The 57,671-nt window shown below is 66.1% G+C and carries 56 protein-coding genes (1 of these 56 cut by a window edge); 1 reads left to right on the top strand and 55 read right to left on the bottom strand.

The window, feature by feature from the left end; genetic code table 11:
- Positions 1 to 16: 16 nt before the first annotated feature.
- From AB0H61_RS26515 to AB0H61_RS26655, 29 genes are all read right to left on the bottom strand, one after another.
- Positions 17 to 745, bottom strand: a complete 729-nt coding sequence (locus tag AB0H61_RS26515) for a hypothetical protein (RefSeq protein WP_357309529.1) — start codon at positions 743 to 745, stop codon at positions 17 to 19.
- 222 nt (positions 746 to 967) lie between these two features.
- Entirely contained in the window at positions 968 to 1,540 is a 573-nt protein-coding gene (locus AB0H61_RS26520) for a hypothetical protein (protein WP_357309532.1), read from the bottom strand.
- 303 nt (positions 1,541 to 1,843) lie between these two features.
- Positions 1,844 to 2,839 (bottom strand): NADAR family protein, encoded by a 996-nt coding sequence (locus tag AB0H61_RS26525; protein ID WP_357309535.1) that lies wholly within the window; start codon positions 2,837 to 2,839, stop codon positions 1,844 to 1,846.
- A gap of 561 nt (positions 2,840 to 3,400) precedes the next feature.
- Positions 3,401 to 4,093 (bottom strand): hypothetical protein, encoded by a 693-nt coding sequence (locus AB0H61_RS26530; protein ID WP_357309537.1) that lies wholly within the window; start codon positions 4,091 to 4,093, stop codon positions 3,401 to 3,403.
- 157 nt (positions 4,094 to 4,250) lie between these two features.
- Positions 4,251 to 4,619 (bottom strand): hypothetical protein, encoded by a 369-nt coding sequence (locus tag AB0H61_RS26535; RefSeq protein WP_357309540.1) that lies wholly within the window; start codon positions 4,617 to 4,619, stop codon positions 4,251 to 4,253.
- 126 nt (positions 4,620 to 4,745) lie between these two features.
- Positions 4,746 to 6,407, bottom strand: coding sequence for a hypothetical protein (locus AB0H61_RS26540; RefSeq protein WP_357309542.1), 1,662 nt, complete (start codon positions 6,405 to 6,407; stop codon positions 4,746 to 4,748).
- A gap of 397 nt (positions 6,408 to 6,804) precedes the next feature.
- Positions 6,805 to 7,314 (bottom strand): single-stranded DNA-binding protein, encoded by a 510-nt coding sequence (locus AB0H61_RS26545; protein ID WP_357309545.1) that lies wholly within the window; start codon positions 7,312 to 7,314, stop codon positions 6,805 to 6,807.
- A gap of 683 nt (positions 7,315 to 7,997) precedes the next feature.
- Entirely contained in the window at positions 7,998 to 8,384 is a 387-nt protein-coding gene (locus tag AB0H61_RS26550; protein ID WP_357309548.1) for a hypothetical protein, read from the bottom strand.
- A gap of 109 nt (positions 8,385 to 8,493) precedes the next feature.
- The gene (locus AB0H61_RS26555) at positions 8,494 to 10,197 is read right to left on the bottom strand and encodes a hypothetical protein (RefSeq protein ID WP_357309551.1); all 1,704 of its coding nucleotides are present in this window, start codon (positions 10,195 to 10,197) and stop codon (positions 8,494 to 8,496) included.
- A 162-nt stretch (positions 10,198 to 10,359) separates the two neighbouring features.
- The gene (locus AB0H61_RS26560; RefSeq protein ID WP_357309554.1) at positions 10,360 to 10,617 is read right to left on the bottom strand and encodes a hypothetical protein; all 258 of its coding nucleotides are present in this window, start codon (positions 10,615 to 10,617) and stop codon (positions 10,360 to 10,362) included.
- A 331-nt stretch (positions 10,618 to 10,948) separates the two neighbouring features.
- Positions 10,949 to 11,401 carry a hypothetical protein gene (locus tag AB0H61_RS26565; RefSeq protein ID WP_357309557.1) on the bottom strand — a complete coding sequence of 151 codons (453 nt, stop codon included), beginning with the start codon at positions 11,399 to 11,401 and terminating at the stop codon, positions 10,949 to 10,951.
- Positions 11,402 to 11,995: 594 nt separating this feature from the next.
- Positions 11,996 to 12,388: a hypothetical protein gene (locus AB0H61_RS26570; RefSeq protein WP_357309559.1), complete on the bottom strand. Its 393-nt coding sequence runs from the start codon at positions 12,386 to 12,388 to the stop codon at positions 11,996 to 11,998.
- 655 nt (positions 12,389 to 13,043) lie between these two features.
- Positions 13,044 to 14,357, bottom strand: coding sequence for an IS256 family transposase (locus AB0H61_RS26575; protein WP_357309562.1), 1,314 nt, complete (start codon positions 14,355 to 14,357; stop codon positions 13,044 to 13,046).
- 751 nt (positions 14,358 to 15,108) lie between these two features.
- Entirely contained in the window at positions 15,109 to 15,510 is a 402-nt protein-coding gene (locus AB0H61_RS26580) for a hypothetical protein (RefSeq protein ID WP_357309565.1), read from the bottom strand.
- A 598-nt stretch (positions 15,511 to 16,108) separates the two neighbouring features.
- Positions 16,109 to 16,681, bottom strand: coding sequence for an AAA family ATPase (locus tag AB0H61_RS26585; protein WP_357309568.1), 573 nt, complete (start codon positions 16,679 to 16,681; stop codon positions 16,109 to 16,111).
- A gap of 881 nt (positions 16,682 to 17,562) precedes the next feature.
- The gene (locus tag AB0H61_RS26590; RefSeq protein ID WP_357309571.1) at positions 17,563 to 17,733 is read right to left on the bottom strand and encodes a hypothetical protein; all 171 of its coding nucleotides are present in this window, start codon (positions 17,731 to 17,733) and stop codon (positions 17,563 to 17,565) included.
- Between the two features lie 889 nt (positions 17,734 to 18,622).
- The gene (locus AB0H61_RS26595; protein WP_357309574.1) at positions 18,623 to 18,868 is read right to left on the bottom strand and encodes a hypothetical protein; all 246 of its coding nucleotides are present in this window, start codon (positions 18,866 to 18,868) and stop codon (positions 18,623 to 18,625) included.
- The gene (locus tag AB0H61_RS26600; RefSeq protein ID WP_357309577.1) at positions 18,865 to 19,308 is read right to left on the bottom strand and encodes a hypothetical protein; all 444 of its coding nucleotides are present in this window, start codon (positions 19,306 to 19,308) and stop codon (positions 18,865 to 18,867) included. The genes AB0H61_RS26595 and AB0H61_RS26600 overlap by 4 nt, the downstream gene beginning before the upstream one ends.
- Positions 19,309 to 20,066: 758 nt before the next feature.
- Complete coding sequence (locus AB0H61_RS26605) at positions 20,067 to 20,501, bottom strand: hypothetical protein (RefSeq protein ID WP_357309579.1); 435 nt, start codon at positions 20,499 to 20,501, stop codon at positions 20,067 to 20,069.
- A 137-nt stretch (positions 20,502 to 20,638) separates the two neighbouring features.
- Entirely contained in the window at positions 20,639 to 22,792 is a 2,154-nt protein-coding gene (locus AB0H61_RS26610) for a TerD family protein (RefSeq protein WP_357309582.1), read from the bottom strand.
- Positions 22,793 to 23,300: 508 nt separating this feature from the next.
- A complete protein-coding gene (locus AB0H61_RS26615; RefSeq protein ID WP_357309584.1) occupies positions 23,301 to 23,606 on the bottom strand; it encodes a DUF4326 domain-containing protein in 306 nt (101 codons plus the stop codon).
- Positions 23,607 to 24,151: 545 nt separating this feature from the next.
- Positions 24,152 to 24,493 (bottom strand): hypothetical protein, encoded by a 342-nt coding sequence (locus AB0H61_RS26620; protein WP_357309587.1) that lies wholly within the window; start codon positions 24,491 to 24,493, stop codon positions 24,152 to 24,154.
- Positions 24,490 to 24,768: a hypothetical protein gene (locus AB0H61_RS26625; RefSeq protein ID WP_357309590.1), complete on the bottom strand. Its 279-nt coding sequence runs from the start codon at positions 24,766 to 24,768 to the stop codon at positions 24,490 to 24,492. Before AB0H61_RS26625 ends, AB0H61_RS26620 begins: the two co-directional genes overlap by 4 nt.
- Positions 24,769 to 25,105: 337 nt before the next feature.
- A complete protein-coding gene (locus AB0H61_RS26630) occupies positions 25,106 to 25,600 on the bottom strand; it encodes a hypothetical protein (protein ID WP_357309592.1) in 495 nt (164 codons plus the stop codon).
- A 232-nt stretch (positions 25,601 to 25,832) separates the two neighbouring features.
- Positions 25,833 to 25,961 (bottom strand): hypothetical protein, encoded by a 129-nt coding sequence (locus AB0H61_RS26635; RefSeq protein ID WP_357309595.1) that lies wholly within the window; start codon positions 25,959 to 25,961, stop codon positions 25,833 to 25,835.
- Positions 25,962 to 26,113: 152 nt separating this feature from the next.
- Positions 26,114 to 27,049 carry a bifunctional DNA primase/polymerase gene (locus tag AB0H61_RS26640; protein ID WP_357309598.1) on the bottom strand — a complete coding sequence of 312 codons (936 nt, stop codon included), beginning with the start codon at positions 27,047 to 27,049 and terminating at the stop codon, positions 26,114 to 26,116.
- 122 nt (positions 27,050 to 27,171) lie between these two features.
- On the bottom strand, positions 27,172 to 28,224 hold the full coding sequence (locus AB0H61_RS26645; RefSeq protein ID WP_357309601.1) for a recombinase RecT: 1,053 nt from the start codon (positions 28,222 to 28,224) through the stop codon (positions 27,172 to 27,174).
- Positions 28,225 to 28,348: 124 nt separating this feature from the next.
- Positions 28,349 to 29,227: a PD-(D/E)XK nuclease-like domain-containing protein gene (locus tag AB0H61_RS26650; protein ID WP_357309604.1), complete on the bottom strand. Its 879-nt coding sequence runs from the start codon at positions 29,225 to 29,227 to the stop codon at positions 28,349 to 28,351.
- A 131-nt stretch (positions 29,228 to 29,358) separates the two neighbouring features.
- On the bottom strand, positions 29,359 to 30,537 hold the full coding sequence (locus AB0H61_RS26655; protein ID WP_357309606.1) for a DUF932 domain-containing protein: 1,179 nt from the start codon (positions 30,535 to 30,537) through the stop codon (positions 29,359 to 29,361).
- A 480-nt stretch (positions 30,538 to 31,017) separates the two neighbouring features.
- Here AB0H61_RS26655 and AB0H61_RS26660 point away from each other — a divergent pair, with 480 nt between their 5' ends.
- Positions 31,018 to 31,383 carry a site-specific integrase gene (locus AB0H61_RS26660; RefSeq protein WP_357309609.1) on the top strand — a complete coding sequence of 122 codons (366 nt, stop codon included), beginning with the start codon at positions 31,018 to 31,020 and terminating at the stop codon, positions 31,381 to 31,383.
- A gap of 253 nt (positions 31,384 to 31,636) precedes the next feature.
- Here the strand turns inward: AB0H61_RS26660 and AB0H61_RS26665 are convergent, their stop codons facing one another.
- The 26 genes from AB0H61_RS26665 to AB0H61_RS26790 all read right to left on the bottom strand — a co-directional run.
- Positions 31,637 to 33,526, bottom strand: a complete 1,890-nt coding sequence (locus AB0H61_RS26665) for a hypothetical protein (RefSeq protein WP_357309612.1) — start codon at positions 33,524 to 33,526, stop codon at positions 31,637 to 31,639.
- Between the two features lie 96 nt (positions 33,527 to 33,622).
- The gene (locus AB0H61_RS26670) at positions 33,623 to 34,042 is read right to left on the bottom strand and encodes a DUF3846 domain-containing protein (RefSeq protein WP_357309744.1); all 420 of its coding nucleotides are present in this window, start codon (positions 34,040 to 34,042) and stop codon (positions 33,623 to 33,625) included.
- A gap of 332 nt (positions 34,043 to 34,374) precedes the next feature.
- On the bottom strand, positions 34,375 to 34,632 hold the full coding sequence (locus AB0H61_RS26675; RefSeq protein WP_357309615.1) for a hypothetical protein: 258 nt from the start codon (positions 34,630 to 34,632) through the stop codon (positions 34,375 to 34,377).
- A 180-nt stretch (positions 34,633 to 34,812) separates the two neighbouring features.
- On the bottom strand, positions 34,813 to 35,373 hold the full coding sequence (locus AB0H61_RS26680) for a hypothetical protein (protein WP_357309617.1): 561 nt from the start codon (positions 35,371 to 35,373) through the stop codon (positions 34,813 to 34,815).
- Between the two features lie 318 nt (positions 35,374 to 35,691).
- Complete coding sequence (locus AB0H61_RS26685; protein ID WP_357309620.1) at positions 35,692 to 36,636, bottom strand: hypothetical protein; 945 nt, start codon at positions 36,634 to 36,636, stop codon at positions 35,692 to 35,694.
- 364 nt (positions 36,637 to 37,000) lie between these two features.
- A complete protein-coding gene (locus AB0H61_RS26690) occupies positions 37,001 to 37,972 on the bottom strand; it encodes a DNA-processing protein DprA (RefSeq protein WP_357309623.1) in 972 nt (323 codons plus the stop codon).
- A 79-nt stretch (positions 37,973 to 38,051) separates the two neighbouring features.
- Entirely contained in the window at positions 38,052 to 39,344 is a 1,293-nt protein-coding gene (locus AB0H61_RS26695; protein WP_357309625.1) for a hypothetical protein, read from the bottom strand.
- Positions 39,345 to 39,449: 105 nt separating this feature from the next.
- A complete protein-coding gene (locus tag AB0H61_RS26700) occupies positions 39,450 to 39,722 on the bottom strand; it encodes a hypothetical protein (protein ID WP_357309627.1) in 273 nt (90 codons plus the stop codon).
- Positions 39,723 to 39,734: 12 nt separating this feature from the next.
- On the bottom strand, positions 39,735 to 40,436 hold the full coding sequence (locus AB0H61_RS26705; protein ID WP_357309630.1) for a hypothetical protein: 702 nt from the start codon (positions 40,434 to 40,436) through the stop codon (positions 39,735 to 39,737).
- Between the two features lie 241 nt (positions 40,437 to 40,677).
- Positions 40,678 to 41,274, bottom strand: coding sequence for a hypothetical protein (locus tag AB0H61_RS26710; RefSeq protein ID WP_357309633.1), 597 nt, complete (start codon positions 41,272 to 41,274; stop codon positions 40,678 to 40,680).
- Between the two features lie 419 nt (positions 41,275 to 41,693).
- Positions 41,694 to 42,533 (bottom strand): hypothetical protein, encoded by an 840-nt coding sequence (locus AB0H61_RS26715; RefSeq protein ID WP_357309636.1) that lies wholly within the window; start codon positions 42,531 to 42,533, stop codon positions 41,694 to 41,696.
- 248 nt (positions 42,534 to 42,781) lie between these two features.
- Positions 42,782 to 43,009, bottom strand: a complete 228-nt coding sequence (locus AB0H61_RS26720) for a hypothetical protein (protein ID WP_357309639.1) — start codon at positions 43,007 to 43,009, stop codon at positions 42,782 to 42,784.
- 358 nt (positions 43,010 to 43,367) lie between these two features.
- Positions 43,368 to 44,153, bottom strand: a complete 786-nt coding sequence (locus AB0H61_RS26725) for a class I SAM-dependent methyltransferase (RefSeq protein ID WP_357309642.1) — start codon at positions 44,151 to 44,153, stop codon at positions 43,368 to 43,370.
- Between the two features lie 275 nt (positions 44,154 to 44,428).
- Positions 44,429 to 44,875: a hypothetical protein gene (locus AB0H61_RS26730; protein ID WP_357309644.1), complete on the bottom strand. Its 447-nt coding sequence runs from the start codon at positions 44,873 to 44,875 to the stop codon at positions 44,429 to 44,431.
- Positions 44,876 to 46,139: 1,264 nt separating this feature from the next.
- On the bottom strand, positions 46,140 to 47,588 hold the full coding sequence (ltrA, locus tag AB0H61_RS26735) for a group II intron reverse transcriptase/maturase (RefSeq protein ID WP_357309647.1): 1,449 nt from the start codon (positions 47,586 to 47,588) through the stop codon (positions 46,140 to 46,142).
- 515 nt (positions 47,589 to 48,103) lie between these two features.
- A protein-coding gene (locus AB0H61_RS26740) for an IS3 family transposase (protein ID WP_357309650.1) occupies positions 48,104 to 49,350 on the bottom strand; the annotation gives its coding sequence in 2 pieces (ribosomal slippage) (positions 48,104 to 49,068 and positions 49,068 to 49,350; 1,248 coding nt in all).
- Positions 49,351 to 49,401: 51 nt separating this feature from the next.
- Positions 49,402 to 49,917, bottom strand: a complete 516-nt coding sequence (locus AB0H61_RS26745; protein WP_357309652.1) for an ATP-binding protein — start codon at positions 49,915 to 49,917, stop codon at positions 49,402 to 49,404.
- 72 nt (positions 49,918 to 49,989) lie between these two features.
- Entirely contained in the window at positions 49,990 to 50,565 is a 576-nt protein-coding gene (locus tag AB0H61_RS26750) for a hypothetical protein (protein WP_357309655.1), read from the bottom strand.
- A gap of 19 nt (positions 50,566 to 50,584) precedes the next feature.
- Positions 50,585 to 50,953: a hypothetical protein gene (locus AB0H61_RS26755; protein WP_357309658.1), complete on the bottom strand. Its 369-nt coding sequence runs from the start codon at positions 50,951 to 50,953 to the stop codon at positions 50,585 to 50,587.
- On the bottom strand, positions 50,892 to 51,632 hold the full coding sequence (locus AB0H61_RS26760) for a hypothetical protein (protein ID WP_357309661.1): 741 nt from the start codon (positions 51,630 to 51,632) through the stop codon (positions 50,892 to 50,894). The genes AB0H61_RS26755 and AB0H61_RS26760 overlap by 62 nt, the downstream gene beginning before the upstream one ends.
- Before the next feature lie 351 nt (positions 51,633 to 51,983).
- Complete coding sequence (locus AB0H61_RS26765; protein ID WP_357309664.1) at positions 51,984 to 52,298, bottom strand: hypothetical protein; 315 nt, start codon at positions 52,296 to 52,298, stop codon at positions 51,984 to 51,986.
- Positions 52,299 to 52,733: 435 nt separating this feature from the next.
- Entirely contained in the window at positions 52,734 to 54,245 is a 1,512-nt protein-coding gene (locus AB0H61_RS26770) for a YifB family Mg chelatase-like AAA ATPase (RefSeq protein WP_357309667.1), read from the bottom strand.
- 484 nt (positions 54,246 to 54,729) lie between these two features.
- Positions 54,730 to 55,422, bottom strand: coding sequence for a hypothetical protein (locus tag AB0H61_RS26775; RefSeq protein ID WP_357309670.1), 693 nt, complete (start codon positions 55,420 to 55,422; stop codon positions 54,730 to 54,732).
- A 160-nt stretch (positions 55,423 to 55,582) separates the two neighbouring features.
- Entirely contained in the window at positions 55,583 to 56,215 is a 633-nt protein-coding gene (locus AB0H61_RS26780; protein WP_357309673.1) for a hypothetical protein, read from the bottom strand.
- Positions 56,216 to 56,614: 399 nt separating this feature from the next.
- Entirely contained in the window at positions 56,615 to 57,148 is a 534-nt protein-coding gene (locus AB0H61_RS26785; protein ID WP_357309676.1) for a hypothetical protein, read from the bottom strand.
- A 188-nt stretch (positions 57,149 to 57,336) separates the two neighbouring features.
- Positions 57,337 to 57,671 carry the 3' portion of a hypothetical protein gene (locus tag AB0H61_RS26790; protein WP_357309678.1) on the bottom strand. It continues 52 nt past the right edge of the window, so 335 of the gene's 387 nt are visible here — the last part of the coding sequence; its start codon lies off the right edge, out of view; it ends in the stop codon at positions 57,337 to 57,339.

Consider the following 57,671-nt stretch of genomic DNA (forward strand, 5'->3'; position numbering starts at 1 on the left):
GTTGCTGCCACTGAGCTCAGCTCGCGGCGTCGAGTACGACGAGCTGATCGCGCTGTTCGAGTTCGGCGAGGATGTGGGCGGTGGCGATGCGGTGTGTCTCGCTCGGCGGCACGTCGCCTGCGCGGGTGAGGTTGATGGTGGCGGTGGCCTCACCGTATCCCGGGATCGGGATGATGATGGTCTTGGTCTTGGGCGGCAGATACGCCTCCAACCCGAGTTCGGTGATGGCGACTTCGAGTGTCGGGCAGTAGCCCTTGTCCTCGCCGTGCTGGAGTATCGCGCGGATCGTGCTGTGGCGGAACGCTTCGACGGCGTCGGATCCGGCTTTCGGATAGGGGGTGTCGCTACCGCCCCACTCCGCGGTGACGGCGTCGACGTCGACGACTACGGATTCTCGCGTGACCGGTTCCGCTACCACCAAGCCGTTCTTGATCGCGGTGAGAAACTCGTCCACCTTCGCTTGCACGTGGTATCTGATCGCGCGGGCGACGTCGTACCTGTCCGGTATGTCGTCGTGGGCATCGACGGTGATCTCGGTTGACGCAGCGATCGAGGTAAGCAGTTCGTCCAGGGCGACGGTGAACGGGCGGCGGGTGGTGGGGATGTAGTCGCCGAGTCCCGCTGCCCTGAGTGAGGCCTCGGCCTGGTAGTAGAGGGGGTAGTCTCTCCAGCCAACGATGCGGGCGACGAAAACCTTCTTCTCGGTTTCAACGTCGTTGACGGTCTTCACCTCGGTGTCGATCATGGTGTGTTCTCCGTTCTCGCCCAGAATGTGCCGCTGGGCGCGGTGTGTACCGGTCTGGCACATCCCCCAACCCGCAGAGCGTCGAGGGCTGCGGGCTGGGGGACGGTGTCAGCGGGTGGTCGAATGCGTCACTCGGACAGGTGAAACCAGCTGACGGTCGTGCCCGTATGTCGAGACGACGTGCGGGCACGACCGGTGACCTGTCGGGTGATCTCGGCGGTGTCAGGACTGCGAGGTCGGGACCGCGTCGACGGTGGGCAGCGGGGAGCGGTTCTCGAGGTCGGCGCGCAGGCGTCCGAGGATCGCCCGGGTCAGTTCGGCCTGGTCGATCTCGCCGGAGGGGGTGAGCCGGGCTTCGATCGTGAGCTGATCGATGCCGAGCTCGACGACGACGGGCTTGGAGGTGGGCGGCAGGTAGGCGCTCAGCCCCACGGTGCGCAGTGCATGTTCCACGGCGCTGGACATGAACACACCGTGGGCTTCGCCGAGGGTGAGGGCGGTGGTGACCAACCGGCGGCGGAACTGTTCGATCTCCTCACTGCCCGCTGGCGGGTAGTCGATGCCGTAGCCACCCCACTGGGCGATGACGGCATCGACGTCGATGCCTTCGGCTTCGGGCACGGCTCCGTCCGCGACCGCGGGTCGGTCGAGGGGCGGGAGGTGGGCCTCGATTCCGAGCTCGGTGAATACTTCGCGGACGAATCGCGGATCGCTGGCGTAGAGCCCGGACTCGATGAGTCGCGCGAGGAGGATCTGATGGTCGGTGGTGAGGTCGTTGACGGTGTCTTTGGTCATGTTGGTCTGCTTTCCTGTGTTGGATGCGCGGTTGGGAACGCGCGTGGTGTACCGGTCCGGCACACCCGGTGGCCGGTAGCCGCGAGCGCGGGCTACAGGCCACTGGCTATGTCAGGGGCGGATGCCTCGATGCGTGGGTCGTCCGGGCGGGTGGTGTCGGTCGAACAGCGGTGACGGTCAACGCGTCATGCGGGGTGCTGGGTGAACGCGTCGCGGTCATCCCCGGATCGCCGCGTCACCGGAGTGGGTGTGTCGAGCTGATCCGGGGACCGTGGTCGCTAGAGGAAGCAGGCCGTGTCGCCGCTACGCGAGTGCCGGACTGTAGGACGCGGCGAAACGGGTCGCGCGCTGGGCGAGGTCGATGGTGATTACCGGCATGCCAGGGCAGTAGCGGCGCAGCGCGTTGACTGTCCCGCCGCGGTGGCAGGTCGGGTCGAGAACGCAGACGACCGCGTCGGCGTCGCCGATCAGCAACTGGTTCCGCGAATCGAAGTACCGGTTGGGGTCGTGATCGGAGGTGGCGACCAGGACGTGACGGGACAGCCGTTCGCAGATCTCGGTGTGCTGGGCCTGCTGGGCTGCGCTCCAGTCTGTGCCTGCGGTCTGCTCGGGGAAGGGCTGATAGCCCCATAGGTCCAGACCGGCCGCGTCGGCGGCCTCGGCCCACCACAGGTCAGCTCCGGTGGCCAGGCCGCTGCACCCGATCCGGGTGTCGTGCTCGTCGCGCAGTTTCACCGCGATCCGGGCCAGTTCGTCGCGGACCCAGGGGCGCAGGTCGGGGTCGATGAGGTGTTCACGGTGACCGGTGGTGGCGACGCGCACCCAGCGCTGTGACCGGTGTCCGGCCAGCTCGCGGCGCACTCTCATCAGGCTGCGGCCGAGCCAGTTCGCGCCTATCGGTGTCGCCAGACCCGGGCGCAGGACGCGGCCCCAGTAGCGGTCGCCCCAGGTGTTGCCTTCGATCAGCAGCTGGTCGCCGGTGTCGAGGAGGCGGCGGGTGAGGTCGGGGTCGCTGGTGAACTTCGCGTGCAGGATCTCGCGCATGTACAGCACTCGGTCGCGGTTCCAGTTCGGGCGCAACGGGGCTTCGCGTCCGAGCCTCTTCGCCTGACCGGGCTTGGGGGCGGCGAGGATGCGCGCGATCCAGTCCGGATCGGTGGTCTTGACCGCGGCGAAGGCGTGCTCGGAACTGGGGCAGTCGAACCCGCGGAACCGGAACGGATGCGGGTGGAAGTTCGAGAGGAAGTGGAAGGGGCCGTCGAAGGAATCGATGACCGCCGCCGAAAACGAGTGAGACACACTACCTGCCATTCACCGGAGAGGGGATATCGGATCCGGGTGATGGGGATAGCGGTCGATCACGCGAGTGCGCCCACACGATCAGGCCGCGGGAACTGCTGCACTCGTCGTGTACAGCGCGGGAGTGGAATCCGATCCCACTCCCGCAGTGGTTGATTCACGCGGGGAAGCCAGAAGTGGGTGACGGCGGATTCGATGTCCACGGTGTCGATGAGGCCGGGGTTAGGGTGGACGGGCACGCCCCGCAAAGACGCCAGATCGATAGCGCCGGTCCGGTATTCGGTGGCCGGGTGCACCGAGCCCGGACGCCACTGGGGGCAGCGCAACACGCGTGATCGGCCGCAGGGCAGCGAGATCGGGTGTGAGAAGTGCGCTGTCGAGCCGCGTCCAGCCGACGCTGTCGAAGCGATAGAAACGGTCATCGATCGCGACGGCGTCCACGCTCGACAGTGACCGGTTTCCCGCGGCGGAGTAGAGATCGGCGTGCACCGACGGGATCTGGTCGGTGAACATCGCGAAGTCGACAGCGCAGACCCCCGATGGGCAGGGTGGTGGGTGTGATCAGAAGCCGGTGATGATGGCGTCGAAATCGACGGTGGCGATGTATTTGTCGAGCACGGCTTGACGCAGCACGTGCGGGGTGAGGTTTCCGGTTGGGCTGGTGGGCACGGAGACGGTGGTTGCTCCGATCCCAGGCAGGTTGAGCGCCACCTGCGTGGTGGGCATGAACTCGGCCAATCCGATTCCGTCGATGACGGTTTCCAGGTCGGCGTAGAGGTCGTCGTTGGCACCGGCGAGCAGCATGCGGACCATCCGGCGGCGATGTGCCTCGACCTCGGGCGATCCCGGTGCTGGGAAGGGATCGTCGAGGGTTCCCCACCGATGGATGGTGGCGGGGACATCGATGGTGGGGTGTGCTGCTGATGTCAGTTGGACTACGTGGGGCTGTTGTTCGATGCTGGTCAGGAATTCGCTGAGGTGGGCGTGAAGCTGGTCGTTGGCTACACTGCGGATCGCGGCGCGATCAGGGGCCCGATGCGGGGACCAGACCGCGACCTCGGTGAGAGTCGAAATAGCTTCGATGAGTGATGTGACATCGATGGCGAATCGGTGCCAGGGCAGATAGTCCGACAAACCCGCGCCCTCGAACGCTTCCACGAGGATGCAATCGGGCGTGGGATCCCACAGCAGGGCACGAGCGATGAGGATCGCGCGGTCGGTTTCGATATCGGGCACGACAGCTTCCGGTGGCATGAGAGCTCTCCGATCAGTGGGGATGGCGGATACAGCAGGGTGCGGCTGACACACTCCGCAGACCCACAGACCGTGTGGAGGCTTGTGGATCGCGGACAGCATCAGCACAAGCCCACGCGCCACTTCTCGGCGAGAAGGTGATGGCGCGTGGGGGATGTCAACGCTGGGTGGATGATTCGAGTCGTGGCGTGGTGTCGAGCCGCGTCCAGCCGGAGGCTTCGCACTGGTAGTAGCGGTCCTCGATCGAGACGACGTCACCGACCGACAGCGATCGATTGCCCGCCGCGGAGTAGGCGTGGGCGTGCGCGGACTCGATCTGGTTGTTGAACAGCTCGAATTGATACTCGAGGATCTGTGCGTCGGTAGCGTGTTCGGGCTGGCTCAGATCGCGATAGTCATAGGCGGTGACGTAGTCGATGCCTGGGTCGTGGTCGGTGCGGCCGAAACTGCGGGTGTTGAGCAGGATTCGGATGCGCACGCCACGCTCGGGGTGAACACGCTCGATGACGACGATGGTGGTGCCCATGGTGGCTCCTGAATCGAGAGGGCAGGGCCGGGGCGTCGCTGGTGGACGCCCCCGGCGGACGGAACGGCTGGGCAGGGTCGGGGCGTCGCGGTGGACGGCCCCGACCCTGCCAGCGGCGCGAACGAATCAGGCGACGGCGGACTGCCGCAGCGGGGGGACGGTGAGGATGCCGAGGTGGACCCGGCACTTGGTGCACAGTCCGTCGTCGTGGACCGGCTTGAACTCGAAGCAGGTACCGCAGCGATCTATCCGCTGGCCCGCCCCGACGAGCGGGCCGCGCTGGCGGGTGCGTGTCGGCTTAGGGGCGGGAGCGTCGAGATCGACGATGCCGACAGGGCGTCCGAACTCCGGGGTGATCGCGTCGCGGATGAACGGCACAGCGGGGTGGCCCTTGTATGCCTTCGCGACACGTTCGAGAATGTGATCGGCGCTGCCTGGGTAGCAGTCGACGAAGTAGGCGCAGCGGGCGATCACCATGTCGCGGGGGCCGAACCCGGTCGGCAGCGCGGGGATTCCGGTGTGACCGTCCGCGCGGCAGTCCAGGCACAACCCGTCGTCGCTGCGCCATTGCCCGCCGATACGATGCTGTGCCACCCAGTCCATGTGTACGGGCCGCTCGATCAAGCACGACACACACGGCCAGCCCGTCGATCCCGCCACCGCAGCCTGGTCGTAGTCCAGGTCGTTTCCGTTCGCCAGGAACCTGTCGCGGACGTCGCCACGGCCGCGGATCTTCGTGCGCTTTTCGGCGTCGTCGTGGCTCACATCGTCCGAGATCGGACCGTAGCCGGCGAGTATCGAGTCCAGATCGAACTGTGCGGCGACGTAGTCGAGATAGAAAAGATCCCACGCAGCCCGTGTCACCTCGGCGTCGAGCACGGTCGGGCCGCGGTGCAGTCGGCGGCGGGAACGGTCGATACGACGCGGCTCGCGAGCGTAGACCCCCGCCCGCCACGCCAGGTAGTCGTACTTCTTCGACTCGGCGGCCTCGCCGTCCATGAACAGGAGGCGCGCGAAATAGTTTGTGACTAGGGGAGTTTCGACCGCTGCCCGGGTCGGTCGATGCTCTGCGGCTTTGCGGCGGCGCGCCGCGTACTTCTCGGGATCGTTGCGGTCGGCGTCGATGCGGGCGGTGACCCGGGCGGTGAGGCGGCTGGGCCGGTACCGGCCACGGACCGGTTCGATACGCCATTCGGTGGCGTCGATCCCGCGGGCGATGGTGTCTCGGCTGTCCAAATCGGGGTCGGCGGGCTCGTACAGGTGCGGATCGACCACGGGCACGCAGGCATCGAAATGGTCACGGTCCTCGAAATCGCAGAGCTTACGCAGGTCAGCGATTTTCGTGAGCGCTTTCGGGAACGGGTAGGAGCTGAGCAGGTCGATCATCTTCGTCAGCACGTCGTTGAACCGTTCGCGCTGCTCCTCGGTCCTGATGCCGGGCACCTTCTGCGGATCCCACGGCCGCGCGGGTGCGACGGTGACCGTGTCGAGGGTGTCGGGCACGCAGGCGAGTTCGTCGTCGGTGCGTACCACCGTGCGATACAGGTGCGGATCGCCGAAGGGCATGAACGCGTCGAGCCGTTCACGGAACTGCGGTGACCGCTGCCTCCAGGCACTGCGCAGCCGGAGCACCGCAGTGTCGTAGGGGTACTCAGTGAAGACCGTAGCCATGAACTCGGCGACCATCAGATCTTCGGGGGAAGTAATCCTGGCCAGGCGCAACGCTGCGCGAGCGGTGCGGCGCGCCCGGATGCGGTCGGTGCCGAACTCGTAGTCAATCAAGGACACGGTATCGAGGAAGGATGTTCGCAACTGAGTTTCCTGTCTCGCGGTATGCGGAATCCCCCGCGTCGGAGCTGCCTCTCCAACACGAGGGGTGGGCGGCTGGTCGAGTGACCCGCCTGAGGGCGTGAAGCCAGCTCGCACGGCGACACGCGGGAGGGAACGCGCCCTGAGGGCGGGCTCGAATTTCCCGCGCACACCACCGGCACCGATTGGTGCGGCTGGGGCGTCGCGCCGGGGAAATTCGTGGCCGACCGGCGCGGGCCCGGACGCGTGGCGCTGGGCGAGCTGGTAGCCCTCGGGAAGGCGGGGCGCTCGACCAGACGGCCACCCCGGACCCAACCCACTCACTTCCTGGTGACCGCGCCAGAACCGCAGCCGCGCAATGGATACCAGTGCGAGATCAGAACGGCGGTTCGACGCGTGCACCTGCTGAGACGAGCTGGCTGTTCGACCACGGATCCGACCCGTCCGCGTCCGAGCTCCCCGAGGCGGGAGTGCTGCTACCCTGGCTGTCTGAGGTTTCCGCGCCGCCGAATCCGCCTTTGCGGTCAGCTTTGTTCACCTTCGCGGTCGCATACCGCAACGAGGGCCCGACCTCATCGACTTCGAGCTCCACGACGGTGCGCTTCTCGCCTTCACGGGTCTCGTAGCTGCGTTGCTTGAGACGCCCACTGACGATGACCCGTACACCGCGGGTCAGGCTTTCGGCGACATTTTCCGCAGCCTCACGCCAGATATTGCAGCGCAGGAACAGTGCCGGGCCGTCTTTCCATTCGTTGCTGTTACGGTCGAAGACACGAGGGGTCGACGCGACAGTGAAGTTCGCGACGGCCGCACCGGCAGGGGTGAACCGGAGTTCGGGATCGGAGGTCAGGTTACCGAGGATAGTGATGACCGTGTCGCCTGCCATAGCTGGCTCCTTCGAGAATGAATCGCAGTGTACTGGTGAATGTTCCGAGTCACGACACCGCGCGCAGTCGTGGTGGCTTCGAGTGACCGCGCGGGCTGGTGTTCGACTCGCCTGCCCCGGATCAACGCAAGAACGAGATAGCGTGCTCGCGCCGGGGTGACATGGTGTGGAGCGATGTCGGTTGATGGTCAGTCGGCCGCCGGGGCGCTGTCGCGTGCGGCGTGGAGATCTGCGACCATGGAATCGAACTCGCGGCATGCGTTCTGGTATCCGGCGCAGCCAACTTCGCAGATTCCCATGACGTTGGCCGGGCCGTGGCAGTGGTCGCAGTGCCACCCGAAGCAGGTCGTGGTCTTCGAACCACCGGAACCGGTTCGACTCTCCTGCGTGCAGTCCGGCGAGGTACATCCGGACTTTCCTAAATATGCCATCTGCATCCTCTTCTCTGGAGAGCGTCTGAGTGGGCGGTCGACCCCCGGCCGCGACGGCTGCGGGCCGACACGGTGGAACACACGGCGAAACCGTCGCCGGTATACGGCGATTCAGTGGGTGCGCGGGGCCGGAAATCGGTGTGCTGGGTGAGCGGTCCAGGGACCGAACCGGGACGAGCGGGCGACCGGGCGTCGCCTCTGCGGAGATCCGATGCAGGCTCTCCCCGCGCGGGGAGAGCCTGCGTCCCCGATTCAGAGAGGCCAACCGAAGGCCAGATAGACCTGCTCGGTGAGCGCGACGACGATCTTCTGCCAGCTGGCGGCCTTCACGGACGGATCGTCGTTGTAGGGGCTGGCGATCCACCTGGACTCCGGCGCGGTCACCTCGGTGGGATCGGGGCCACTGGCAATGGCGAAGCTGGCGCTCACGATCGACGCGATCGGGTTCCACTGGACCCGCTGCGAGTCGAATGCCGCTACCCTGAAACGAGATTGGCGCAGGTGGTCGTCGACGTGGATCTGGTAGCGCAGCGACACACCGTGACGTATGACGATGAACACGACATCGTTGACTTGCCCGTGTCCGCCGATGATGTCCTCGACGGTGAGCATGGGTACGCCAGTACCGGAGTCGATCACGACACCTCCTCGCGGGAAGTGCGGTCGGCGTCGCCGGTGAGGATTTCGGACGGGTCGGGGTTGTTGGGCATGACACCGGTGATCCGCACGTAGTCGCCGGGTTCGGGGGTCATGAGTTCCTCTCGGATCGATGGTGTGGCCCGGCGGGACACACCAGGGTGTGTTCGGGTGCGGGGACCGGCTGCTCGAGATCGGGGACGTCGCCGATGCCGCTCTCGGTGCTCGCACAGTCGGGCGGTGCTGTGGAGGGGCGGGTTTCGGCCGCCTCCTTGATCCGGGTGTCCCAGGCGTGGACGCGGTCGCGGTGCTCTTCCCCGTGCAGCAGCGCTGTCTGGATCGCGGCGCGCAGCGCACCACCGATGCCGGATCGGGCCGCGTCGGTGAGTCCTTCGGCGCGCTGGACGCGGTCGAGGGTGTCGATGGCGTGGCTGTAGTCGCGGAGTCTGTTTTGGTCGATGGGGCTGCCGTTGGCGAGTAGCAGCAGGTGGTAGTCGATGGTGTCCACGGCTTGGCCGAGTTCGTCGGATTTCGGGCCGACAGGCACGTCGATGTGCAGGCCGTGCTGGGCCAGGGCGCTGGCCAGGCGTTGTCCGCCCTGGTGGCACGTGCCGAGTTCCGCGTCGGTGTCGCGGGACCGGTCGGCGGCGCGTTTGCTGTGTTCCCCGACCAGGATCAACTCGGGTAGCGGTTCGCCGAGGTCGACACTGGCCGAAATATGGGCGAGGTGGGCCTGCTCGATGGCCAGCAGATCCGGGTGGGCGAGTACAGCGTGCACGTTCGCACGGCGCTCGGTGAGATGGGCGATATCCTCGGCGAGGTCGGTGGCCAGATCCTCGCGATTGCTGACCGGGCGGTCGAACAGGTCATCGCAGTGGCGTTCCACACTGGTCAGTGACCGGGCGAAGTCGAGCACCGATTCCGTGAGCGCCTCGCGGTTGAGGTGCGAGGGCCACAGCGGTTCGAAGTCGGTCCTCGCGCGGGTGAGGATCGCCTCCCGCCGTGAAGTCACCGCGTGCTGATCGGGTCCCGGCAGCAGAGTGACCGAGGCCAGGAACCACTGCTCGCGCAGGACATCCCTGGGGCGATGACCCCAGCCGTCGCCGGGCTCGGCGGCCTGGATGAGCGTGTCTCGTAGGACCGCCTTGACCTCCTCGGCGGAGCTGAGCAGGACCGGGGTGTCGGCGATTAGATCCAGGTGAGCGGTCTGGCCGGTGAGATAGGCCAGCACGAACAGCGCCGTCCGGCATTGCGCCTCGGTGACGGCCCCAAGTGCGAGAAGCCGGTCGTGGAGCCAGTCGTATTGCCGGCGGGTCGACGGTATCGCCAGCGACGTCGAGAAGAAGTGGGGGCAGGCGGAGAGTTGGAGTACCTGGGTGGCTGCCCGCAACGCCGCGAGTTCGCGGCACGAGGCCAGCCCATCGCGATGGTGGAGGGTGCGTGCGGTGGCGTCGACGGCGTCATCGACGTCGATGATCCCGGCATCGACATCGATGAGTAGCCCGTACTCGCGGTGGTAGTGCTCGATGATCGCCGCCAGCGTGCGGGCGGTGGTGTCGGTGCCGTCGCGTCCGATCACAGCCTGAAACAGCAGTTCTGCGAGGTGTTCGGGCACGGCATCGGTCACCTCCGTCTCACTGATCGCCTCCACCACACCCGTTGCTGTCACGGGGCCGTGGTGGGTGAGGTGGTCGTAGGCGCGGGCCAGTGTGGTCCACGCCAGGGTGTAGGCCAGACGCTGTCGGAAGTCGGTGGTGAACCGGTGTCCACGCGATTGCAGGATGGGCGGCACGAGTGCCGGTGTGTGGTTGGGCATGGATGGTGTGACCTCATTTCGGTGCTGCGATCCAGGGGCGGCCATGGGGTGTTTGTGGGATGTCGGTGGTGACGGCGGCGGTCAGTGCCCGGGCCGCGTCGCCCCGGCGTCTTGGTGGCGTTGTAACGAATCCAGCAGCGCCCGCGCCGCCGCCGGGGTGAACTACCGCAACAACGGATCCCGCGAATCCGACAGCTCAATCGGGGTCTTGGCCTCCGCGCGATCCAGCCGCCGTAGGGCTTGCACGCTCACGCCGAGTTCGGCCATGACCACCGCGGCAAGACAACTCGGGGTCCCACCTACGACGTATCGGGGTGGGTGCCCGTTGGCGAGGTGAGCGTCACGATCGCGGAAGCCCACAGCGAGAACACGTTCGGCCGCGGCGCGTACATCCTCGACATCGACGCGGGCGCGGTGCACCCCAGGGACCGTCTCGCCGGGCGAGTTCCTTTCAGGCGATGGGAAGACGCGGGTCGGGCGAGCCTGCTGCGGCTGCGGCGTACCGCATCCCTGCGGGCATCGACGGGCTGTGACGGGGTGAGGACAGTCGTCGCGGCACGACGCGGCTCGGATCTTCGGTGCGTGATGTGATGGCCGGTCGGGTGAACCGAAGACGCTGCGGGCGTGTGGTTCTCGACACCGGTGATGCGAACTGACGCTCGGCGGCGCCTCGCCCTCACCTCGGATTTCGACGGTGAGGGCCTCGCCATTCGCGCGAGATGGGGTGCAATGGAGATCGGTGTCGGGTGACCTAGGCGCTGCCTTGGCGGGTCTGCCGCTCGGCACGCAGTCGCGACAGTCTGCGGGATCGGCGACGGGCACGGGTGGGAGGGGTGTTCGCCGTCGTGGGCCGGTAGCGGTTGCCCGACTGTGTGAGGGAGGTGGTGATCGCGGAACGGCGGGATGCGCGGGTGCGCGCCGACGGCTGCGGCGGGCGCGACTTCTTCTGCGGGGAGGAGGTGTTGCTGCGTGTGGCTGTCTCGGCACGCTCGCGTTCGGCGGTGTTGATGCGCACAGGGTGCAAGAGCCGCGTTTCCCAGCGTCGACCGGTGACGTCGGTGCGTGTGCACGGCTTACCCGCCGATGCCTGGCATGGCTCGTACGGGCAGACGATGGTGAGACCGACAGCGCGGCGCGCGGCGTCGATGTCGTACAACACGACATGGTTCCTGCCGGGCAGGGGGCGGACCAGTTGTTCAGGCATGGGGATCCGTTCGGATGCGGAAGAACGAGCATCGGTCGTGTCGCGGCCGGTGCAGGACAGGACGAAACACGCGCCGAGCCCGAGACCGGGTGCGCGTTGTCGCCGTCGATGAAGTGAGCCGCTATCGGTGCGAGATGAAAGAGGGTTCGGCCCGGTGAGGGCGAGGTGCCGCCGAAGCGCCGGTTGTGGAAGGTGAGGCAGGCGTAGCGTGCAGGAACTCGCTGTGTGTGCCGAATGGGGACGGGACCTACGTGGGCCGACCGGCGCACCCTGGATTCGACTGAACTGGAGACCGATGCCTGGAGTGGTGGCGGGTGTGACCAAAAGGGCGGGGTGGCGGTAGCGGTGTGGGCGCGGCTGAAAGTCGTTCAGCCGCACCCACACCGGATGCCACACGAAGATCTGATGACCTACCACCGGTGAAGGCAGTTCCAGGCAGGGACCGCAGGGCGAACGCCGCACGGAGACAGAAACTCTTTTCCGCAGCGCGACGCGCCGACCAGTATATCCGGCCGCGCGGGCCACGATCGGCGACCAGTGTCGGTACGGGGCGTTAGGCTGGCGGGCAAGGGGACTGGCGGGATCTGGAATCTGTCAGTCAGGAGCATCACCGTGGAACAACCGAATACCAATGGCGCACGCCGTTCCTCGCGTACCGGCGAGCCGACGCGCGAGGAACGTCGGCGTGCTCGTCAGCGACGCCACGCTGCGGCGAAGGAGCGGCTGAGTCGCATCGACGTTGCAGAGGCGCAGTTCTTCGAAGCGGGCACGGCGATCGCTGCGGCGGAGCACGACCTCGAGGAGGTGATCGCCGCCGCCGAGCGCCGGATCAGCGACGCCCGCGCCCGCACGGCGGACACGATCGCCGGGCAACGTCAACGACAGGCACGCGCCGCGGCTGCGATCCGGGCCGAGGACTGCACCCTCGGCGAGGTCGCCGAGATCTTGCAGCTCACACCGAAGCAGATACGCGAACTGATCAGCCACGCACACTCCGCCCCCGACGACGGCAACACACCACCTCGATCAACGGTGACCGAACCGCCCACAGCCACGGTGGCCGGTGTGATGGCGGAAAAGCCCACGGACACAGACACTTCAGAGTCCGGCACGGCGGTGGATCCGACCGTGGGAAACGATGCTGGACTCGCGGGGGCGGGTATTGCGGCCTCCGAAACAGGCCGTGTCACCACCGACACCGGCTGGCCGTCGCACCTGCGTTCCCTGTCAAGTCCGGGTGTGTTGCCGAACCGGACTGACGAGAGGCCGTAGCCGAGACTGATGCGCCCGAATTAGCCGTCTGTGATGTCGGTGTCCGACCGTATGGTGGTCGTGTGACCGACATAGCCCCGCTCGCTGCTTCGACCCGGGCCGTGTTCGGCGCCCCGGACGTGCATGCGGTTGTGCGGGCCGGCGGACGGTGCATGCGGTCAGCCTCGGGCAATGGGTTGGGGACGAGGAAGTACCCGAGCTTCTCTGTCACACGGGTGTCGCGGGGTGGTCGCCGACAGCCTTGGCGCCGACGCGAGCGGAAGTCACCTGCGCTCGATGTCTGCGCCGGATCGGCCCGTCCACCACTGCGCCGCAGCAGCTTCTGCTGTTCGGCGACGAGGAATTGTCAAAACCTGTGGTTCGGTCTGTTTCAGGCGACCTCCGTTCGGGTGGTGTCGGCCGGACCGGTTGACGAGGCCGGGGTGATTTCGCGGGGGCGTTCGAGCAGCTTGCCCTTGTGGAACAGGGCTCCGGCGCGGACGAGGGCGACGAGTTCGGGCGCGTTGACCTTGCGCCAGCGGGCCTGGGCGGCCTCGATCAGTTTGTAGGCCATGGCGATTCCCGCCGCGCGTGAGCCCGGCCCTTTGGTGACTTTCGTGCGTAGTCGCACGGTGGCGAAGGTGGATTCGATCGGGTTGGTGGTGCGCAGGTGGATCCAGTGCTCGGCCGGGTATTTGTAGAACTCGAGCAAGACATCGAGGTCGTCGGTGATTTTGGCGACCGCTTCGGGATACTTCTTGCCGTAGTCGATCTCGAAGGCTTTGACCGCGAGTTGCGCCTTGTCGATGTCTTCGGCGTTGTAGATGTCCTTCATCGCCGCGAGCGCGCCAGGATGCGCCGATTTCGGCAGTGCGGCAAGAACATTCGCGGATTTGTGGAACCAGCATCGCTGTTCCCGGGTTTGCGGGAACACATCGCGCAGCGCTTTCCAGAACCCGAGCGCGCCGTCCCCGACGGCCAGCACCGGCGCGGTCATGCCACGGCGGCGGCAGTCCCGCAGCAGATCGGCCCATGATTCGGTGGACTCGCGGTAGCCGTCGCTGATGGCGACGAGTTCCTTGCGGCCGTCGCTGCGCACCCCGATCATCACCAGCAGGCATAGTTTCTCCTGATCGAGACGCACTTTGGTGTGGATTCCGTCGACCCACAAGTACACGTAATCGGTGCCGGACAGATCCCGGGAGGCGAACGCGCGGGCCTCGTCCTGCCACCCGGCGGTCAGGCGGGTGATCGACGCCGCCGACAACCCGGCACCGGAACCGAGGAACTGCTCGAGCGCAGGACCGAAATCGCCGGTGGACAGCCCGTGCAGGTACAGCAGCGGCAGCACCTCGGTGACCTGCGGTGACTTGCGCGCCCAAGCAGGCAGTATCGCGGAGGAGAACCGTTGCCGTTCACCGGATTCCGGATCGACCCGCTTGTCGTTCACCCGCGGCGCCCGCACCGCCACCGCGCCTGCCGCGGTGAGGACTTCCCGTTCGGCGTGGTAGCCGTTACGCACCACCAGGCGATGACCGTTTTCATCGAGCTGGTCAGCGAACTGGGCAACATACGCGGCGACCTCGGCCTTCAACGCGGCAGCCAACATCTGCCGGGCACCATCGCGGACGATCTCATCGAGCAACGACCGGGTCGAACCGCCCTCGTCGTCGAAGGCGGATGTGTTCTGAACTACCGTGAGCACGGACGTACCTTCCCGACCGGCGTTGGCGCGCCGGCGTGATCAAGACATTGGACTGATAGATCATCCGGGAAGGTGCGTCCTTCCCGTCATCCACAGGTCTTGATCATTTCTCTCGGCGACGACGAGGAACCCGCCGCCGCCGGGTAGCAAGAAAGTCAGTTCGTTTCGGGGTTGAGCGGGATGACGGGTCGCATGCTGTGCCCGGACTTGCGGGCAAGGCGATCGTTTTCGACGGTGAGGACGTTGACGATTCGCGCGAATGCTTCGACAGACACCCAATGCACCGTCCACAACCTGGACATCACCCTCCTCCATGTACTGCAACACCATCAGCTGCAACACACGGAGTTAATAGGGAAGCGGCGACAGTGACCCACAGGTTGCCTTCAACTGGCCAGCCGATCACCGACCCGGCCCCGCGCCGGTCGGGTCGCCAGTCGAATACGACCGATCGTCGGTCCGGCGAGGTAGTCCGTCCTCGGTGCGGCGATGACACCGCAGACCCCGAACTGGGAGAACGTATCGGCAGTGTCGCGGGTGGCGGTGGTGCGCCGAGAGCCCAAGGACTGGCCGGTGGGCTGCCCGCGGTGGTGCGCATCGACCGCGGCAGGACTTCTGTCCCGCTCGGTCGCCGACACGATGTGTCCTCACAGTGCAGGTGGACGACCTTTCGACCTACCTGCGCATCAATTCGTCCCTATTCCCCACCCCCAGGTGCACATCAGCAATGTGGGGGTCTTCAGCGGATCTCCTACAATGCTTCCTTCACGAAGTCCGGGAGGTCGGTGGCGACTTCGTTCACTGGAAGCCACTGGCCCGGCTGCTTTTGGAGGTCCAGGCGGCTGACCGACCTCAAGAATCGATAGGACTTCGGGTGTAGGTAGAGTCCGATGCCGGACTGTGCGGCGAAGATGATCGCCCCAGGGTTGCTGATCTCTTCGGAGGGCAACATGAATTTGGGAGCGACATCTCCGTTTACCCACAGGTGGCCGAGTTCGTCGGTTGCGAGATGGTCTCGCGGTCCGTTGCCGATGAGAGCGATGTGGCCCCAGCTGTTTTCGTGGTTGGGGATGTCGCGGACTCGCGGCGGGCACGGCCAACCGGGGATGTCGAAAACAGTCGCGTGCGGAGCGCTGTTGTTGTCGCCGTTCATTTCGAGTTCCTTTGACTATAAATGTGATTGAGGCGGATGCGCAGTTTGTCGCTGCTCAGGTCCGCTGCACCAGCGTGAACAGTAGCTGGTCGCCCCGGGCTTCCTCGGGTGTCAGGAACCCGCCTGGTGACGAGCGCTTCCATCGGATCGCTGTCAAGGGCCAGCGAACTGGACGACATTGTGTGTTACCAGACTTCCAGTGCGACGCCTGCGGCGTATCGACTCTCGCGATATCAGTGATCGCTTTCAAGGAGCAGCTGCCAGCATTTCGGGCTATGTAGCTCGACCAGGATTCAGGCATACACGCAAAGTAGCGTGTATGCACTCAATGTGTGAGCGACAATCTCGCTTCGGCGTTCGGCGCGTGCTACCAGCTGTATAACGGCATCAACGGTGGACGCCCTGGTTGACGGTGCCGCGGGCCATCAGTGACCACGAGTCTGTGACGTTGGATTACGCCGGATCGCTCGCCCACGACAGGATTCGAGGGGTGCGAGCTCGGCGGCGGGCAAGCCTTCACCAGCGACGCCCTCCGGTCAGCGCAGCATCGTGCAGCAGCCGTGTGGGGTCCGGGCGCTGAATGTCGACGGACTTCAGCTCATTTCGCGGTGGAATTGCGTCCGCGACCACGGGGAGCACGGTGGTTGCTGTGCGTGGGCGTGGACGATCCGATGGTGAAGGTCGCGGGCGGGCTCCACGAGCTGGGGGGATGACGGCGGTGCGCGTCACGGATCACTCGTGGGTCTACGTCGCGCCCACCCTGGTTCTTGCGGCGTTTGACGTTGGCGATGCAGACATCGACGGGCGCGAGAACGTCGACCAGAACCAGTTCGATTGCGCGGGCTCGGGCGAGGGCAACCCATCGCTGCACATGGTCGGGATCCAGGTGCGTGGCGTCGACGATGACGTTGCGTCCCATGTCGAGATGTTCGACGACTTGCGCCATTTCGATGCCGCTGACGATGTCTTCTTCGTCACGGGACAGAAGCCCGTCGCGATGGAAGTTGATCTCGCGGATGGTGTCCCTGCAGACGACGGCGATGTTGGGGGATGTCTCGGCAAGGGAGGTCGCCAAGGTAGTTTTGCCTGCACCCATCAGGCCGCGCAGGACCGTCAGCAGCTGAGAGGCTGACACCTCCTGCGTGTTGCGCGACCGGTCGTCGCGATTCATCGGATATCCCTCTCTCGGAACGTGTTTGACAGAAATAGCGGGTACGCGGATTCGGAACGGTCATCCTCGGGATGCTGGCCGATGGGTGGGCTTGGCCAGGCTGCACAATTGCCCTGGACGTGTGCCGGGGCGTCAAGTGGATCCGGTGTGGATGCGTGCCCCAGGACGTCCGCGGTCGTCCTGGGGCTACGCGTCACCTCGATTGCCAGGTTGACCTGCACCGGCATAGAGAGGCACTACAGCGGCCACTCCATGACCGGGAAGTGCAAGCCACCCAGGTGCAGCGGGGCCGACCGCAGCAGCCCGGCCAGACAGGCCGGTATCGGAATCACATCGATCACCTCCTTCCGTAATGTTGTGGGGAGCCGGATCGGCGAGGATGTGAGGCTCGTTGGCGGGTATGGTCGACGGCCACACAGTGTTTGAGCTGATCGCGAACCCTGCTGTGCTGCGTCATGATCTGGGCGGGCATGGTCTCGGTCGTCAATGACATCGATTGCGCCCGCGGGTGTCAGAGCACCGTGGGTGTCGCGCGACAGGGAGTTGGCGGCTTCGGACCGTGGCGCTACTGTGCGGCGTTATTCGGGCGCGGCTGGATTCTCGGGACATGCTGGGTCGACCCGCCCTGTCGTCGAGCGGGGAGCCTTCAGTGATGCGACCAGCGGGCGGCGCCGGGCGTCCGTGGCCGCAGGCACCGCTACCGAGTCGGACCCTGTGTCTGTGCGTCCGATATGACCTGGCGAGCGAAACAATTGGGGTGCGGTCGTGGGAGTTGACGACCGCGTGAGTGCCCTCGGGTGGGGTCGAACCACCCACCGCCGATGTGGCGGCGCACCGCGCAGGAACCGCCCGAATTCATTCCGGCTCGGGCAACCGGTGCGCTACAGGATGGGCGCGCCCCAGTTCTGGACGCTCAGTACCTGGCCGTCGGTCTCGGGCTGGACCGACATCACGCCGGGAATGTTCTCCACATGTCCCGGTGCGGTTTCGAAATGCGGGCCGGGCACGAATCCGAGCAGGGCCGCAAGAATCGACGGAATCAACAGGGGCATAACTACTCCAATCAATCGGCTACCTCTTTTCGGCAGCACAAATAGCCGCACCCAATCGGATGCGGGCAAGAAGAGGGGTTCAGCGGAACATCAGGCGAATCAGAACGCCCACACCGGCAACGATCACGAACGCGGCCACCGGGATCAGCACATCAGATGGCGCCAACGAACCCGGCGCTCTGCTCTGTGCCCTCATGAATGGCCTGAGCATTGCGAACGAGTGGCCCGTGATCTTGAGGCACTGTCGAGCACGAGCCTGCCGGGCACGCCCGGCACGCTGTACAGATTCGACGGATTCGACCGCATCCGGATCTCCAAAGGCGCCAAAGGCGGAGGTCACCAGCGACCCAGCGCTGCGAACGCAATCAACGACGGCGCGCGAGGCCTTTGGGTGTACCGCTACCCACAACCACTACGGCAGACCAGGACTTCGAGAAAGTCCCGCTCCGCCCATCGTCTCCCCACGACCGGGACGGCGTGAACGACCGCAGCTGCGTCGTACCTGAACGCGCGGCACCTCACCTTCTAGGGAATAGGGAATCAGATGCGCCCGGAGGGGATTGTGGGCGCATCCACTTTCGCGCCGCGGCGCCCGGTGAGGCAGTGGACGGGGCAGCATCGGGTTCGACCGACGGAAACGAGAATGTACGTGACCCCGCCGACCCTGACCCCTGCACGCAGCCTAACGGGCCTGACACGGCGTGCGCGTGAATACATCCCACAGTCGCGGGGATCGACGGCGCGCTCCAGACCGGGCGGGTCCGGTAGCGGAGGCCAGGGTGATGTGAGCAGTCACCATCCTGGCCGAGACCGGTGCGTGGGTCAGGCGTGTCGGCACCGGCGCACGTCCAGATGCTGGTGGGTGTGGCAGGGGTGGGATCGGTCATGGTCACCTCGGATCTGGCGCGGACGAAGGCGTGCGCGGTGGGCAGTCGGCGGCGGCGGTCGGGGCGGCGGTGAGGGTGACGTGTGTGGTGCGGTCGGGTATCCCGGGGGTGCGGATGCGCACGTGGATTTCGGTTGATAGCGCTGCGGGGGTGGCGGTTTCGGCCTGCCACGGTTCGAACCGGGTCTCGTCGAGGGCGGGCAGGTTTTTGCGGATCCATGCGACCAGTTCGGTCGAGTTGCCGATCATGACGCCCAGCAGCGTCCGACGTGCGGGTCCTGGTCGTGGACCGCGATCACCCAGCGGCTGTCTAGCTCTGCCAGGTGCCAGCTGATACCGGTCGGCGAGCCGCCGAAGGTGTCAGTGTCTCTACGGATCCGGTGGATTCCGTCACCATGCACGGCGACGACCTGGGTGGTGTGTTCCACGCGCACTAACGCCATGACCGGCAGCCTGACTGCGCGGGTGACGATGCCGGGGAACTCTGCGATCGCGGTGCCAGGGCCGGGCGGTACCGCGAACGCGGCGTGATGTCCCACGTCCAGCACACGTTTGGTGGGCTGGGTATCGGCGGACAGGTAGGGCTGATAGCGGGGATCGAGGCGGACTATTGGGATGTAGCGATCGAGGTCGGGTCTCATCCGGGTCTTGCCGATGGTCGTGGGGAGGTAGTCGGCGAGTGCGGCCATGGTGGGAACTCCTTGAGGCAGTATTGAATTCGGTCGGGCCGTGGTCGGGGACGGCGTGATGGCGGTGCACGGCGTGGATGTGCACCCGTTGGTGCAGGTACCCGCCCGCGGGTGATGGGGGTGGTGCGGGCATTGGCGCGGCGTAGTCGGTGCAATTCGGTCGCGGAGTCCGTGCGTCCAGCCCGTGGTGTCGACAGGACCGAAGAGGTGGGCGGGCAGAGTACCGTTGTGGGCCTGCGCGGTTCGTGGGCCGTCGCCGAGGGCGAGGGGCTGGTGCGGCGGGTGCCGCGACGCGCCCGGCGGGCGGCCCTACGCACAGATAGCGGATGAGGTTTCGGCTCGACCCTCGCAGTGGGATGAGCCTGTGGCGTTCGGGTCTCGGGTCAGACTCGGGGGATTCATGTGCCTCGCTCGCCGGCGGGCCCACCACTGCTCACACCCTTCGCGCCGCCGATCAGTGTGCTCGTCTTGGACCGGGTCGTCGGCGCTGGCCACCAGCGGGAGCGGACATGCCGTTTGCCGTGTTCAGGGTGCCGGAGGGTGAGGTAGCTGGCTGGTTGGTGTGGCGTCGGCGGGCGCTGATGGGGTCAATGAATGCCAGGATGCCGAGGTGGGTGCCGATGAGGAGGGCGAGGCCGCGTTGTCGCGCGCGGGAGCTCGGCCTAGCCGCGGCAGATCGCCGCGCAGGTGGTCGGGGGTGGAGTGGCACACGATGTGGCCCTCGCGGCTCAGCGCGTCGCGGGTGATCTCTGCCGAAATCAGGTTGCCGGGAGCGAAGATGCATGTGGCGCACCGGGATGCGCAGACCCGGATTTCACCGTCCGGACGCTACCGGCGCTGGCTGCTCGTTCGTTCGCTATCCGATCTTCGTGGGCCGGGCTCGGTGCGGGGGTTTCCATCGGTTTGATAAACGTGCGGAGCGTGGTGGCCAATTCGCGGGCGTCGCGGTGGATGGCTTGGCGTTCGATGATGCCGAACCAGACCTCCACCAAGTCCGTCCACGAGGCCGAGTTGGGTGTGAAATGCACTTGGGTAAGCGGTTTTCGGCCAGCCGCCTGCGGATCTCGATAAACTTGTGGGCGGCGTAGTTTGTCCATCACCATGTGCAGCTCACGGTCGGGGTAGGCGCGGCGGGCGGGATCTTTCCCGCTTGGCAATGAATCTCGTCCGGAGTTTGAGATGGTGTACCACATCGAAATGTGCCCCGCTGGGCTGTGCCTGAGCGCTGCGGCGAGGGAGTGTGGAGGTGAGGAGAGCGAGAAGGCTGAAAGCGTCCAAAAGCGGTTAGAAGGAAGCGTTCTCATGGCCTCACCGTGGCAGAGCATATCAGTTATGCCGGGAGGAGTTCACCGAGGTTTGCGGGTGTTATCACCACCGACCTGTCTGGTAGGTCGCCGGGCTGTTCGAATCCGATGTAGGTGACCGGCTCGGGGCCTTCGGGCCTACCGATCGTCGCGCCGCGTAGTGCGGCGAGGTAGCCGAGCGTGAGTGGGCGCCGCTGGAAGGTGGCGCGGACGAGGTCGGTGGTGGTGGCGCGGTTGTTCTCGACCTGGTTCGTCTCGAAGCGTCCGGCGACGTGTAGGTGCAGCCATGTTGCGCGCCATCGGCCGTCGTCGCCGCGTAGGAACGCTATCGGCAACGCGACGCGCCCGGTGCCGCGCAGGTCGGACTTCATGCGAACCGTCCGCGGCTCGTAGGGCTGCCCTTCCTGTTCGGGGTTGCGGCACATGAATCCGAAAAATGATTCTGCGACCTCGTTGAAGCCTTCCCCGGAGAAAATGTTCACCTGCGGGATCACGATGTCGGCGGGAATCTCGGTCAGGTCGATGTCGATGAATTCGGACGCACCGTTGGGGGCTTCGGTGATGTCGCCGGAGTGCCGCCCACCGAGGGAGGACAGGTGGGTGTAGGACAACCAGGTCGGGTTGCGGTAGGTACGGTCCAGCATGAGGGCCGAGAGGTCGAAATCGGTGCGCTGGTCTGCTTGCCGCCAGTAGACGAAGAACCGCAACAGCTGCCCGTCGACGGGCGAGACCGATCCGCGGGGCAGCGTGCCGAATCCCGCGGCGACGGCCTTCCCGCTCACCGGCAACGCCACCTCGAGCATCTCGGGATCGATCACCCATCGGGGCCCGGTGGGGATCCTGCGGCGGATCTCCTCGTCGAGAACCTCACGGAGCCGCGCCATGACCGGTACGGGGATCGGTGCGCGGGTGTCGGTGGCGGCGTGGCCGCGACCGGACTGGTTGACGAAGATGCGCCGCCCCTGGGCGGGCCCTGTCGGTCGGTTGTCGAGGTGCTCGCGCAGGCTCAGCAGCACACGGCCCGATACGCGCCGGGCGGTAGCGGCAACGATGTCGGCGATCTCGGCCTGCTCGGCAGGTGTGCCCGCGGAGCGCAGCAGCCTGTCCACGGCCCGCACCAATTGGCCTGGGGCGTTCTGCAACACCGTCGCAGCGGCGACGGTCTCGCCGCGCCGGAAGAGCTGTTCGGCCTTCGACGCCAGCGATGGCGCCTGTTGTTCTCCGCGCGCGACGGCGAAAACCGCTGCGGCACCAGGCCATTGCGGGTGCTCATGGGGGTGCAGGCGCTCGCCGAGGCGCTTCCACTGCTCACTGTGCCGGTGCACATCGGCGAGCGCGTCGGGATTGTCTCGCACCACTCGGTGCAGGCTCGCCAGCAGCGCCCGGCGCACTGGTCGGCCGAACCCACCGAAACGGCTCGGGTGCACGAGTGTCACGTCACCGCCGGAGACCGCGCACGCAAGACGCAGCACATCGGTGACGGTGTTCACGAGCAGGTCCGCTCTGACGGAGAGCCGGACCGAGTTGATCAGTGCACGGTTCTCCCGCACCGGAATCTGCTGAGGCTGAGCTGTATCCGCGACGCACGCCAACGCCAGCGCTGCCAGGTCTTCACGGTCGGTGTCGTTTCCGGGGGTGGTCGCCGCGGCCATGGCGTTGTAGAGCGCGCCCACTTCCTCGTTCAGTGAACTGCCCGCATGAAGCACCGTCACCCGATCGCTCGCGCCAGCGATGAATTCGTGGTGTGCGGCGAGCATCTCGTCGTAGCTGTGCTGGTAGCGGCCGTACCGGGGCAAGCTCAGCAGGTTCAGTGTGCCGAGAACATGTACGTCACCGGCGATCTGTGCTGCGGCCGCGGGATCGGCGAGCGCCTCGATCAGGCATTCGGCCCAAAACTCGGTGGTGTCGGGCACATTGGCGGGAAAGTCCCTGAAGTACACGTTGTGCTGGACGTGGTCGCCGACCATGCCGCGGACCACGTCGAGCACGCGCACTGCGGTGTCGATGACCGTTCCGGCCGACAGCACCGACAACTGGGTGAACAGGTCGTCGGAGAGCTTGAACCCGATCGACATGAGTACGGCGTCGAGTTGGCGGACAGCAGTCGCGCCGTCACCGAGCGGGCCGTCCGGGACCGGGACACGGTGCGTGCGGCGGATAACGATTTCCTCGACATGCATGGGTTACCCATCCTCCTGATGATGGAAGCTGCTAAACGTAACTGGAGTTCTTGTGTGCTGCCAATTCATTTGCAGCCGTGCCTAATCGGCTCGTACTCGGATCTTTTCGGCATGGCAGATCTTCTGTCCGCTGTGTTTGAGCATCCGCGAATGCCATTCGGGCGAGCAGGTGTCGTCCTTCCTGGTGATGCGGTTTTCGGCTTGTACACAGCGGGCCCGCTGCCGAACTCGGCCGTCGCTTCAGGGGCAGGTAGGTCGGGCTGTTGAGCTCGCGCGATTACGGTGGTGGCGCTGTTTTCGGCCGGGTGCTTCGAGGCGTTCCCGTGGATGCGCCACCTGCGTTCGTGTGGCTGTCTGGATGCGAAGGCGTGCGTGTCTTCGCGCAGCGCTGTTCATAGATGGTGTCGATCGGCAGCGGGTGGGCTTGCCTCTGCTGGTGAGGTGGGCTGTGTGCCTGCCCGCCCCACGAGATGGACGCTCGTGGGGCGGGGCGGAGGTGGGTGCTTGGTCAGTCGCGAGGGTGTGGACGGGGCCCGGATTCGATCGCCAGTGCCAGTGCCAGGGCTTGTGCGGGAGTGAGATGCGGGTCGGCGGTCAACGTGGCCAGGACATGTCCGTGGCACGGTTGCGGTGCGAACCAACAACCGATCACCCTGCCCGCCAGTTCACCTTCGGCCAGCCGGGCCAGCAGATCGGGATGTCGCGGCAGATGGCGGGTGGCGTGGGCAGGACATCGGAGGAGCCGCTGTGTGCGGCTTGCCGGTTGTCGCGGATAGTGTGAGCTGCCCTGCTGGCAGGACCAGGGCGTACGCACTGCCGCTGGGCGGTGATTGTGCGGGAGCTCCGGATGTCGGGCAGGCTCTATGCCGTGGTAGCTCAATTATTCTTCAACCAGCTGTAGCACCGGAAATGACCAGGCGTGGTCCCCCTCGACCGAATCGCGTGATGGTTGATCGGGTGAGTGGCCGATTCGAAACCTCGTGCGTGTAGCCAGTTCTGGTGTGGTCCTGGGGGATCGGCGTCGTCGATGCTGGGTGGGGAAAGTCGTCGTGGATGCCGGGTTGGTTCGGGGCTGGGACCGGAAACGGTTGTCGGCGTCAATGCAGAGCCGCGCGAGCCTTGACCGGCCGGTCGTCGCAGCGACCTGCTGCCGAAGCGCTCGAGTGCCGGTGGAACATGGCGGGTCAGCCGCCAGGCAAAAGGCTGCCCGGCAACGTCGTTCTCCGACGTTCGAGCACGCTCGCTACCCACCTTCTCTGCGCACCTGACTCGAGGACGCTCGGCCGTATGTGTTCGCCGCATAGCCCGAACCGGCAAAGAACCAATGCGGATCCCTGCGCGGCGGCTGAGTTGCGGTGGTCAAGCTGGGCGGCCGAGTTCGGCGATTGCTCGCCTCAGCGCGGCTGCCGAAACCTGATAGTCGTTGTCGAGTGCTGCCAGGCCTTCGTCTACCCAGCCCCGGATGAGGGTGGCGACGTCGGTACCTCGCCGCTCTGCTTCCGCTTGGACCTTGCGCTTCTGGGCTTGCCTGAGCCGGATCGTGGTGACGACGAGAGCGTTGTCCGGGTTGCTGTCCGCAACCGATGGAAGCACGGTGTCCGGGTCGATGGTTTCGCCGAATACCAGCTCGCCGGCTGCGGCGGCCGCGGCCAGCGACTCGGCGTGGACCAGTCCGTCAAGTTCGTTGTTCTGTGTGCTCATCGTTTGTTCTCCCACTCCTCGTACGCGGCTCGCTGTGTCGGCGTCATTTCGGCGACGTAGGTGACCTGGTGATCGAACCCGCCGAACGGGCGCAACACGACCAGGATCGGCGTGCCTGCTGGGGTGCGAGTCCAGACTGCGAGTCCGCTGGCACCGGATTTGGTCTCGACTCGTTGAACCCAGCGTTTGCGTGCGTCGAGTAGCGCTGCGATCACCTCCTCGGTACCCAGTCCTCGAAGTCCATTGATCGCGGATGGCAGCCACTCGTAGCCCACATTGATGAGAATACACCGAGCATCTCTCCAGTTCACCGGGATGGACAGGAGGAGTATCCGCCGGATTGAGGCTCAGGGGCTGATGGCGGGTGCCGTGAGGTGTCGGCGTTGCAGGTGTCCTGCGCGTCGGGCCCGGGCTGAGTGTTCGATCCGGAAAGAGCTGCGAGTAGTCCGGGAGAGTGTGTCCGGATGATTCCGGATTTCGGGACCGCCCGCTTGTTGAGAACGACCAGGTCAGCCGGTCGTCAACGATCATCAGCGCGGCTGCTACCTCCAGAGCGGTCAGTTCTGTCTCGTCGTCGATGAGAGGCGAAACTGACCGAAGAGCATGAATTCTTCATGATGGCCTGATCTCGTCGATGGATCCGGTGGCACGCAGATGCTCAACGACGCGCTGAGCGTGGCCTGCGCCGTTGTCACGGTTGTAGTGCCGGACGTTGAGGGCGCCAGCCCGTTCACGGAAGTCGAGCTTAAGGACGCGTCCATGCAGGTAGCCGAAGGCGCCTTGACCATGCAGCAGTTCACGTGCGGCCTCGACGGTGAGCTGGAGCGATCCTCGAGGGTCGCTGATTCCTCGTCCCTGCAGCCGGGCGCTGTTGTAGAGGGCTGCGAGCACGTGGGATGGCTCAAGTCCTGTGATGTCGAGGACATCGGGATCTGGGGTCGGGTCGTGGCGTTCGGGGCCGGCGTGGGGCGCGTCGGCGTGCTCGGGTCGCTCGATTCCGGCCGAACGCAATGCATCGGTGAAACCGGCACGTTCAAGGAAGTGCCGGGTCATCGCTGAGGCAGAAGGTACCTGTGCATTCGTGCCTTCTGCTGGCTCGGACGTCATGTCTACTGATTGTTCCTGTCGGCGAGAAACTGTTCGGCCCTTCGCATCCTGCCCGACGCCACTACCGCACCGCCGGGCCCGACGCTGTGAAACGGAGATACGAGACAATCAGTGGCAGACTGATACTATTCCGATCCGGAAAGAGCTGAATGGCTCGGCAGCGGTGGCGTAAGGCCTGCTGGTCGGTGCCGAGGCTCGCCGGGTCGTGTTCTCGCTTGTAGAGGCGTGCCGGTCAGGCGTCGCGGGCGATGTCCGCGAGCAGGGCGGGGACCGCGGAGTCGAAGCCTGCGATGTCGAGCATTCCGGCGTCGGACGGGTCCGCGATGCTGAACGTCGTCGCGGTATGAGCCGTGTGAGTCACGGTGACGCGAGGATGGTGGCCGGGCTCGGTTGCGCCTTCGGTGATTGGTGTGTTCTCCCGAGGTGGTGATTGTGCGGCGACGCTCGTGCCGCAGGCCTGGGGCCGGTCATCGGCCGCGCGATCGCAGGGCATTCGACGACTGTCGACTCGGTTCAGGTGTGGTGCAGAGTGATCCGGCGTGCGTGGGTGCTGCCGTGGTGCAGGCCGTCGGTGATGGTGCGGATTGCTTCGTCGTCGGTGAAGCCTTCGATGCCGAGGTGGGTGAGGGCGGCGTTGTAGAGCACGGTGTAGGCGGTGTTGTAGTCGAGGATCGCGGGCAGGGGGCGGTTGTGTTCGTCGACGACCTCGGCGCCGACGATGCGGCCCAGGGAGTTGGCTGCCTTCAACAGCGCGGTGTGGCGTTGTCCACGCGCCGCGGCGCGGACACGCGCGGCTTGCTCGTGGAGGGCCTTTTGTACGTAGCGGGAGATGGAGCTGACGTCGATGTGTGTGGGCCGCCGGGGTGGTGGCGGTGCCGGGGTGAGTCGGGTGATCAGCCATGACGGCAGTGGTTGGGGTGGGCGGGGGTCGATGACGGTGTAGGCGCCGTGGGGCAGGATCGATCCGGCGGCGACGATGTAGCCGCCGTGGCCGCGTGTGTCGATGCGCCAGCCCAAAGTGCCTGCGGTGTTGGGCAGTTGCGGGATGTGGGGTGCGCGGAAGTACAGGTGTCGCCCGTCGGAAGGGGTGGCTACGGTGTAGGTCTGGCCCGGGTAGGGATGCCCCGCCTCGGCAGCGATCGCGGCGAGGACTTCGTGGCCGTGAGACAGCCCGGTCCAGGGGGCGGGTGCCTGCTCGCCGTGAGCGGGGTCCAAGTCGATGACGAGCAGCCCGCTGGGTTCGCAGGCGAGACCGACGTTGTAGGGGCGCTGTCGCCAGATGTGGCGGATCCGGTCGGGGTCGACGGTGGCGTGGCTGCGCCAATCCTTTTTGTAGGCAGGTGTTTTCGCGCGCGGGTGCAGCGGGAACACGTGATGGCCGTGTTCGGCGGCGGTCAGGGCGGCCTGCATCAGAGCGGAGCTGGGGCGGCCGCGGCGAGCGGCGACCATCTCGCCAGGGTAGCGCGCGCCCGGATGTGTCTGGCCGCGCGCGGAAACGGGTCCGGAGCTCGCACGGGTCATGGCGGAAGACCTCGATAGGGGGAGTGGGAGTAGGGGAGGTAGGCCAATGGTCAGGCGGTGTTTTCGCTGTCCGGGGGCGCGGTGGGCAAGGCGGTCAGCAGGCGTTGCTGCTCGTCTGGGGTGAGTTCGTCGAGGGCAGCGACCCCGCGTTCCAATTGCTGGTTGACCCAGTCGAGTACGCCGGCATCGTCTCGACCGAGGGCGGATCCGGCGGTGGCGAGGAACCCTGATGCGGGGTCGTGAGCAGTGGTCGTGGCGCGGCTGCGACGGGTTCTGGATCGTGGTGTCGTCGCGGGTGGCGCGGTCGTCGAGGTGGTGTCGGTGGTCGGTGCGGGCTCGGCGGCGGTGTCGGGACTCGGGGTGTCGGTGGTGTCTCGGGCCCGGGAGGGTGTCCGGGGGGTGCCGAGCAGGTCGGTGGCCGACAGCGGCGCTGGGGGAATATCGGTGCCGGTGATGGGTTCATCGGCGTCGGTGGTGCTGTCGATCAGGTGCAGCCATCCCAGGTCGTCGGGGAAAAGCCGCCGCCAGGCGTCGGCTTCGGCGCATTTGGCCAGCATGTGGCACGGCATCTTCTCCCAGCCGAGGGTGGGAGCGCCGTTGACGGTGGTCTTGACGAATTCGTCGTAGTGCACGATGGCGACGACGGGTTCGCGCCGGCCGTCGGTGTGTGTGGCCGTCAACGTGTATCGGGCTGCTGTGGGTGGGCTGCTGTAGGGCCAGGCGTCGACCCATGTTCTGGTGCGTTCGTCGAAGTACAGCGGTGCGGTCTTCTCCAGCTGTATTCCGCGGTCGCGGGCGGTGCGATGGCCCAGGATCCGGAATCCGTGGATGGAGGTTTCCACCGACCACCGTTGCTCGATCTCGGTGACGCCGGAGGGTTTACGGACGGGCTCGCGGCGGTGCAGCAGCCGGATCTGTCCGAGGAACGGGTCCAGATTCGTGCGCACTGCGGTGTAGAACAGCAGATTCAGAGCGTCGTCGGGCGGATTGTCGTGCCAGCGCGCGGCCAGCGCGAGCGCGCCGATCTGAGGCTGGGTGAATCCGGTCTGCCCGGGGATGAGGGCCAGCGGTGAGCGGGAAGCGAGGGCGCTGGGTGCGGACATGGATCGCGAGTGTCCTTTCGTGCGATACCAGGGGCAGGATCGCGCGGGTATCGGGATTTCAGGCGTGGACGAGTGCCGCGCGGCCGATGACGCCCGGCGGTGCCGGCGAGTCCGGTGAGGTGTGTCAGTGGCGGTAGCGCAGGTTCGCGCGGCGCGGCAGGTGGATGCGGTGGATGCCGGGGCCGTGGTCGGGCCAGGTGTCGCTGGCCAGGCAGCGGGCGTAGAGGTCGATCGCGCGCCGGTTCTCCCCGCCCGCGGCGAGAACGTCGTCGGGGTCGAGTTCGCAGACGCTGACGACGTGGGGTGGGTGTTTGCTGACCGCGGCGAACAGGAATCGGCGTACCGCGAGCCGGAATGTGGTGATCGCTGTGCTGTACCAGTTCTGTTGCAGGTGATAGCCGTAGCGCAGCACCGACCAGGCGAAGTCCTCGGGATCGGCGCTGTCGGTGGTCTTCAGATCCACCACGATCACGCCACCGTCGTCGGCCGGGTGCAGCCAGTCCGGTCGTGCGCGCAGCATCAACCCGGTGGCGGGGTCGGGCCAGTAGAACGAGACCTCCGGCCACCCCGTGGTCAGCAACGGCACCAGCGCTGGGTGGTCACGGACGGCGGCGGCCATGGCCACGGCTTTGTCATAGGTGCGGGGCAGCAACGGGATGTGTCCAGCCGCGCGGTGGGCCCGGCGTAGTTCCTGGGCCCGGTTGGTTTTCCAGTCCCGGAACTCGAGACGCACAACCGGTGGACCGAACCCGAAGGTTTCGGTGTGCACCGCACGTCCGAACTCGAAGGTGTCGGTGTCGGGAGAACCGAAGAGTTGCTCGTGCCGGGCTTGACGGGGGGTGATGCCGGACCACCACAAGCGGCGGGCCTGAGAACTGGACAGCGAGAACAAGCTGTGGTGGTAGACGCGGTCGGGTACCAGAAGGTGGATTCCGGCTGTGGGTTCGGCGGTATCCAGAAGGGGTGGGATGACGATCTCCCGGGGGGACAGGGGCCGGTCCACCGGCCGATCGAGTCTGCGATTCTGCGATACGACCGGGATGGCAGGCGGTGTCGCACCGCGAAACGTTGCCGTCGACCGGACGGTCACGATCCGATCGACGGCAACGGGCCCGGCCGCGAGAGGCTTTCGGTTCAGGCGTTGGCGGCGGCCAGGTGCAAGGCGTTCAGGCCCAGGCTGTTGAACTCGTTGCCGCGGTCGATGCGGCCGTCGTCGGCGAGGACCTGGGCGTAGCTGGTGACCGCATGCATGATCCCGCCGGCCGAGCGGTCACCGGCGGCCAGGAAGTGCTCCCAGATGCCTTTGCGTTCGGCGTCGCTGAACCGCAACTGTTTGGAGACCACGGTCAGGGTCTTCTCCGGCTCGGTGAGTTTGATTTGGGCGGCGCCGCTGATCTCGTCGATGCGCTGACGAACGAATTCGGGGGTGAGGAATGCCTGGACAGCGTCGCGGACCTTGAGCGAGAACGCGCGGTCGTCGGCGGCGTAGGTATCGGCCTTCCAACGGATCTCGCCCTGGGGCAGGCGGGTGCCCTTGTGGATCGCCGCGACGGCCTGTTTGGTGAATGTCATGCCGTTGCCGCAGATCTTGATGGTGATCTGCGGGGCGACCATCGTTCTGCCGTGGCCGGTCTCGCTGTTGCGGAATTCCACTCCGGCGAACACGATCGGGCAGTCGGCTCCGGAGGCGCCATTGAACGGCGAGCGGTAGTTGCCGAGCAGTTCGGGCGCGGCCACTGCGATCTGGGGGGCGCTGACCCGCATGTAGAGGTGGTCATCGCTGATGTCCGCGGCCACGACGCGGGAGTTGTCGATCCCGGCCTCGTGCAACCCTTGCAGGAACACCGTGGCCATGTCGAGGTTGTCACGGAACCCGTAACTGTCCGACAGCACCGCGCGCGCGATACCGCGGGAGAGTTTGTCGCGGCGATCGCTGCCCCACAGCAGCCGCAGCAACACCTTGCGGTCGGTCTCGTAGCGCGCCCAGTCGTTGATCGCGTTGCAGAACGCCCGCTGATTCTTGTCCCGGCAGTGACGCAGGTAGGTGATCGGGATACCGAAATCGGTGGCCAGGTCCGCGACAGCGGCGTCGGTGAGCGTGTAGAGGCCGTTGAGGTCGTAGACGCCGTCGTCGTTCAGGTGCGGGTCCACGCCGTCGACGAGCAGGTAGCCGCGGTCGATGCGCAGTGCGGCGGCGGGCACGACCACGTCGAGTTTGCGGGCGTCCTGGGCGGTGAGCAGTTCCAGAAGCATGGCGGTGTCGGCTTTGCGCAGACTGCGTGCGGGCAGGGGCGGCGGGGCGGCGGAGTTCAAGACGGTTACCTTTCATCGAGTCGATGATGTTGAGAGGCAATGGGATTGGTGCAGTCGGGCGAGCAGCCTTGTGCGCCAGGTCAAGGCGTAGGTGAGACAGTTGTTGCAGTGGCGATGAGTGCAGTGGGCCAGCGGAGGCGCGTAGCGGGCGGCCAGCGACAATGACATCGAGTCCGCCGAGGTCAACTGATCCCCGAAACGCAGCAGGCCGCCGGTACCGCCATTCACTGCCCAACACATCTGTCGGCGATCTGGAAACGAATGACGTTCCGGTCGTCTACAGGAAGGATGCGGGGTACGCGAGGCCGAGAGGTGGGCTCCGGATGGGTGGTATCTCAACTTCTACGATTTCCGGCGGCAGTTCGCGCCGGTTGAGGATCTAGTTCCTGGCGTGGGTGATGTTCGCGAGCTTGCTGAGCGCAACGGGGCCAGGATGGGACTCCGATCTTTCTGGATCCGTCCGGCCGCGCCGATCCGCTGGTGAATGCGTTCTGGCGGGATCCCGAGATTCGGGGCCTGGCGGTGAACACGCGTCGTCGTTATGCGCGTTCGTTGCGCGTCTGGCTGAACTTCCTTACCGCGGTCGGTGTTTGGTGGGATAGGGCGAGTCGCAGCGACCTGGCGGCGTTCAAGGAGTGGCGGTTGTCGACCGAGGACAACCCGAAGCACGTGGCGCCGAACTCGTTCTGTCTGGATCAGACCGCGATTCGCCGGTTCTATGGGTGGGCGGCGATGCAGCACGGGATCGAGAACCCGGTGCGGGTGCGTGTGATCGGGGAGACCTTCTTCGGGTCGAGAGGGTGGCGTTGGAGAGCACGCCGACCGGAATCCGGCGGGCGGGTGTGAAGTGGTTGGCGCCGGAAGGTTCCGGTTGTGATGCAACCTGGGCCTGCGAGGGTTCACCGCGGCCGGGCCGCCGGCCGACAGTTGGGTCGGCCGGACCGAGGACCGTGACGGTCGGAGACGAACAACGGCGCCTGCGTGCGCCACAGCCACCCGGGCCGGTGGGTTCCCAGATGGAATCGCGGGAGCCGCCGCTGGAGTGCGGACCCGGCGCCGGGCACAGCGCCCACCAAGGGCTCCGTGCCCGGTGCCTCGTTCATGCCGCGATCTCGTCCGGCACCGTCTCGTCGGGATCGACGCCGTCGTCATCGCCAATGGATTCGTCGGATTCGTCGGCGGGAACGCCGTCGTCCGCCGGTTCGTCGTCGACGGCGTCGTCGGGTTCTTCCGGGTTCTGCTCGTCCGAGGCGTCGTCGGGGTCGCTGGTGTCGGAAGCGACGGGCTGGCTGAGGATCTCGGCGGTGGTCACCTCGCCGGTCGGTACTTGTTCGATCGCGGCCAGCGGGTAGCCGCCGGAGGCCAGGAACCGCATGTAGTCGCCCATCAGCGAGCTCACGCGCCGGTAGTAGTCCGGGTGGTCGGTGGTGGGCTGCAGGAACGCTTCCATCGCCGCGACCACCCGCAGCAGTGTCCGCAGCCCGCCGTGGTTGTCGCGCGCTTTGACCCCGTTGCTGGCGGGGCTGTTGGCGACCTTGACTCCCAGGTCGTTGTACAGGGTCCGGGCGTGGTGGGCGGTGAGCAGATGCGGGTTGGCCACGACGCGTCCGATCAGCTCCAGGCTGCCGGGCGGGATGGTCTTCTGCCCACCGAACAGGTTCGTGCCCAGCCACTCGCGGCGGACCTTCGTTGCGGCGCGCGCGTATCGGTTGAGGATGGTCACTTCGGCGCGCCGGGCGGCAGCTTCCTCGGCCAGCTTCCGTTCCCGTTCGGCCGCCGCGGCGGCGCGTTCGAGCCGGGCTTCACGCGCGGCCTCGTCCTCACCCGAGATCACGGATCCGGTGTTCGTTGGCGCGGTGGGCTGATCGTCGTCGGGCTCGGCGCGGCTCAGTCCGGCCGCGTCGAGATCGGTGCAGTAGTAGACCGGCTCGAACTCGTCGACGACGGTCACCGCATCGACGTGGTACATGCCCGGGTCCGGGTCGTCGTCGGGGTAGCGTTCGGTGCGCTCGTCGATGAGGTCGACCCTGATCCGCTCGTCGGTGTCGTCGATGATGGCCTGCTGTACCAGCAGCACCGCGAGATAATCGATGGGCATGCTCTCGACGGTCGGGGTGTTGCCTTCGGCGTCGAGCAGATACTCGAGGGCGGCCGTGCCGTCGGGCAGGGGGTGCTGGAGTACACGGAACCCGGTGGCGGTGAAGGCGGCTTCGACTTCGGCGTAGGCGGCGGCGGTGCGTTCCTCGGCTTCGCGTTCGGCGCGTTCCTCGAGCATCTGCGCGAGTTTGTGGTCGAACTGGCCCACGGCGGCCGCGGCGCTCAGTTCGTCGATCGCGTCGGGGTCGTCGCCGAAGTGCTCGGCCGCGGCAGCGGCTTGCATCAGGTCCAGCTCGCTGTCGTTGAGGGCCTGTGTCGCGGCGTGGGAGCGGGTGAGCTTCTTGACCGCGCGGACCTCGGCGGCGGTTACGCCCACCAATGCCTGGCGGGTCTCGGTCTGGTTGAAACCCAGATCGAGCATCTGGGCCACGGCATCGACGCGGTCGATCTCGTTCTGGTCGTAGCGGTGCGCGCCGCTGTTGAACTGCAACACGATCCGCTCAGCCTCGATGTCGAGCTGGTCGGCGCTGGTGTCGATGGGGTAGATCGCGCACAAGGCCATGTGGTCGGTCTCGCGCAGCAGCTCCACCCGGTGCCAGCCGTCCCAGACCGCGTAGCCGCCAATGTCGGTGCCTACGACCACCAGCGGCAAGACGTTGCCGTGCTCGATGATCGAGGCTTTGACCTCGGGATCCATGGGCTTGATCGGGCGGTTGCGGGCGCGCGTGAGCCGGTCCGGGTCCAGCCAGAGCAGCTCTCCGGCGACCTGACCGTGCTCGGGACGCTCGGCGTCGGACTGCGGGTCGACGGCGTCGGTGTTCTCGGTGGCCTCGACCCTGGGCTCGGTGAGCGCGGTGTCGGGTGCTTCGGAGTCGTTGACGAGGGTGGTCATCGTTCCTTTTCCTTCCATATGGAATCATTAGGGTGTGGTGTGAGACCCGCCTCGACCGGCGGACACGGCCGATCGAGAGCGGAGTCGGGGGATTGCTCAGTTCAGGTGTGGCGGCCCGGATCGCGTTGGCAGAGCGGGTATCTCGGTGATGGCCTGGATGCGGCCGACCAGGTCGGCGATGACATGGACGGGCATGTCGATGCTGTTGCCCTCGTCGTCGTGGGAGCACGGCAACACCGGCCCGAAGTAGGGCTGGTGGGTGATCCCGTAGATCTGGGCGATGAGAGTGGCCGGTGCGTTGATCGAGTGCCGGTCCAGGCCCTCGTCATCGAGCCACATGTCCAGCTCGTCGGTCAGTGCTACGACGTCGACGGATCGGCAGTCGAGATGGTCGTACATCTGGGCCAGCGAGGAGCGCGTCTGGTCGAGATTGTTCGTGTAGAGGTCCGCGTCCGGTGGCAGGGCCAGGGAAAGGGTCCCTCGGGCAGGACGAACGGTGAGGAGGGCATCACAGATCGGGTCGTTTCAGAGATCGAGCACGCCTGCTGTGACCCTGCATATTTCGAGAGCTCGGTAATGCTCGGAAGATGAGCGCGGATACGGTGTCGCGGCGCTCGGGAGATTCGGCCCTACGGGTGCCGAAGAGCGGTGGGCGTGACTTGCAGCGCCATCGCTGCGGCCGCCGGGCGGCTGACTCTCAGGTCAGGCCCTGTTCAGGACCGAGGGTGAAGACGGCTCGATACGTAGCGTGGTTGCGCTCGGCGCTGTGGCGGAGGCAGGTCATGCACTGCGGTTGCGAGGGTGCGATGGATCGAGATTCCGTCGAAGCTGTTGCTTCTCAGAGTATTTCAGAGCTGTGCGACGGCTTCGCGTACCGCTTCGACCGGGCTGACCTCGTCGTCGTGGAGGTCGCGCCAGGCGATGTCAGGCAGGTCGAAGATGGACACGTCGTGATTGAGTCGGCAGTGCGCCTCGCAGGTGAGCAACCAGCATGCGAAGTCCTGGTCGCCACCGGCGTAGTCACGAACCTGGAAGGCTTTCGGGCTTTCGAGCAGGCGTCGCAGCCTCTCGACGGTCGCGTCGGTTTGAGATTCGAGCCAGGACATGGGAAAGCGAACTCCTGAGTAGAGGGATCGTGGCGAAGGTGACGAGTCACCGTGACCGTGCCGCGGTGCGTGCCTGCCGGAGGATGAACAGCGGGTTGTCCGGCGAGCAGGGATCGACGGGACTGGTCGACAGTGATCGGCGGTAGCGGGCGCGCTGGCGGTGCGGGTGCGCCCCGGAATTCAGTGGTCGTCGTTTTCGGTCTGGAAATGGACGAGCGCTTGAGCGATGGCGGAGTGGAGGCTGATTCCGGCTCGGTTGCCGAAGTGGCCCAGGTCGGCGATGAGGTCACCGACGAGGTGGATGAGCTCGAGCTGGTCTTCCTCGTCGGGGGAGGTGGCGATGCGCAGGATTGTCTGCAACGTCGACACGGACGGGGCAGCGGTGGGTCCGGTCGAGCTGGTGATCCAGGCCGCGAAGACCAATGCGGCCAGTCCGATGTCGGCGCGTGTGTGCCGGGTCGCGTCCGCTTCGCTCATTCGCGGCGCTGTGTCTTCGATCGCCGTTCGACGCTGGAGGTTGTCGCGACGGGGGCGCGGCCGTGCGGTGCGGACCAGTAGGTTGCGCAGCAGTCCCGCTGGTGTGTTCAGCAGGGCTTCGGCGGAGCTGGCCAGGTCGAGTGCGGCGGTGGCCGCGGCGGTGGCGTCCTCGGGGCTGCCGGTGGCACGGAACTGGTGGGCGTCGGTCCGTGCCTTGTCGATCGCGGCCGCCAATGTCGTTGGGGTTCGGACTGTTCGGCGCATGGCGGGGGGTACTCCTCGGTGTGGGTTGTTGCCAGTGGATGTGAGTGCGCGAGGTTGCCTCGGTACGCGTCTAATCTGCCGGGGAACGACCGCGTGGGCGTCATCGGTCGAGGTTCGAGAACCCGGGTCACGTCGTTGGAGACCGATGTCGGGATCTCAGCGACGATCTCGAAATGACCAGGCGTGTCGTGGATGCGGATCTCGCTGGCTGCGCCGGCGTCGTCGTGGACGGTGAGGACGATCGTGCCGTGCTCGGCACACAGGATGTTGATCAATGGGAGGTGGTGTCGTGTTCGGGGTGTGACTGGTGCCAGTAGGTCAGAAGCGCAATCCGAGGTCGAGGTGATCGTGGTCGGCCCCGGGGCTGACGGAATCGAGGAAGTGCAGGTACCGGCCTGCTGTGTCGGCCACCAATACCCCGGCCTCGTGCGCCAGCAGCCGCAACCCGTTGCTGAGCAGGACTTCGGTGTCGTGCGTGCCGCCCCCGCCCGGTGTGATCGACTCGATTACGACAGCGGGGCAGCCTTCGTTTCGCCAGCCGCGGTTGCGCTCGTGCACCTGCGGCAGGAAGCTGTCACGTCCGCGTCCCAATGCCTGCTCGCGGGCGGTGATCAATTGCTCGGCACTCGGGCTCACCGGCACGGCACCGGTCATCGCCGCCGACGTGGCGGTAGCGGCCGACGACGCCGCACCGCTGCCGTAGGCGATCTCCCGGCGGATCTGGGCGGCGATCTCCTCGACGGTGGGAACATGACCGTCGGCCGCGACCGGCCGCGGCACCGGTGTCCGAAGCGCGGCGCGGCGTTGGTGGGCGGTCAACGCACGGGAGAACCGCATCGCGTCGGCGAGAACGACCTCGAGGCGGACGGTGACAGCATCGAGTAGTGCCAGCACCCGCTGGGCGCGGTCCTGGTCTGCGGTGAAGTCGGTCAATTCGGCCAGGCTCCGGATCCCGGTATCGGCGACCTCGAAACCGCTGTTGATCATCATCGACAGCGTCAACTCGCCGTCGTAGATCAGCCGGCCGTCGCTGTCACAGCTGAATTGCGCCAGGACCACGACCGCGACATCGTCGAGATCGACTCGCCACAAAAGGAATTCGCCGACGGCCTCGATGAGGTGGTAGAGGATGGCCAGTCCAGCGGAATCGGTGGCGTCGTCGCTGGGCTGCCAGGCGGCCAGGCGTTCGGCGATCTCGGCCGTTTCACCGCCGTCGCGCAGCTCGGCGCTCACGCGCTCGCGATCGTAGTCGAGCAGGGGCATGGACATCTCCTCGGAATATGGACGTGGACCCTCGGGGGAGGGACCCGACTTGGTGGGAAGCGGTGTCGGCGGCACCGATCACCACGCGACGGGGCCGTGCCGGGGTACGGCTGCGAGCGGTTTGGGTGCGCGCGGCATCGGGGCGTCGAGCTGGGCAGCTGCCGCGGCGCAGGGTGGCGGTGGCTCGTCGCCTTGTCGTGGATCTTCAAGACGGCCGCTTGCGACTGTGGATCTCGCTGTTTGGCCAGTGCCAGGCGTGCTGCGTCAAGCGCGGCGTCGATCTCGATGGCTGGCACGACGAGGAACTCGTGGGTGGTGCCGGTCGGCGTCTGGGATCGGTGGGTGCTGCGCACTTTTACTAGCGTCATTTTCGTGTCGCGGTGTACACGGCGGTGCTCGGCTCGGGCTCGATCTCGGGCACAGGGATGTCAGCGGGTCGGGACAGCGGGGTTGCGGTGCGCTCGAGCAGTAGTCGGTTGGCCCCGGTGTAGGCGGGGTCGGTGTCCGGGCCGGGAAAGGCGTGCACGCGACGTTGCAGCTGGTGTGCCCAGTGCGCGGTGCGGTAGGCGCTGCCGCGGCGGCCCGCGGTGATGACCACGGTGGCGCCGCAGAGCGCGGCCAGGAGCTGGTCGCGGTAGATCCCTCTGTGCCCGGCTATCGCGGTGCCGGGCGGATAGGGACTGACCAGTAGTCCACCGGCGTCGTGTTGGCGTTCGAACAGTGCACGGTGCTGGTGAGGATGGGGGAGATCGGTGCCGACGGCCGCGACGGTCAGCGTCGCGGCGCGATGATGCAGCGTGGCCTCGATCGCGCGGGCAGCGGTGCCGAACGCGCCGGTGGTGGCGACGACCCGGCTCTGGCGCACGAGGTGCTCGACGGTCTCGTCGATGACGGTGTCGTGGTCGTGGCGTTGCAGAACGCCCACGACTGCGACGGACCGGGCGGCGATTTCGCGTAGCGAGGGCTGCCCGCGTACCCATAGTGCCAGCGGTGCCACGAAGTCGGTGTCGGCGGCGGCGGGACGCGGTGGCAGCAGATCGGTGGGCCATTCTGGGTCGTCGGGAGTGAGCAGGCGGGAATCGGCCGCGTAGTGGGCGCTCACCAGCCGTGCGATCTGTCCCGGCTTGGCGCGGGCCAGTACCCGGCGATCGATTCCGGTGGCGAGTTTCTCCGCGACGGCCGCGGCGGCGGCGGTGACGCCGTAGGTTGCGATGAGGTGCCACAACGGATTCGAGGGGCCGTCGGCGGCCAGCGACAGCAGGGCCCATGCGAGCCGTCGAGGATCGGTGTCGGGGTGAGGAGTGCGGCGGTCGGTGGTGGTGGTGGGTGGTGTCACCAGGGTGCCTCTCTGGGCAGCGGAAGTGAGAGAATGTCGGGTCGGGCGCCGGGCGCCGGTCACGCGAGGCACGATCGGGTCAGGCGGTGAGCGTGTCCTGTCGGCGGTGGAGGTGGTCGGCGGCTTTCATGTCGAGTTCACGTAGCGCGTCGGAAGTGTGCGTGACCCAATGCCTTTCGAAGCCGTCTCGCTGTTTGTCGGCTACGTGTGCGGGGGCGATGGTGAAGAATCCCTCCACCTGTGGATAGGTCTTGGAGTCGAGGGGACGCCGGGCGAGCCACAGGCGGGTGTGGCCGCGTTTGTCGGTCTCGGCTGGGAGGTGCACTTTGCGCGCGAGCCCCCGCAGGAGCCGCCCGGTTTGTTGCGGTGTACCGCGGAAGACGGTCTCGACCGAACGCCAGGCCGCGCCCGGCGCGAAGTAGATCCGCCGCACCCGGTACAGCGCCCACGGGCCGGCGAAGATCTCGCGCTCGGCCGGCTCGAGGATCGAGGCCGCTCCGGATGCGCGCAGTCTGTCGGTGAGGGTGTCATCGGGGCCGAACAGGCCCGATCGTGGATTGAAAGCGAGTGCGACGAATTCATTCACCACATGTCGAGCGGTGGTCTCGGGCTCGGCGAGCATACGTGAAAGTTGTTCGGGCCACTCGGTCTTCGAGACATACGGGCATTCGGCGCACAGCGACTTCGGCCACCAGACACCGAACAACTCGAACAGGTATTCCCGGCAGTGTTGCCGTATCCAGCCCGCGTCGTGAATCGGGTAGATCATTTCCCGGTGACCTCCCAGTTTCAGGACGGGTTCCTTGGCGATGCGCCGCCATTCGTCGTGGTTGTAGCCGATAGCGTGAAAATATGGTTGCGTGCCGAGTTCGCGGTCACGCCAGGTGTCCATCGGCCAGCCCTTGGATTTCAACGTGCATTTTCTTTTTCCGCTTTTCTGCGGCTGGATGCCGTTTTCTCGGTTCTCGTCGCCGAGTGCGTAGAATCGGTGTTCTCTGGCATCGAAATGCATGCGGTGGGGTTGGCGTGTGTCTTGCAGGACAACGATGCCGTCGTCGGTCGATGGGCCTGCGCGGGCCACCTCTACCATGCGAATATTGTGAGACCTCAGCAGGGGCAGCACGTGCTTTTCCACCAACGCGGCCAGGCTATGGAATTCGTCTCCGGTCTGTGCGGTCACGAGAATGAGATTCGACAGATCCGGCAACAGGGCCGGGTGTCGGAAAGCCGGATCGAGTATCGTCCGGACGATTCCGGCGGTGGAGTCCGCGCCCATTCCATAAGACCAAACCAACAGCCAATTCAGGTCATCGACGTGAATATCAGGACGGGCCAGGTCCTCGATATCGAAGAGTCCGGTGAGGTCGGCCATATTCCCATCCCCGATAGTGTGCATAGAAGGGGGTGCGTCCCCGAAGAAAGTGACGGCGTCGCGGTGTGCGATAAACGACTCCGGCGTGCGATGGACCGGTAGCGGTCAGGATTCGAGGACGATGTTCAGGTCGTCGCGGCCGGTGACGATCTCAGCGCTACCGCCGGCGTGTTTGATAGCGACGTCGCGATAGCACTCGCGGCACACGATGCCCGTGTCCGAATTGGTCGAGCCTTTTCCGTAGGCGTGGCAGCACGGTGTCAGCGCAACAAGGCCAGCGGTGCCGTCGTCGATTACAACGCAGCCTTCGTTATCGAGGCCGACGATCTTATCGAGCCGATCGGCGAAGCGAGCGGGAAGTCGCAGTGTCGTTTTCAACTAGTAAGTCTCCTATTTTCGGTTGAGGCGGGGGATCCGCGCGATCCGCCGGAGCAGAAGCCGCGGTCTGCGGAATCGTGGTCGATTGATCGTTTCGACCGCGTCGATGTAGGCGTTGGCGAAGCACGGGTCTACGGCGTTGGTGACGCAGTGGCCGTCGCGTTCGTAGATGCCGACCGACCATGGCCCCGGTCTCTCCTCGGTGGCGCTGCCGACCACACAGGTGTCACCGTTGGTGGCGTAGAGCTCGTGGTTTACGTCGAGGTCGGCGACCACCCCGGTGCAGCCGTCGCCTTGCCCGGTGAAGCCGATGTACGGTTCGTGCCCGCAAGCGCGCAGGAACTCGACTTCGGGAGCGTAGATCTGGAACAGTTCACGCTGGTAGTCCTCGCGGCTGGGCGGGTTGAGGGCGCGGCCTTGGAAGTAGGCGACCAACGAGTACAGGGCGTTCGGTGCGTCGTCGTTGTAGCGGTGCGGGTCGGTCTTCGCACGCACGATGCTGGCCGCGTCGAGCAGCCACTGCGCATCGTCGACGAGGCGATGGGTGTGGGCGACGTCGATGCCCTCACCCCAGTGCTCCAGTGGTGTGCCCTGCTGGGCGAATGCGGCGGCGAGGATGCGCGATTCGGCGTCGGTGAGGGGGTGGTCTTCGTCTCGGCAGGCCGCGAAGATGCGGGCGAGCTCGGCGTCGAAGGCATGGAAAGGGTCGGTCATCGTGAGGGCCTCGAGAGTTCGGTGACCGCGGATCCGCGTCGGTGTGGCCGTGGCGCCCGTGGTGCTCCAGTCGGCGGAATGTGTGGATCCGATGGTGGTCAGTGCGGCATCGATTGCAGTACTTGCGGGCGGTAGCCGACGGCTGTCATCTGCTGAAGCAGGGGCGCGGTCTCCTCGGGTGTGGCGGGGCGTTGCTGCTCGACCCACTGTGCGTGGACGGATCGGATCCGACCGTCGGCGGTCAGAACTTGGTACGAGCGCCGAGGAGTGGTGGCGCCGCGGTCGAGTAGGACCGCGGCCACCTTGTCGAGGTGGTCGCACACGAAGTAGACGGGCTGGCGGGGTGGTGGCGGCTGGTTGGGTGCGGTGTAGGAGTAGGGAAGCGCCGCCGTGGCTTGCTCTTCGGAGGCTTTGTCCCAGCCCGCCGGTATTGCGCGGTGATCTCAGCGACAACATCCGGGTCGGCGCTGGGGCCGGTGATGTGTGGCGCCACAGCGGGGTTGGCCAGCGGTGAGGGGTGTACGAGCCCGGCGTGGAACGCTTGGCGGCCGAGCGCGACCCAGTCGTGGCAGTCGGCGGGTGGTTGTGGGGCGAGGGTGGCCAACAGCTCGGCGACCCGGACGGCGTCGGCGGCCGCGACGTCGATGACGAACCGGAAGATGTCGCGGCGGCGGACGTCGACGTCGATGGTGTCGATCCCCGCGTATTGCGGTTGAACCGAGGCGACTTGATCGCCCGGTGCGTAGGTCGCCGAGAGGATTGATGCCACGGCTTCGGCGTGGCTGGTAGTGCCTGCCGCGAACTGGTGGCGGGCATCCGGTGGATCGGTGGGATTCATGGGGTCCTGACCTTGGAGGTTCGGAGGTTCGCCGAAGACACGCGTGTGTTCCTGGGGTGGAATGCATCCCGCGCGGATCTGGCCGAGCAGAGCTGACCGTGAATTCACCAGTGCCGCAGCCGCGTTCAACGCGCTACCGCTATCTGTGCGCACGGCGGCGGTGGAGTGCATACGTGATGTGAGCGCGGCAGTCGAGGCCGCGGCAACGGGATTGTCGCGGATGGGCAGCGTCGGGGTGATTGTGGATCGGAGTGGGTGTGGGTGCGGTGTTGAAGTAGACGACCAGCCATCAGATCGCGACCACGACCGCCGCGATCACACCGACGGCCGCGGCTCCTGCTCGACCCCGTGCCCTCGCCGCGCAGGGCGGCGGCGGTGAGGTCGCCTCGCCGTCACGGCACCGCTGGCGCGAACGCCCTTCACCGGGTCACCCGGTACGCAATCTTGTTGCGTTCGGTGGCCACGTCGGGCGCAAGCGTGAAGGCAGCGATCTTTGTCGGTCTCGTGCTCTCGTGTTCCTGTGGTGTGGGTTCGAGCCCGAGCAGCGGAACCGCGCGAACCTCATCGCCGAAATCGATGACGAGGCAGTTCAATTCGATGTCGAGCGGACCCGGCCGGCGTTCCTTGCGCCCGGTGTAGGTCCCGCGGACGGTGTCGCCGGGCCATATCTGCCCGGGCTGCTGGACTCGGCTGCGGTAGTTCGGGTCGTTGCGGTGCTGCTTGTGCCACATCGCCGAAGTCCAGAGTGCGAAGTCGTAGCCACACTCGGCTAACCGGTGCAGGTCGCCGGTGTCGGCGTCGAAGCCATTGACCTGCGTGCACTGAGCCACTTCAATGCCGGCGGCGGCGAGGGCGTCGAGGCTGGCGGCGAGCCGCTGGGCGGCGCTGGTCGGACGCGGGAATGTCCACTCGTCGCCGTTGCGCTTCCATCCGTATTTGCGCAGGATGGCAGCGACGTCGGCGTGGTCGATGTCTGCTGCCGTCTCGACGGTGAACCCCGTCTCGCTCAGGGTTCGGGAGCGGACGCCCTGGGCGCGCACGGCCTGGGCCCGCTGGTCGTCAACGCCGCGAACTTCGTGGATCTTGTCGAACGTGTAGAGCGTTGTTGCGACTTCGGCGCGGACCGTCACCGACTTGCTGTTGACCCGCACGACCTCATGCCACCTCGACTTCGTCCGCACGAACTTCGCGCCGACGATCTCTTCGCGTGTCAGACGCACCCGGTCGCGTTCGGCGATGCGGCGATCGCAGCTCGCCACGATGTCGGCCCAGTACGTGACTGCCGCGTCCGCCTCCAGCCAGCGGCGGGTGTAGCTGTCGAACAGTGCGTGGATCTTGTTGCTGCCTCGGTGGGCGTTCGATCCGCCGTAGCGCGGTCCCGGCGCGGCCCTGGCCAGCGCTCGGTCAGCGGCAGCGGTGGCCTCCCGGCGAGCTATGGCCTTGTCGCGCAGGGCAATCGCGTATGCGCGGCGGTTCTCGAGGTCGAGATTTTCTTACGGCATCCGGGTTACCCGTCGCGCTCCGCGGGTGCCAGTCGCCGGTTCGGTACGGCCAGCCGTCGGCGCGTCATCGCCTCGAGCTCATCGATCCGGGAGCCGACGGTGCCCTCGTAGTAGGCGAGGTCGCCTGTGACGCCGTCGATCTCCGCAAGGCCCGCCAGCTGCCACATCCGCAGATAGAGCCCGGCTGCGGATGTGGTGAACGGAGCCCTCGCGCTCGTTACAGCGCACGCCACACAGACCTCCGCAGCTGTTCCGGGTCGGGTATCGGTCCCGGCGACGACACGCGTGAGGATCTCGCGGCAATGAGACCGGTAGACAACCTCGTTTCGCATCAACGGATGTGTCGGTTGCAATAAGTCGATGCTGCCGACCAGAACACCCGTATACTGCGGGTGTCGTTTCATCGCTGCCGCGATTTCCTCGTGAGCGACCGTATGGGTCGAGAAAACCAACTCCACGGTTGCGGCGCATTCGTGGTAGAGATCGGTAATTTCGATGGACGGTGATTTCTTTTCCACCTACACGTCCTTTCGAGAAGACGAGAAATCCCATAGGGGCACACTCTTTTGGGGTGTGCGCCGAGCCGGACTGCTAGAGGTCCAGGGGGCGGCGTGCGTGGAGGAACACGGCATCGACATCCGTGCCGGACTTGGCGAATGTCCCGGCGGGCAGTTCCTCGTAACCGCCGTGTGTGGTGATGAATTCACGCATCGCCCGGTAATCGCGGTCGGTTCGGAACGTGTAGCTTCCGGGCGCGACCGCCAGGAGCTGGCCACCGGCGATCAGCAGGTCCCATGCGGCGTAGAGGTGATCCATCCACACCGTCGGCCGTCGCGGCAGAGCGAACGGCGGGTTCATCACCACGACTGTGAACTGCCGCGATGCGGTCGCGGCGAACTCCTCAAAGCTGGACACCACGACCGTCACCCGTGGGTCGGACCCGATCACGGCGGCACGCTCGGGATTGGGCTCCACGGCCGTGACATGCACGCTCGGGTTGGTCTCCAGGATTGCCCGCACGAACGCCCCATCCCCTGCCGAGGGCTCGAGGACGTGCGCCCCGGCCTCGAGACCGGTGATGTCGGAGTGCTCGCCCGAGACGATGTGCCTCGCCAACCAGTCGGGTGTCGCGAAGTACGCCTCCAGTGTCTTGCTCACAGTGTTGGGGGTCTTGCCACTTGCCACGGCCGCCGCGATGATTTCGGCGGGGTCATCGGTGAAAACGTGGGCCTGTTCTCGGCGGCTCCACTTTCCGCCCATGGTCTCGATGACCCTGTTGACTTTTTTGTAATCGGCGGGGGTGAGCTGCTTCGGGAGAAACAGCTTGTCGCCCTCGATTCGCGATTCGGCCAGTATTTCCCGCGCGAACTCGGGCACGGTCACTGATGTTCTTACGGCCATTGATGATCGCCTTTCAAGCTATAAGGTTTAATGGAGCGGTTTGCACAGGGCGTGTTCGGCCGGTTCACTCGCTGAGCCAGTTCGGAACTCGTCACCAAGCCGCAAGCGGCTGCAGTCGAGGCCGCTGGCGAGCATCGCCGCGACCTTGTCATCGCTGGGCGGGTCGGTGCGCGCGATCTCCAAGGGCGACGCTGGGTGTGGTCGTTGCCGGACTACAGTTCGGTCGCCAGCGGGATGAGGGGCAGCAGGCGTCAGAAGCCGCGCGTGGGCGGACTGGCTGTGGAGAAAGCGACGGTGTAGGTGCTGGCTTCGACGGTGAGGATGAGCCATCCCTGCTGGGTGGTGAACTCGCGGATCAGGTTGATCAGCGTCTCGCCAGTGTCGTCGGGTGCGGTCAGCTCGAGGTATTCGGCGAAGTCGTCACCCCCGGCGGCGGTGTCCTCCAGACCGATGTGCGACTCGCGCCAGCCCAGGGCGTAGCTGACCACGACATGGCCCTCGCGATGGGGGTCGAGCTGGGCGGGAATGCCGTTGCTACGGAAATAGGTGCCCTCGTCCTTGACCCAAATCAGCGAAGGCACTGGCGGTGCATCAGTGGGTTCGTCGTACGGGGGGCGGGAATGCTCGGCGGCGGCAATCGCGTGCTCGGCGATCGGCAGCACTTCGGCCAGCGGGAACCACAAGTCGATCGAGGACATCTCGGTGTTTCCTAATCAGTTATTAGGGACAGGGTTCCGGCCGTGTCTCAACATCGGTGTCGATGCCGCGCCGCCCATGCGGATGGTGCGGCACCGCCCGGTAGTTGGGTACGTGGGTAGAGGCCGCGATCGGAACGGGGGTGTGCGGGTGGGGTTCGATTGCGTGAATTGCCCCGAGCGTCAGTGGGATTGCGTTCGAGCGTCGCCCCTGCGGCGCTGAGGGTGGGATCTGATGCTGTTGGTCTCGCCGATCGGGTCTGTGAATTCGTCAGACAGCCGCGCCCGAGAGGGACGGTCGGTGGCATCGTTGAACGATCCGTTGTCGTGGATGGCCGTGTTCGACGGTGACGTGGCGCTCACCGTGCATCACGGTGTGGGCCTTGCGTAGTAGCGCGGCCTCCGCGTATCGCCGGAGCAGCTGGTCGGCGGGCGTCGGGGCGCCGATCGTCGAGGAAACTATGGGCGTGTGGCTATTTCTGTGGTGTCGGAGACCTTGGATCAGCACATCAGGGCGCTGTGGCGCGAGGTTGGCGCTGAGCGTCCCTCAAGTGGAGGTGGTGCGAATGCTGATATCTGGGGGGTTCCGGGGTTCGTTGTGGAAGTGGGCTGGATGAGCTAGGGGGTTGACGGCTTGACAGAGGGGTCCACCACGGTGTTAACGGTGGAGGAGATCGGCTGATCCTCGATAGGGTCGGTCGATGGGCTCGGGTTGAAGTGGACGACGAGCCACCAGACCGCGGCCACGAACGCCACGATCACAGCAATGGCGGCGACTTGCTCGAGGCGGGCCCGCCGCCGGGCAGTGGCGTCGTGGCGGTTGCGTGGCGTTGAAGAGCCACGGGGACTGGGTGCACGCGCGTGAGTGTGGTGCGCGGCGCGCGGCGTGCGGACCTGATCTACCGATTCTGGGTGTGATGTAGGCGCGATCGACGTGGTGAGCGGTAATCGGTTGCTGGGGTTCGCACGTTGTTTCTCCTGCCGCCATGGTGTGCGGTGCAGGCGATGGGGGATGCGGTGGAGTGAACCGCCCCGGTGAGTCCGGAGACCTATTGATGTGACAGCTCAACGGGTTGCTGGGCTGGTTGTTGACAGTAGTAGGCGGCCTCCATCTGCGCTGGGGGCATGTCCCCGCAGTGCCGGTAGAGGCGGCGGTGGTGTAGGGGTCGGACCGCAGCGCCCTGCCGGTCTTTCGACACGGTGGGTTTCTGCGGCCCGCCCTCCGAACCGGACGTGCATGTCTCCACGCATCCGGCTCTCCACATGTTCAAGCCGCTGGTGCGTGGTCGGTGCCGGGTTGCCAATCTGCCCATGGTGCAGGGATTTTCGAGCCCCGATATCGGTAACGGCTGACCGTCACCTCTCGTGGTCGGAACAGCTCGACGCGGCGGTCGCTGATCTGCCAGTTCGGCCAGAATCGGCGGCGTAGCGAGCCCCAGGTCAAACCGAAATGCCGTTTGCGCAGCCAATACGCGACCCTCATGAACGCGAAGTGGTCGACGTAGCAGAAGGTGCGCTTGGACACCCCGTGCTTGAAATAGTTGCACCAGCCCCGCATTGCGGGATTGACCCGCCGTAGCAGGGTGACCAGTGTTCGATGCGAGTTGCGGCGCGTCAGGTTTCGGACCTTGCCGATGATCGAAGCCAGCGACTTCTTCGACGGCCAGGTGTAGACGAACCGCTTTCTGCTGCCCGGTTTGGTCCTCCGCTGGATGCGGAAGCCCAGGAACTCCAGGCCCTCGTCGATGTGACGGATCCCTGTCTTCTCAACCGATAAGCGCAGGCTCATCGGCGCGAGCACCGCCTCGACCTCATCCCATAGCGCTTCGGCCTGGGCGCGAGTGCCGTTGACCAGCACCACGAAATCGTCCGCGTAGCGGACGATCCGATAGGTGGCGCCCCCGGCGCGCCTGTGTTTGGTGCGCTTCCAGTTCGTGTCGAACTCTTCCCATTTGCCGGTGAAGTGCTCATCCAGAACCGAGAGAGCGATGTTGGCCAGCAGTGGTGAAAGGATGCCACCCTGGGGCGTGCCGGTCGGCGTCTCCCGATGCACCGCGTCCTCGGAGAGGATCCCGGCCTTCAGGAACGCCTTGACCAACGCCAGCATCCGCTTGTCGCCGACCCGCATCCGCACCCGATCCATCAGTGCGGCATGCGAGATTTCGTCGAAACAGGCAGTAATGTCTGCCTCGAAGACCCACTCGTATCCCTTGTTTCCCGAGGTGAAGTGGTGGATCTCGGCGATAGCGTCCTGCGCGCGTCGTCGTGGCCGGAACCCATACGAACACGGCTTGAAATCCGCTTCGAAAATAGGTTCCAACACCAGCTTCGCAGCCGCCTGCACGATCCTGTCGGCGGTGGTCGGGATTCCCAGACGACGCATCTTGCCATTCGCCTTCGGGATCAGCTTCTCCCGCACCGGCACCGGCCTGAACCGGTGCCCCTTCAGATCGTCACGCAACTGCGACAGGAACTGCCCGACACCGTCATCAACGGAACATGGTGCGATTCCATCGATTCCAGCCGTGCGGGCTCCTTTGTTGCCCCGCACCCGGTCCCACGCCACGACAAGGAAAGCCGGGTCATAGACAAGATTGAACAGATCATCGAACCGGCGGCCCGCATCGGCCACCGCCCAACGGTGCAGCTTCCGCTGCATCCTGCGTACCCGCAGCCAAGCCATTTCCGGCTCCGGCCACGGCGCACCGGTATTCACCAGTGACCTCCACTCGATGCTCGGAGACTGCGAACATGCTGGACCCCTTCGCCATGTGACCGGCTTTCCCGATCTCGGACTACTACGGATCCTCCGCCCCCGCACGGCAGCATCGGCCGGCGACGGGCCTTCCTGCCGGACCGCTGGACGCGGCCCGGGAAAGGGACCGCCGTGTGGGTTCCCACGTTCACTGTCGGATCGATCGACGGGTGAGGTGCCCAACTATGCCCCTGCGGCATCGCCACGACTACGCCGCGGACCTTCACCGTGGCCTCCGGACCGAAGGTACAAATCCGGTCACGAAGTTCCCCGCACCACAACGTGATACGAGTGCGCGCCGCTGCCCAGCCCACATCCGCCAGATTCGAGCTGGTGGGACCGACTTGAGGAGCTTTCAGACGCTGGTTTCTCACGTACACCGTCCCGTCTTGCTTGCCGGACCCACGTCATCTGGCAGTGCCGACGCGTCCCGTCGTTGTCGGGGCTGCTTACCACCCTCACCGGCGTCCCCCGGATCAGGCTGCCCCCAGCTTCAACCCGCTGCCGCGACAGCAGGCAGACGAAGGTCTCTCACCTCCATTCGAACCAACAGCGCCTCGTGGCGCTCTGAACCAGTCAACCCATTCGGCGGTGGCTAGCTCGACCTGGTCGACGGTGCGCCACGGCGCTCGCGGCTTGATCAGTTCGGTTTTGTAGAGGCCGTTGATCGTCTCGGCGAGGGCGTTGTCGAAACTCGACCCCACCGCGCCGACCGAGGGCTGGATCCCGGCCTCGGCGAGCCGTTCGGTGACCGCTATGGATGTGTATTGAGATCCTCTATCAGTGTGGTGCACAACGTCTTTCACGTTCCATCCCTCCCGTTCCCGGGTCCAGATGGCGTGCTCGATGGCGTCGAGTACCAGCGCGGTGGTCATCGAGGTGGCGGTGCGCCAGCCGATGATGCGGCGGGCGTAGGCGTCGACGACGAAGGCCACATACACCCACCCCGACCAAGTCGACACATAGGTTATGTCGGCCACCCACAAGCGATTCGGTGCCGCTGGCGCGAACTTCCGCTGCACCAGATCGGCCGGCCGCGCGGCCACCGGATCGGCGATGGTCGTGCGTTTGACCCGGCCGCGGACCGCGCCGCGCAACCCGAGCTCACGCATCAGCCGTTCCACCGTGCACCGGGCGACCCGGATTCCTTCTCGATTCAGTTGCAGCCAAACCTTTCTCGCGCCATAGACGCCGAAGTTCTCGGTGTGAACCCGTGCAATTTCCGGCCTCAATTCCTCGTCGCGCCGATGACGGTGCGTCGGGGTCTTGGCGCGGTGCGCGTAATAGGTCGATGGGGCGATCTGCACGCCGAGCTCGGACAACACGGCACAGATCGACTCGACACCCCATCGCAGGCCACCGTCGATCCGGTGGCCCTGGTGTTCGCTGATGTATCTGACGGTCAGCGCTGTGGCCGGTCCAGTTCGGCCGCGAAGAAAATCGAGGCCGATTTCAGAATCACGTTGGCGCGCTTGAGTTCTGCGTTCTCCCGCCGCAGCCGCTTGAGTTCCGCCGACTCTTCACTGGTGATACCCGGGCGGGCACCGCCGTCGATCTGGCTCTGGCGCACCCACTTGCGGACCGTTTCCGGGGTCCCCACGCCCAGCAGTCCGGCGACCGCTTTCATCGCGGCCCACTCCGACTCGTGCTGACCGGCAACCTCGGCATACATCCGCACCGCCCGCTCACGCAGCTCAGCCGGGTACCTCTTACTCGACGACACGACTCCATCCTCTCCGACAGATGATGAAGTCTCCCGACCCACCGGGGCGGTTCAGTAGCGCAGCGAGTCCTCGTCGTTGAACCCATGGACCGGCACGGCGTGGTCGGCGATTCCCGACTGCTGGACGAAATGCCGCCGAGTTGTGGTGTACAGCACACTGACCCCTCCTCCTTCGTAGGGCAGGAATGGATCGATGATCTCGGCGTTGGTGGCGTCGTCGAACACGAGCAGGGTCGGGCGCTCAGAGGTGTGCAGGGTGTCGCGCACCCGTCCGGCGGTGGTTACAGGATCGACGACGACCACATCGAGGTAACCGGCCATGCGGACCAGCCCAGCGAGGATGCCGTCGCGGGTCGTGGCGTCGATCCAGGCGACGTCGCCTCGTTGTTGGGCCCATCTCCGTGCATAGTCCGCAGCGATCTGAGATTTGCCCGATCCCGGCGGCCCGACCAGCGCACACCCCCTCGGACCCACAAATCGATGCCAGTCCTCGCCGCCATGGTCGATGTAGTGGGCTGCGCGGGCGGGGATGTCGCCGATGACGGCGGAGGGCCTCGATGCGGTCATTTTCGTCCTCGATATATGCGAACAGCACCGGATGCCGCGGGCCTGTGTGGTGTCGAACTATTCATCGCGACATCAGGATACGGATGTGGCGCAATGGTCGGGCTTCGCGCGGCAGGTGGATGTGGTGGATGGATCCGCGTGGGAGCTCTCGGCGTGGCGACGTAGTTCCGACAGCGGTAGCGGGTACTTGATCCCTTCGCGCTGCTCCCGCAGGATCGAATAGTCTCCGAGTTCCTTGCGCAGTGCGGCTTCCCGGCGTTCAGCCTCGGCGAAGCGGTCGGGGAAGACCTCCAGCGTGCGCCGCCATTGTTTCTGTCCCGCACGTACACAGATACCGCCGCAGTTGTTGTGGCTGTAGCCGAGCTCATACAGACGCGGCGGCACAAGCCCGAGAGCGCGGCAGTCGTCGAGCATCTGCTCTTTGCTCAGATGAGGTTGGTCGGCCATCGGAAACTCGACTCGCCATGGCGCCCATCCGCCGATTACGCCTGGTTCGCGACGTCGTTCAGCCCAGTCGAGCCCGACGTAGAGGACGGTGTCGGCGGGGTCGCAATGGTGTTGCAACCACCGGCGGCACGGGACCTGCTTGAGCCACTTCGAACACGGGGCAAGCCGCGAGTTCCCGATGAACCGGACGTCGGCGAACACCTCCCATGGCGTTCGCCCGTCACAGACCCTCACCAACGGCACACCCAGGTATTCCACGGCGTCGGCCAGAAACCGGTGCAGGTCTTCGTCTTCGATCAGGGTGTCGGCGAAAAGTAGAACCATATCGTTGGTGCCATGCCGTTGCGCGATACGCACGGCCGCAGCGAAAGATCCGATACCACCCGACATTTGAACGACCCTTTTCACACGCTACCCGCCTTTCTCGAAGTGCTCGCCCGATTTTTCGGCTTGTGGCCACGCGCAGTGTGCAGGCGTCGATGTCGTAGCCGTCCCACGGTGATCGGCGTGCGACCGCGGCATATCTGTTACCGGATCGCTGGGTCCGGACAGGCCAGCCGTCGGGCCGCGCACCGATGCGCGCTGTCACCTCGGCGACCCACCGCGCCCGCGCATGTCTGCTCTTGTCGGCCGAGGTCGAGGCATTCGGCGGTCGAGTGCGCGCCGGAACGCGGGGATGTGGTGATTTGGTCGTGTCCGGTGGCGCGCAGGCCGGTGGCGTCGGTGGATGGGAAGCATCGTTCGTCCTGTGGGCGGAGTTGGTTCATGGCGTAGTGCATGAACCTCTCCTGGTAGGTATGAGGGCCTGCGGTGAACAGGTGGAGGTCTTCATCGGGGTTGTCGACGGCCACGTCGAGGGTTTGCCCGTCCCAGGTCTTGATGACCGGTGAGATCTCACCGTGTTCGCGGTGCTGGCGGTAGTGCCAGAGCAGGCCGTATTCGCCGAGTGTGCCGGTGGCCAGGGAGCCGTTGTCGAGCCAGGCGAATCGGGGACCGAGACTGCGGACCGCGGCCGCGATGACCTCCTCGCTGCGCTGGTACCTCAAGGGCACCGCCTCCCATCGCTGATGCGCGGCGGCGACTTCGGGATGGCGCGCCAGCAGGGTGGAGGTGATGATCTCGATCACGAGGTCTTCGTGCGGAGTAGGCTGTTGCGCTCCCGCCAGCAGCCGCAGAATATGGACGAGTTCGGAGGTGCTTTCCTGCTCGGCTTCGGGCTGCCACTTGGCACGCACATCTTCCGGCGACGGTGATGGTGTCTGTGTCACTGAGTTTGTTCTCCTGCAATCGGTTTCGATGACGGGCATTTCAGGGGGTGAGGGTCCATGCCGCCCCGCGCGGGCGTCACCGGGCGTGTCGCGTCGAGGCGGCGCTGGACCTCGGTTGGGTCGGGTACGACTGGATCGGCAGTCGTGGCACTACATTTCACCGGGCTCGAGGCCAGCCTGCTCCGGGTAGACCGGAGGGGTGCGATAGCCGTAGCCGCTGTAGCGGGGTGCTGTCGGCATCGGGAGTACTCCGATCAGGTCAGGGAACAGGATCGCGGTGGGGTGGAGACGGTGGTCGGAAGTCGAGGGGAGCTGGCGCGCGAAGCGGCGCCCGAGTTCGACATCGCAGAGTCAGCCTCGGCCCTCGTGAACGGCTTGCGCACTGCGCACCAGCGGCCCGTATTCTTGCCGGGTTTCGGCGCTGAAGTGGCTGGTGGGCACACCGAAATATGGCTGCCGGGTCACTCCCACCCGACCATCGCGGAACAAGAAATACGATTCACCCGCGTCCTCGCTGAAATAGTCGCCGACGAAAATGCCTGCCATGTAGCAGGATTCGTCACGCGAGCCGGTAGCGGCCTCGACGGGCTCGGAGATCATCTCGACCTCGTCGCCAGAGACGAGACGGCCTCTGAGGATGTGCAGCTGCGGACGGGTCTCGGGCATGGGCAGTGTCCGTTCTCGATGGGTTCGGTCATAACGTCCGCTGCCGGGGCACATAGCCGGGCCAGCGCAGGTGAGCCCTGGAATTCATCGGTAGGGGTGAAGGATTTCGGGCTGGCCCTGTCTTGGTGAGGGGAGGCGGTGGCATCGGGTGGGTGTTCACGCGGTGATCGCATCGATGACCTACCCGATGCCACACCGTGGCGGGCCCACGTGTCGAGGTCTTCTCTGGTGGCGGTGGTCTGGGGTTGGGTTCGGTGCGCCCCGTGCGTGTAGCTTCGTCAGCAGCGCGGCGACGACCCCGGCCTCGGTGAGGTCACCGACGACGAAATCCATGCTCTGACCGAGCCGCCGCTGCATGTGGCCGACGAAGCCGACAGAGTCACCGGTGAACAGGTCGCTACGGCAGTCCTGATCCGCGGAGGTGCGCGGGGGCACTCAGTGGGTGTGGAGTCGAAGATCCAACGCTCGCGTCATGTCGTCGGTGTCGGGTCGTGTCGCACCACGCAGGTCACACAGGGTCCAGGCGACACGCACGACCTGATCGGCGGCGCGCGCGGATATCTTGCCTGCACGCAGCGCCGACTCGACCACGGCCGCGGCGGCGTGCGATAGCGGAAACTGTTGGCACAGGGCCGGTCCGGGCACTCGAGCGTTGGTGGTGACGCCGATCTCGTGCCAGCGGCGGGCTGCGGCGGCGCGCGCGGCGATCACCCGTTCACGCACGACCGCGGTGGACTCGTTCGCCGTGTCGGTGAGCCCGCCGTCGTGGGGGTCGAGCCGGACTGAGATGTCGATACGATCAGGCACGGGCCCGGCGAGACGGCCGTGGTAGCGACGCAGCGTCGCGGGTGAGCAGATACAGGCGCCGGAGCGGGTCGCGGCGCACGGGCATGGCAGCGCGGACAGGATTACTTGGACCTGGGCGGGGAATCGGACGACCCTGTCGCGGTTGGCGAGGCGAACTTCGCCGTCGTCGAGCACAGTTCGCAGAGCATCCAGTGTCCTGGCGGGCAGTTCGGGGTAGTGGTCGAGGTGCAAGACGCCCAGATGAGCGCGTGGCACGGCGCCGGGGCGACCGGACACGGCAGAACCCAGCAGGCTGTCGACGGAGCTGCTGTGATGGGCTGCGACATAAGGCCGGTGGCAGGTGCGGGGGTCGTGGCGGTCGTTCAGCAGGCCTGCCATCGAGGCAATGGCGGCCACCTCCAGCGACTCGGCTTCGGTTAGCGGCGGTAGCAGACCGGGGAGCCGCTGTCCCAGCATGAGTTTGCCGACCCCGGGTGGGCCGATCAGGCGCAGGCTGTGTCCGCCGACGGCCGCGACTTCCAGCGCCTGGCATGCCTGATGATGGCCAGCCACCTCATCGAGATCTCCGCCACGGCAGTCGGTTTCGAGGATCGCGGGTGCAGCGGCGGCCGGGTGTGAAAGGGGGTGTTGTCCGCGCAGCCAGCCGATCACCGCACGCAGGTTCTCCGCCCCCAACACTTCGATTCGGTCTACGAGCGCGGCCTCGGGCATGCAGGCGTGCGGGACGACGACCGTGGCGAAGCCGGCGTTGCGGGCTGCCAGGACCCCGGGCAGGATTCCGCGGACGGGCCGCAGCCGCCCGTCGATGCTCAATCCAGCGAGCAGGACGGTGCCGGTCAGGCGCGTCGTGGGCACCGAGCCCGAGGCAGCGAGCACCGCCACGGCCATCGCGAGGTCGTTGGCCTCGGGGACCGGTGAGGGTGCCGACGGCAACACGGTGATCAGGACTTTGTCGTCGGGCCAGGCCGAGCCGGAATTGACCAGCGCGGCTCGGACTCTGTCGCGAGAGGTCCGCAGGTCGGACTCGGCTGACCCCGACACGGTGACCGAAGCCAGACCTCGGTTGACCTCGGCCTCGACATCGACCAGGTGCGCGCGGATCCCGAAAGCTCGCGCCGATATCGCCCGTCCCCTGGTCATCGCGCAATACCGGTGAGCGCGAATGCCCGCGTCCGCGTGTGCGTTCCGCGAGACGGCCTCCGCTGGAAAGTACAGAGTAACAACGTTCTTCTCCTTTGTGATTCGGGTCGCCGCCGGTGCCGGGCGGTGTGATATCGGTGGGCTGGGAGGTTGCGGTTCAGGTGGTGGTGCGGATGTGGTCGGGGTGGGGGAACACGCCGATCGGTCGGCCGTAGACACGGATAGTGCTCCTTCTGGCGTTCGAATTCGGTGTGGTCTGCGCCGCACTCGGCCGGGTCCGGGCGGACCGGGCGTGTGCGGCCGCGTTGTCGTGGTGTCCTGGCTGCACCGCGAGCCCGACCCGGCCGGATTCCCCTGTTCGTCGGCGCAGTCGACGATTTGGAGTGGTGTCCTCGAGATCGTCGACCGCCCCGGAGGGGTGGGTGTCCTCGGGCGGTGGTGATGCCGGGTCGGTGCCATGGGCCGATCGTCGTGGCGGATGCGCTCAGGGTGCGGGGTCGGGCAGGACCAGATCATGTGGGCTGGTCTCGACGAGTTCGTCGGCGGGCAGGTCGTAGACGGGTTCGCCGATCCAATCGGCGGGCAGGCCCGGCGTCGAGCTGTGGCCGCGCAACCATCGGGTCAGATCGCCTTCTACGCTGTAGAAGCGGACCTTGGTGGGGTCCTCGAAATACAGGTGCGTGACGCCGTAGCCGTGGACTCGTACGATCCGCATTCCGACGAACTGTGACAGTTGCGCGCATACTTCTGCGATCACCTGCGCCGGGATCGCCTCCAGTGAGGGCCACTCGTGCAACGCACCGGCGAGACCGCTCGGCGGTTCGCCTGCCGCGATGGCGGAGGCGAGCTGGTCTCGGCGGTCCTGGATCAGCATGAAGACGTTCTCGCGTACGGCGTCACGAACGCTCGACGCTGGGATCAGCTCACGCAATCGGTCGAGTTCGGCGGTGCTGAGGGGACCGGGCAGCATGCGCAACAACCCGGGGACCGACAGCAGCATCTGCCTCGACAGCGCGGTCAGCGCGATGTCGATGACATCGGGTAGTTCGGCGACCGGCATCCTCGGTCGGGCGGCCGGAGAGCCGCTGACGACCGTCAGGATCCGGTCGAGCACCGCCGCTACCGGCAGGTTCGCCTGCGAGTCTTGGCCGGTGTCTTCGATAGCGTTGTCGTTCAACGAAATTTTCCTTTCCATGGGCTCGGCCGCGACGGTGATCGAGGAGCATGTTCGTGTGCAGGCGCAGCGACCTCCCGGGGCATGGCGGCGCTCGATCGAAGGAGTTCGCGGACGAAGGTCAGCCGGGCGAGGGCGGCGTTCGTGTGGTTGTCACCGCTGTCTAGATGGCGCCGATGAAGCCCGCGCCCGCCGAGCGGGCCTGCCGGTGACGTTCTCGCCGTTGGATCGCTGCCGAGCGGGTCCGCGTCAGCCAGTCCTGGCGCAGCGCGCTGTGCCAGTCCCCTCGCGCGGTCGCGAGGTCGTAGTAGCCCCAGCAGCTGGCGACCTCGCCGTCCGGGCCGGTCAGAATCCAGCCGAAGACTTCACCGTCGGCCCATCTCACGTACTCACGCGCTTCGGCGTCGGCGTCTGCGCGAGCGTGCGCGAGCGCGAAATAGGCTCGACTGCCGACACTTCCGGTGAACAATCGCAACGGCGACGCTGAGATGGCGTGCCACACCGCGTAGGCCCGCTCCACCCTGTCGCTGTCGTCTCGACCGTAGGTCTCGAAGAACCGTGACACCGCGCGCACCGCGTGTTCCTTCGCTTCCGGAGGGACACAGGACACCTCCGGGATCACGCGGGCGTCGATTTCGTCGAGCGGCCATCCCTCTCGGGGACTGTGCCCCTGCACGGTCAGCAGGGACCGGTGCCCGCGGTCCTCGCGCGGATTCGACGCGCATTGGTCGGCGTGGTATGTGATGCGGTATTCGTCGTGGCCGAGGGTGATCTGCTCGCCGTCTAAAGCTGTCACGGCTGACTCTCGGCGATGTCGGCGACGCGCTGACGGGCATGCCCGCACATTCCGGGCAGGCCGGGGCCTGGGTCGTCGGGGTCGCTGCTCCGGGGTGAACAGCAGATGTGAGAGGGGTGTTCGAGCATCGAGGGCTCCTCGTCAGATGTGCCCGTGAACCGGTCGCGGGCGGTGAAGGTAGTTGCAGGGCCCGTTGAGTGGGCAACGACGCACTCTCAGCGCGAGGGTGTTGTCCATGTCGACGGACGTCCTCGCAGTCGGCTCGAGATCGGGCCGCGCTGTCGACGGTCGGGGGGAGGCTGAGACTGTGGTGAGGTCGTGATGCTCGCGCAGCCCCAGGCGCGGAAGTCTCGGCGCAGCACGCCGTGGACGACGCGCTGCGCGCCAGGGCAGAGTTCGTCAGTCCGTTTTCGGCGGTGCGGATCTGTCGGCGGGGTGGTTTCGTATGAGCCAGAATCCCTCGGAGCAGTCGTCGTGATGGGCGCGCCCGACGTTCCAGCCTTCGAGCCGAGCGAGTCGGTGCCATGGCCAGTGCTGGTGCGGGCTGTCCCAACCGGCGGCGACGTCGGTCACGATCCACGGAGTCAGCCGGGCTTCGGTGGCGAATCCTGTCCCGACGGTTCGGCATTCGAGACGAACCAGCACCCGGTCGGCGTCGATGTCGAGCATGCTCACCTTCTCGGTGAGTACGGGGCAATTGAGGCAGTCCGGTCGTTCGCCTTCGCTGTAGGGGGCACGAGGGCACGGATCGTAAGGTCCCCACGCCGAGAATCGGGAGCCGCGCCTGATATCGACGAGCGCTGGATAGGTGTGCGGACGCAGCGCGCACTGGGAGGCCGGAGCCCCGTAGTGCGCGCCGAGGGAGATCCGGTTCCAGCCCCTGCCGTCGGGTCCACGCGGGTTGGGGCGGGGAGCGGGTAGGTAGATCGACATCGCCGGGTCACACCCCTTTTCCTCACTGCATCGTGCGCCGGGCGCGGGGCCTCTAGCCGAGTCGTATCCAGCGGTCGGCACGCCGATCAGCACAACCCGACTGTGCTGTCCAGGAACGTAATTCGTCGATCGGACTCGACTGTGCCGAACCTCTCTTGCTCGCCTGCGGCCGGGCACAGTCCGGGTGATCAATCGGTGCCCTCGAAGCCGGCGACAATCTCTGCGATGGCTTCCGGGATGGCAGAGTTCGGGATTTGGTCGTCGAGGCGGTCCATCTCGGCAGCGGTGAGCGGTCTACCCGCCCAGCTCTCGGCCTGCGATTTCGTGATCAGCTGCCACTCGGGAACCGATCCGAATGCTCCGCTGCCCATGACCTCTTCGATCCAGGCGGCCGGGTTGGCGTGCGACAGCACTTCCTCCCACAGACCGATGGCCTGGTTCTTCAGTTCTCTGACGTTTTTGGCCCTGAGATCCATCGAGGCGGCCAAGGACGTCATCACCTCATCGGTGAACGCACCGGCCG

Source organism: Nocardia sp. NPDC050710 (genome assembly GCF_040654375.1).
Taxonomy (GTDB): domain Bacteria; phylum Actinomycetota; class Actinomycetes; order Mycobacteriales; family Mycobacteriaceae; genus Nocardia.

What these genes read in the sequence shown, in the direction of transcription:
- AB0H61_RS26515 (WP_357309529.1), bottom strand. Translation starts at nt 745, where the DNA reads ATGATCGACACCGAGGTGAAGACCGTCAACGACGTTGAAACCGAGAAG.
- AB0H61_RS26730 (WP_357309644.1), bottom strand. Translation starts at nt 44,875, where the DNA reads ATGTCCTCGATCGACTTGTGGTTCCCGCTGGCCGAAGTGCTGCCGATC.
- AB0H61_RS26745 (WP_357309652.1), bottom strand. Translation starts at nt 49,917, where the DNA reads ATGACCGCATCGAGGCCCTCCGCCGTCATCGGCGACATCCCCGCCCGC.
- AB0H61_RS26600 (WP_357309577.1), bottom strand. Translation starts at nt 19,308, where the DNA reads ATGGCCGCACTCGCCGACTACCTCCCCACGACCATCGGCAAGACCCGG.
- AB0H61_RS26545 (WP_357309545.1), bottom strand. Translation starts at nt 7,314, where the DNA reads ATGGCAGGCGACACGGTCATCACTATCCTCGGTAACCTGACCTCCGAT.
- AB0H61_RS26785 (WP_357309676.1), bottom strand. Translation starts at nt 57,148, where the DNA reads ATGTCGATCTACCTACCCGCTCCCCGCCCCAACCCGCGTGGACCCGAC.
- AB0H61_RS26630 (WP_357309592.1), bottom strand. Translation starts at nt 25,600, where the DNA reads ATGACGTCCGAGCCAGCAGAAGGCACGAATGCACAGGTACCTTCTGCC.
- AB0H61_RS26770 (WP_357309667.1), bottom strand. Translation starts at nt 54,245, where the DNA reads ATGACCAGGGGACGGGCGATATCGGCGCGAGCTTTCGGGATCCGCGCG.
- AB0H61_RS26590 (WP_357309571.1), bottom strand. Translation starts at nt 17,733, where the DNA reads ATGCCCCTGTTGATTCCGTCGATTCTTGCGGCCCTGCTCGGATTCGTG.
- AB0H61_RS26610 (WP_357309582.1), bottom strand. Translation starts at nt 22,792, where the DNA reads ATGCATGTCGAGGAAATCGTTATCCGCCGCACGCACCGTGTCCCGGTC.
- AB0H61_RS26555 (WP_357309551.1), bottom strand. Translation starts at nt 10,197, where the DNA reads ATGCCCAACCACACACCGGCACTCGTGCCGCCCATCCTGCAATCGCGT.
- AB0H61_RS26530 (WP_357309537.1), bottom strand. Translation starts at nt 4,093, where the DNA reads ATGCCACCGGAAGCTGTCGTGCCCGATATCGAAACCGACCGCGCGATC.
- AB0H61_RS26705 (WP_357309630.1), bottom strand. Translation starts at nt 40,436, where the DNA reads ATGACCGACCCTTTCCATGCCTTCGACGCCGAGCTCGCCCGCATCTTC.
- AB0H61_RS26765 (WP_357309664.1), bottom strand. Translation starts at nt 52,298, where the DNA reads ATGCCCGAGACCCGTCCGCAGCTGCACATCCTCAGAGGCCGTCTCGTC.
- AB0H61_RS26580 (WP_357309565.1), bottom strand. Translation starts at nt 15,510, where the DNA reads ATGAACGGCGACAACAACAGCGCTCCGCACGCGACTGTTTTCGACATC.
- AB0H61_RS26520 (WP_357309532.1), bottom strand. Translation starts at nt 1,540, where the DNA reads ATGACCAAAGACACCGTCAACGACCTCACCACCGACCATCAGATCCTC.
- AB0H61_RS26565 (WP_357309557.1), bottom strand. Translation starts at nt 11,401, where the DNA reads ATGCCTGAACAACTGGTCCGCCCCCTGCCCGGCAGGAACCATGTCGTG.
- AB0H61_RS26695 (WP_357309625.1), bottom strand. Translation starts at nt 39,344, where the DNA reads ATGGCCGACCTCACCGGACTCTTCGATATCGAGGACCTGGCCCGTCCT.
- AB0H61_RS26605 (WP_357309579.1), bottom strand. Translation starts at nt 20,501, where the DNA reads ATGTGGTACACCATCTCAAACTCCGGACGAGATTCATTGCCAAGCGGG.
- AB0H61_RS26710 (WP_357309633.1), bottom strand. Translation starts at nt 41,274, where the DNA reads ATGAATCCCACCGATCCACCGGATGCCCGCCACCAGTTCGCGGCAGGC.
- AB0H61_RS26585 (WP_357309568.1), bottom strand. Translation starts at nt 16,681, where the DNA reads ATGAATCGCGACGACCGGTCGCGCAACACGCAGGAGGTGTCAGCCTCT.
- AB0H61_RS26595 (WP_357309574.1), bottom strand. Translation starts at nt 18,868, where the DNA reads ATGATCGGCAACTCGACCGAACTGGTCGCATGGATCCGCAAAAACCTG.
- AB0H61_RS26620 (WP_357309587.1), bottom strand. Translation starts at nt 24,493, where the DNA reads ATGAGCACACAGAACAACGAACTTGACGGACTGGTCCACGCCGAGTCG.
- AB0H61_RS26675 (WP_357309615.1), bottom strand. Translation starts at nt 34,632, where the DNA reads ATGTCCTGGCTCGAATCTCAAACCGACGCGACCGTCGAGAGGCTGCGA.
- AB0H61_RS26685 (WP_357309620.1), bottom strand. Translation starts at nt 36,636, where the DNA reads ATGCCCCTGCTCGACTACGATCGCGAGCGCGTGAGCGCCGAGCTGCGC.
- AB0H61_RS26640 (WP_357309598.1), bottom strand. Translation starts at nt 27,049, where the DNA reads ATGGTCGCCGCTCGCCGCGGCCGCCCCAGCTCCGCTCTGATGCAGGCC.
- AB0H61_RS26645 (WP_357309601.1), bottom strand. Translation starts at nt 28,224, where the DNA reads ATGTCCGCACCCAGCGCCCTCGCTTCCCGCTCACCGCTGGCCCTCATC.
- AB0H61_RS26665 (WP_357309612.1), bottom strand. Translation starts at nt 33,526, where the DNA reads ATGACCACCCTCGTCAACGACTCCGAAGCACCCGACACCGCGCTCACC.
- AB0H61_RS26535 (WP_357309540.1), bottom strand. Translation starts at nt 4,619, where the DNA reads ATGGGCACCACCATCGTCGTCATCGAGCGTGTTCACCCCGAGCGTGGC.
- AB0H61_RS26680 (WP_357309617.1), bottom strand. Translation starts at nt 35,373, where the DNA reads ATGCGCCGAACAGTCCGAACCCCAACGACATTGGCGGCCGCGATCGAC.